This is a genomic window from Saccharothrix sp. ST-888, assembly GCF_000955975.1.
Lineage (GTDB): Bacteria > Actinomycetota > Actinomycetes > Streptomycetales > Streptomycetaceae > Kitasatospora.
In genome coordinates this window covers 1-56568 of sequence record NZ_JYJF01000022.1, presented here as the reverse complement: position 1 = coordinate 56568, position 56568 = coordinate 1, and the positions used below count along the sequence as shown (strand labels likewise).

Below are 56568 nucleotides of genomic sequence, written 5' to 3'. Positions count from 1 at the left end.
CAAGACCCCGCTGCGGAGCCTGCCCGGTGCCATGAAGAGTCTGGACGAGGCCGGAAACCTGAGCGCCACGTCATGGTGGTCGCGCGGCATCCAGATCGGCATGAAGGGCACTGGTCTTGCCAACCATGCGCCCAAGCTCTACCAGGAAGTGACGTCATGACGGCCGACCAGAGCCTGATCGCACCACCGGCACTCGACGCCGAGCTGGACATCCGCTGGGAAGCCCCGGTCGTCTTCCACTCCCTGGGCGTCCAGTTGCCCGAAGACCAGCGCCAAGCACACATCGCGGAGATCGCCGCGGAGGTCTGGTCCGGCGGAACCGAGTTCCAGCGCACCACTGTGGCCGGCTGGTACCGGGACATCGCCGCGGAAGCCGCCGAGGACGGCGCCGTCTACACCGGATTCGCCCTGCTCGGCACCGGCGACGACCGGGTCAGCGTCGCGACCCTGGTCATCCTGGCCGAGGAATCGGACACCTCGGACCCGGAGATCGCCGCAGCCGCCCTGCTGGAGCGCCTCTCCGCCGACCCCGCCAACGAAGTCTTCCGCTCCGACGTCAGCTGCGGGCCGGCCGTGGTGTCGATCTCCGGAATGGTCATGGACCTCACCGAGCAGGCCGGCGAGCCGACCTCACTCGAACTCGCCCAGGCCGAGGTCTACATCCCCGTGCCCCAAACCGACACCCTGCTCGTCTGCAGGATCAGCACACCATCCATCGCCGACTTCCCCGACTACGTGACCATGCTCGCGCAGATGGCCGACACCGTTGTCTACGACAAGCCCGGCACCACCCCGGAGACTGCTGCCGCGGCCACACTGCCCGGCCAGTCCAGGATCACGGAGGCCTTCGGATGAGCGGCCACTACACCCCACCCCCACCCGGTCCGGACACCGGACCGCTCCCTGCGCGTTCGGCTGTCGGGCTCGCCCTGCAGCTGTGGCTGCAATGGCTGTACCTGCTTCCCTGGATCGCGATCTACGAGGTCGGCGACTTCGGGTACGTCGATGAATCCTGGGCGGAGGGAAATATCACCAGGCACGTCCTGACGCCGAGCAGATACCGGCTGGAGCGCCACGGCGCCCAACAGGACTGGGAGATGTGGGCGGACAAAGCCCTCGACCGGGGCACCAAGGGAGCGCTGTACCGCGAACGGGGACGCCGGGCCGAGAACGCCCGCGGCAAGAACCGGTACAAGCACAAGGAGACCGAGCCCACCACCTTCATCAAGAAGCGCTACTACCGCGGCATCGGCGCAGCAGGAGTAGCCGCTCTCGCCGCCCGCCGCGGCTGGGAGGTCGACTGGAAGCGGACCGACCCTGGCAAGGCGGTCCATCTCGTCTACCGAAAGCCACTCGGCTCCTGACCGAAGTCGCTTCACGCGCACGAGTCCAGGACGAATCCCACGTGGATGCCAATCGGACCGATTGACCTGCAGACCGGGGACGGCCAACCGGCCGTCCCCGGTCTCGGTACGCACCAGGTGCTGCGCAGCACGTCCGTCGAGCCGGTGGACGAGGACGGTGAGCTCCTGTCCAAGGACCTGTCCGTCCTGTTCGATCTCACCGACCCGGAGTGGACCGTCGTCTACCTGCGGGTGCGTGTTCATCAGTGGAAGTGCTCGTCCAGTGCCGTCAGGGCGATGTTGGCCAGCAGCGGGGAGAGGATCCCGCCCTGGGGAGTTCCGGTGCCGGTGTCCTCGAACATGCCGTGGTTCATCACCCCGGCCTTGAGGAACGCCTTCACCAGCGCCAGGACGCGCTTGTCGGAGATCCTGGCCCGGAGCCGGTCCATCACGGCGGCGTGGTCGAGGCGGCAAGGGCACGCCGGGCGTCTGCTTCACCCGCGATGAGGACGTGGTCGAGGGCTTCGCGTCGGGTGTTGTGTTCGAGGAACGCCAGTGCATTCAGCCGCTTGCCGAGTGCGATGTCCACGTGCGGGAAGGTGGAGCGATGAGGCGCGGGAGGTGGACTCCGCCCGGTCCGGTGCGGCCGCCATTGCGAGACCGTCAAACGCTCCGATCATGCGCGCGCCGATCGGCTCCGGCACCGCCCCCTTGGGATTGATCATCTAGTCGCGGAACCAGACGTCCTCCATCCGCAGTGTGGCGTCCTCGGTGTGGCGGACCCGGAAGTGGGACATCCGGAGCGCCTTGTAACCCCACGGGTCGTACGGCTCCAGCAGGAAGTGGCCGAAGGCTGTCCAGCCGACGCTCCAAGGCGCTCCGTCCAGGTCGAAGTCGCGGGCGGCGAGCACCTCGGGCGCGATGCCGACGGCCCGTGCGATGGCGTGAGGGTCCCCGTCGAGGTCGTACCGGTCGCCGTCCGCCCAGCCCTCGGAGTACAGCCGGAGTCCGCCCGGCAGGTGGACGACGGTCTCGACGTGGTGCGCTCCGCCGTCGAGACTCGCCGATCCGATGATCCGGGCGTCGGGGAAACGCTCGGCGAGGGCAGTGGTCGTGTCCAGCAGCGCGCCGAAGTCTCCGAAGTCGGTGATGGCGAAGTCGGCCATCGCAATGACGTTGCCCCAGCAGCCGACCCTGACCAGGTCCAGGTCGGCCCGGTCTCCGGGGTGCTCGGGGCCGGCGTCGGTCGGGGGCAGCTCGTCGAGGACGGCCTCGACGGTGGGGAAGGACTCGACGAACGCCCGGGCCCGGGTCGGGTCGTGGGGGGCGAAGCCGTCGACACTCGTCCGGGTGGCCCGGGAGTGCGGGGCGAAGGGCGGCAGGACGAGCGTGAGGGTGCACTCGGCGAAGCCGTCGACCTCGCGGTCAGGCGGGAGGTCCCAGTGGTCGATGTCAGTCATGCCCGTCACCGTAACGGTGACCACTGACATCAACCAGCGCCCTAGCAGGCAGGTGTGACGACATGTCAACGATCAAGAGGGTCGGCGAGGTCCAAGGGCTCCGGCATGCGCAGGACGCGGCCGGCCGAGCCGGGAACGGTCCTTGCAGAGGATCAACCCAGCGGGCGGGGATGGCGTCCAGGCCGTAGGGCGTCGGCAGCAGCTGGACACCAGAGGTTCGTTCCGAACCCGCCGTTCCGCGTGATCATTTCGTCGTCGGTCGCCCCTCGACCTGCGCCAGCCGAGCGCCGCGCTCGGCCAGGGACTGGGCGAGGGTGGTCGACGGTTCTCACGGGCTCGCGGCATTCCCGCGGTTCGCCGGGTCGGGGCTGCACAGCCAGCCGTTGACCGCGAAGCGGCTGTCCGCGTGCTGTTTGCTCGGGCAGCTGACCGGCCGTACCTCGTGCCAGGCGGTGGGCCGGAAGAACACGATGCTGTCGTGTTCGGGCTCCCAGTCCCGCCAGGTGCGCTCCTTCCACTTCCCGGCTGCCTCGGTGTGCAGCGGCAGGGCGGCGTCGAACACACGCAGCTCGCCTCCGTCGAAGGGCCGGGGTGTGCGATGCAGGTAGTACACGAACGTGAGCAGGCGCCGGGGGGCGAACTTGGCATCGCTGTCCTGGTGCGGCCGGTAGAAGTCGCCGTCGTTGTGCACGTTGAGGCTGTAGCTGGGTTCGGTGTACTGGCAGGAGACTCCGAGCGTGTGCTCGACCGCCTCCAGCACCTCATCGATGGCTGCCATCAGCTCGGGTACGGCGAAGTCGTGGCGCGACCGGGAGCGGCGGAAGTCGGGGACCACCTCACGGTCGCGGATCATGGAGGGCCTCAACGTGTCGTCGGTGGAGGCGATGGCACGCTCCAGTAAGGCGCCGGCTGTCCGCTCACCCAGGAACTGGGTGATGCGACAGACCGTCACGGGAAGCCGCCAGACCGCGTCCGTACTCACCGGCGATCGCTGATCCGTCGCCTCGGATGGTCCCGTCACGGGGGTGTCGTGTCGCGCCACAGTGTCCTGCCTTGTCGTGGTGTGTCGGTCCGGATCGCGATGAGTGTGTTCCGCAGGGGCCGCCCCCAAGCCCTGGGGGAGTGGGCGGCGACCGTGGGTTGCGCCCGGTCGAGGCGCGCCCGTGGCCACTGGGGCCACTGGCCGTCCGGCCTTCGACCGCTGGAGCAGCGCAGCAGGACGTCCGGCGTCGTCACGCGGCCCCGGGCGTGTTCGCGCTCGCGGCTCCTCGCAGACGATCCACTTCGGCCGTGAGTTCTTCCACGCGGCGGTGCAGTGCCTGGATGCACACCAGGGCGACGCCGAGGCCGTCGACGACGGGGATGGTGGTGTCGTCCTGGTTGAAGCCGAAGGCGGCGTGCCAGTCCTGGGCCATCGGCCCGAGGTGGCGCACTCCTTCGGGTTCCCAGAGGTAGCGCCAGGTGCTGATGGGCAGCGCGGCCACGGTCTCCAGGACCGCGTAGCCGTTGACCGGAGCGACCGGTGCCACGGCGTCGGTCTCCCGTGCCTGGGCCGGAGGCCGTGCCTGGGCATCGCGGTCAGCCGCCCGGGACCGCCGGCGGAAGATCCGCACCGTCACCGGCTCCAGTCGACCGGGACGACGTCCCGCTTGAGCGCTCGGTCGCTGCAGATGGCGCATGGGTTGCCCGGGACACCGGGGCCCTGGTCGGTGCCGACGGTGATCGCTCCGTGGGCCCCGGCCGGGGCGTGGACGCCGTCGCCGACCATCGCGGCTTCGTAGCCGCCCAGCAGCTCCTGGAGGGTTCCGGGGCCCAGGTTCTCCGGAGCGGTGATCGCGGCGATGCCGTCGTAGTCGGTGTAGGCCGCTCCCAGCGTCCGGCCGCCGATGGTGGCGAACACGATCCTGGCACCGCGGATGGGCTCGCCGGTCACCGCGTCGCTCAACATCGCGTGCATGTTCTCCAGTTGCATCTGGGTGACGTTCAGGCTTGCCTGGCTGGCCGTGAGCCTGGTCGGCTTCAGACTGGGGCACTCCGCCCCGCTGCACGACGGCGCCGTCGTGGGGGCGGCGGACGCCGGGGCGCCGCTTCCCACGCCCAGCGCCGCCATGGCCACGGCCATTGCCGAGACGGCCATACGCCCCGAAGACCTCATGTCCACTCCTCGTGATCGGAGACAGCTGCCGTCCCATCCGGACGGCACGGCAGACTGTAGGGGCGCCCGGCCGGCGATACCGGCTGAAGGTCGGAGATGCCTTCTATCGGGTGAACTGCGTTGAGACGGCGGCCGTTGGAGACGGTCGGACGGCATCGCCGAAGCGCTCACCGGCGCCCGCCGCACAGAGCTGTCGGTCGACCCACCGGCCGTAGGAGCGCCGCCAGTCGGCGAGCGCTGCGGTGTCCGGTGCAGGCCGACGCCCGACGGCACGTCGGCTGACGGGCCATGGCGACCTCGCCGTAACCGGGAGCGGCGGCAGAACGTTGAAGGATCATGAAAATGAACCGTTGTCGCCCGGCCGCCGCTGTCGTGGCAACCGCCGTGGCCCTGCTCGCCCCTCTTCCCGCCGCCCAGGCCGCGTCGTCCGTCCGTGCCGCCGGCGACGTCCAGTTCCAGTACAGCGCGCCCGAGATCAGCGACGCGGGTGACCACGTCACCTGGCACTGGAACGTCACCAACAGCGGCGCCAAGGCGGCCCACGAGGTCGTGATGACCCACAGGATCGAACCGAATCTCCCGATCACGTCCGTCTCCGGACCGTGCACCGTCGACAAGGCCAGGGCGGTCGTCACCTGCACCTGGGATCAGCTGAGCGCAGGTCAGCGAGCGGATGGGGCCATCGGGGCGGAGCTGCCCGAGGACCTGAGCGGCTCAGTGCACATCAAGGGCCGGATCGTGTGGCAGGAGTCTCCGTCGGGAACCTCTTCCGCCAAGTAGCCGACAGCATCGCCACCGTCCGTAGTGCCGCAGACAGTTGACCTGACGGAGGATCGAAACGCCCTCGACCGCCTGGGCCGCCTGGTCACCGGACTGCTCACCCGTGCCCGGGTCGAGGCCGGTACCCACGACATCGAGCTGACCCCGCTCCGCCTCGACCAGCTGGTCGAACAGACCGTCGAGGAGCTGCCGGACCGCACCGGCGTCACGGTCAGCACCGAGGCCGCCGTGGTCGACGGTGACCCCGAACTGCTCGCCCAGGCCGTCCGCAACTGGTGGAGAACGCGCTGCGGCACGGCGGCGGCACCCCGGTCGGGGTGGATGTCACCGCAGGCCGGGTCGCCGTACGGGACCACGGCCCCGGAGTACCGGCCGAGAACCGCACCCGGGTCTTCGAGCGCCGCGTCACCGGAGCCGCGAGCTCCGGCACCGGGACCGGTCTGGCCATCGTCCGCTGGGTGGCCGAACTCCGCGGCGGCACCGCCCAGCTCTCCCAGGCGCCCGGTGGCGGGGCGCTGGCGGAACTGCTGCTGCCACCGCACACCCGGTCCTGACCAGGCCCGGGTGACCCTGCCCGGTCACCTCATCTTCATCTCATCCAACGCCGGGCAGGGTGGAGCCATGTCCACCTCCCCATCCGGCCTCCAGTGGAGCCTGCGCGCCACCGCCCTCCTCGCGACCGTCACCACCGGCGTAGCCGCAGTCTTCTATGTGCTACCCGCGGACCGGACGACGCCTGAGCGAAGCGGGGGCCAGGCCGGTACGGGCACCCCGCTCACGGCCCGGGTCCACCGGATCGGCCATGCCCTGGGGGAGGCCGGACGGTCGTCCCTGGCGGGCTCGGACAGGGCACCCGGTCGGATCGTCCTCCCCCAGCTCCGGCACCTGGTCGGTGCACTGCACGCAACGGCCCGATGACCCGGGTGGGTCGCAGACCGGGCCGCAGACCGCCAACGCCCTGCCACGGGCCGCACCTGCGGCGCTCACCGTCGGCCGGCACCGCGGCCGGCCACCACCGGAACCGGCAGCATCCGGCAGCACCTGGCGCAACACCGCCTGAAGTCACCGGCGTTGCCCCTAGTCTTGGGCGCGGACGATCCGCGCGTCCGCAGTGCCGGTGGTCGGTCCCTGGAAAGGATGAATCGCCCCACTCCGGACAGCACTTCGTTGTTCCATTCCGAGTGACACTACGTCAGAAACCCTTGCGCCCGGCGTGAGACGGCGGGGCCGGGTGCCCATCGATCGCTCCATGGGGAGGCTTTGCCATGAGTCGAACAGGCATGTGCCCAAGAGTGCTCATAGTCGGGGCGGGCCTGGCCGGCACCGCCACGGCGATTCGACTGCTCCGCTTCGCGCGCAGGCCGCTCGAGGTCGTCCTGCTCGAGCGGCGTTCCGACTACCGGTCCGCCGGCATCGCCTACCACCGGGACGGCAACCCCTGGGACCATGTGTTCAACATCCAGGCGGGTCGGATGTCGGTATTCCGGGAGGACGTCCACGACTTCGTCCGCTGGGCCAACTGCGAGGCCGACCGCAGGGGCTGGCCGGCGCCCTGGGCCGAGATCGAGTTCGTCGAGCAGGGCCCGGCGCCCCGGCGGATCTTCCAGGACTACCTGAACGACCGGCTGGCCGAGGCCAGGCGGGAAGCCTGTCCGGGTGTCGTGCTCGTCGAGGCGGATGGCGAGGCGGTCGACATGGAAGTACGGTCCACAGGGGTCGAGGTGATGTTACGTCGGTTAGCTGCGAGTGGCCTCGGGGCCGGGCAGGGCTCGGAACCGACCGCGCTGTTCGCCGAACACGTCGTTCTCGCGACCGGCCTCGAACTCAGGGAGCAGCCCTTCGCCGCCGAGGTGCTCGCGCATGCGTCCTTCGTGCGGAACCCGTATTCCGCAGCCGGCGTCCAGAAGCTCGTGACACTCCCGCCGGAGGCGACCGTCGCGATCGTGGGATCCGTGCTGAGTGCGTACGACTCGGCCGGCCTGCTGCTGCGCCAGGGCCACTCCGGGAGGATCCATCTGATCTCCAGGACCGGGACGATGTTCCGGGCGTACCCCGGCGGCCACGAGCACGGAGTGTTACAACTACCCTGCCCGAAAACACTGCTGGAGCCGTACCGGAATCGTGCGGAGTTCCTTGCCCGGGTTCGGACCGAGTGGGAGACGGCCTGCTCGACGGTCGCCCAGGACCACCCCGACATCGACCCGATGGTGGTCGCGGAGCGGGTGGCCAAGGCGTGGGAGCCGCATCTTCCCGAGGCCATCGAGCGGATTCCCTCCGCGGAACTGCGGCGCCTGCTGGACGAGTTCGGCACCTTGATAGCCGCGCTCCGGGTCGGCGCGGTGGAGTACACGATGGCGGTCATCGAGCGCGCGGTGCACCCGGCGGACGGGTCGGTGAAGCTGGTTCTCGGCGAGGTGGAGGGGATCGCTCCGACGGAGTCGGGGCGGCTGCTCGTCTCGGTCGCGGCCCCGGGGGAGGAATGCGCCATCGAGGCGGACCTGGTGGTGTCCAACGTCGGCCGGGAGTCGGACTACGGCAGGGTCGGCCAGTCGCTCTGGAGGAATCTCCTCCGGAGGGCGATCGCGGTACCCCATGAGCGCACCGGGCGCGGGGTGGAGGTCGACGGACAGGGGGCGTTGCTGAGCGTCGGCGGGGAGCCGGCCGGCCCGATCTCCGCGGTCGGTGTGCTGAGAGAGGGTGACGAGATCGTGCGGAACGGCCGAACCGGTGCGTTCGCCTTCAATCTCGCCGCCATCAAGAACCAGTCGATCGCGGTCGCCGCGCGCGTGATCGAGCAACTGGAAATCCAGGAAGACGGTTTGGCCCAGGACATAGCTCAATATCATGGCCACGTCAGCAATATGGAGGAAGCGGCCCCGATCGGATTCGAGGAGGCTGTGACTCTGGAGGTGCGGAGGCTGGCCACGCGTACTCGAAGCGAGCGGGAACTGCTCGATTCCCGGCTGGACGCCTGTATCCGGTCCATAGGCGGCCTCCCGGCCCCTCTGCTGGAAGCTTCGCGGCGTGACCGCCTGATGAGGGCGGTCGCCGGCCGGGCCGCGGTCGAACGACTCACGGACGTCTCCGTGACGCCACGGCAGCTGCGTCGACACCTGGGAATAGCGAACGCCGAAGATCTGGAGGGCTAGTTGAACGGGCGACGGATCCAGGGATTCCTCTTGACCGGTGGTACACAGAGCGTGTTGCGAGGCATCTGTAATCGCACAAGAAGTCCACTCGGCGGATCCATCCTCGTCGCCCCTTCCCTCGAAGCGAGTCTGTACGAAGCGATCGTGGCGGCGCGTGCGGTCGTCTGCAGTTCCGGTGGGCTGACCGGCCACATGCAGTCCATCTGCCGTGGCAGGGGAATACCCGTGCTCCGCGTCGACCAGGCGGATCTCGCCGACCTGGTCGGCGAAGTGACGCTGCACCTGGAGAGCCAGTCGATCGTCATCGGGTCGGATCCGAGTGCCGGGGCCCCGGGCTCGGGGGCGGGGAGTTCCTCGCTGGACGATCTCGGCTCGGCGTGTGCGGTCATCGCGGACCTGCAGGACATCCACACGATCAACTCGTGCGGGCCGAAAGCGGAGCGGGTCGACTCCTTCTTCATCCGGGAGGAGTTCCTCTGCCTGGCGGCGGGTCTGCGTCCGCTCGACTGCCTGGACGGCGGGCCTGCCGCCATCGCGGCCTACGGGCGGGCCGTCGCGGATCGGCTCTGTACCTTCGTCGAGGCGCTGCTGCCCGGCCAGCGGCTGGTCCTGAGGCTTCTCGACCTCCGCTCCGACCACGCCGCCGGTGTCACGGAGCTGGCCCCGGTCGCGGTCGAACCGAACCCCGAGCTGGGCCTGCACGGCGCACGCTGGCTGCTGGGTTCGACCGCCTACCGGGACGCGCTGCACGCCGTGCTCAAGTCCCTGCGCAGCCGGCTCGGTGACGCTGCGGGCCGAGTGCACCTCTCGGTTCCTTTCCTCAACGATGCGGAGGAGTTCGTGCAGCTCAGGGCGCACCTTGAGGTGCCGGTCGAGGTGCCCGTGTCCGCGTTCATCGAGACGCCGGCGGCGGTGCACGCCGCTGCGGCGATCTGCGCCGCGGGCGCCAGCGAGCTGTTCGTCGGCACCAAGGACCTGGTGCAGTTCTATCTCGCCGCGGACCGGAGCAACCACCTGGTGGCGGATTCCTACCGGACCCGGCACCCGGCCGTCCTGGACGGAGTGCGGAGGGTGGTGGAGTCCGCGCGCGCCGCGGGCACCCCGGTGCGGGTGTTCGCGCTGGGTGCGGACCTCGCCCACTACCTGGAGGGCCTGCCGACCCCGGACGGCTACATGATGTGCACCGCCGAACTCCGGCAGGTGGTCCTGCAGTCGCAAACCTGACCAGTCCGGCCGGACGGGGCGCAGCCGACCGTGCGTCGGCTGCGCCCCGTGCTGTGCGTTCCAGTGCTCCTCGAACTCCCGCAGTGTGCGCGGGAGATGGCGTCGGCCTCGGGTCGACGGCTGGCCGAGGAGTCCAGGCAGGCGGGTGAGCACGTTGCGTTCCATCACCGCGTTCGTCCTCGGTATCCGTACAGGGGCGACCGGGACCCTGATCCCGGCGCCGGCGGGGATCGCATCGAAGAGCTTCGGGACTCTGCTCCCTGATCCCGTGTCAGGACCTGTGCCCGGCAGTCGGCGTCCTCCTCGCCCGGGGCGGAGCTGTTGCACCTACGGGGCAGGCCGTACGTGCGCCCGGGTGGGCGCACGTACGGCCTGGGGAGGGCGGGATCAGGCCACCATGGCCCTGGGGCCCTGGGGGTTGCCGACGTCGGTCGGGCGGGCGGTCGGTTCGGCGCCGGCGGCGCTGCGCTCGCGCTGACGCTTGATCAGGTGAGCGGCCCACCAGCCGAGGCCGCGCAGGAGGCAGACCAGGCTGGTCGCGAAGAACAGGGTGTAGACGACGTTGAACAGCATCAGGACGCCGTAGGTCATGGCGACCGACGCGCCGAACATGAACTGGTTGCGCCCCTTGAACGGCGTGGTTCCCGGGTCGGTGATCATGTAGTTGGTGAACAGCACGAAGGCGACCCCGCTCATCGGGCCGAGGGCCGAGAAGATAGCGACGTCCCAGATCCAGTGCCGGAGCAGCGCCTGGATCACGAACCCGCCGAGCCAGCCGACGATCAGCGCGACCTTCTTGGTGAGCATGGAGTTGATCACGGTCCCGGCGGTCACGATGATCAGCGGGATGGCGACCCGGAAGAAGGTGTTCGCGTTCTCGGTGAACTCGTACGGCGGGGCGATGCTCGCCCAGGAGCCGAAGGCGAGCAGCGAGGCGGTGATGCCGAAGTTGGACGGGTTCATGAAGTGCCGCATCCGGCCGGCGATGGGCGCCTGGAACGCGTGCTTGCCGGCCACGCCGACGAACACGCCGAAGAGCACCGGAAGCAGCTGGTTGTTGCCGTAGAACAGCATGTTCATGGCGGTGCCGGTGATGTGCGCCGGCAGCAGGAACTCGTACACGCCGCGCACGCCGTTGCCGAGGAAGCGGGCGTTGCGCCGCTGGGCCCAGGCACTGATGAGCTCGAAGACCATCTCGACGGTGTAGGCGAAGAGCACCGAGACGATCGGCCACAGCCAGGGCTGTTCGAAGCCCAGCAGGGTGTAGCCGAAGATGTTGAAGACGGTGATGGACATCGCGAAGTTCCGCAGGGCCAGGTAGCGCGGGTCGGGCTTGGCCGGGGTGGCGGACGCGGCGGGCGCCGGGGCTGCGGCGGGCGTCGGGGCTTCGGTCATCGGTTCGGAACCTCCTTGGCGGCAGCGGTCAGCATGAGCGCGTGGGTGCCGGGGGTGAGCTGCTCGGACTGCTCGTGCACGGCGCCGCTGTTGTCCCGCCAGGACAGCTGCACGGTCACCGGGCCCTGGTAGTCGCCGAGTCCGAAGTGCACGTCGAAGCTCCGGAAGCCGCCGTGGCCGCTGCCGCCGTCGAGCTGCGAGACCTGGGAGCCGGCCGGCGTGGTGATCCGCACGGTGGCGCCGTAGGCGGGGGTGCCGGTGTTCACCAGTCCCATCCCGGGGTCGTTGTCACTGGCCGGGCGGTACAGCTTCAGGTTCAGGTAGTGGCCCGGGGCCGGCGCCTTGTTGGCGTAGAAGGCCGGCGGCCCCCACTGGCGGGCCACGGCGAAGTCGAGCAGACCGCTGCCGGTGGTGTCGCCGGTCGCGATGGCGCGGGTCGGCGTGGGCACCGCGATGCCGAGCTGCTTGTTGATGTTCACGTACTTGCCGTCGGCGGACTTCGCGTAGAAGGCGATCGCGTCGTCGCCGGAGATGTCGTCGCCGGGCTGGACGTTGGGCCACATGGCGGGGTTCGACAGCAGGTCGTCGTTGGTCATGGCCATCTCCTGCAGCCACGGCCAGCGGTCGATGGTGCCCTTGACGAACCCGTCGGCCTGGAGCACCTCGAGGTTGCCGGAGTTGCGGAAGTCGGCCATCTTGGTGTCCCAGGACCAGCCGGTCCAGGCCACCCCGTGCTGCTGCGCCTCCTGGGTGAACGGCGCTACGCCGCTGCTCAGTTGGCGGTTCATGTCGGCGTTGTCCTTGGCCTGGTTGATCCAGAGGAAGTTGCTCTCCTCCAGGCCCCAGGCCGCGGTGATGTTGCTGACCATGATGTCGAAGGTGCCGTTGCGGTTGATGTCACCGAAGTCGACGCCCATGCCCTTGAACGAACCCTTGCCGAGCACAAAGGACTTGGGCGTGGACGCGGTGCGGTTCCCGGTGGCCTCGGTGAACCGGATACGGCCCGGCGTGGACCGGTTGTAGAGCAGGTGGCTGTGCCCGAAGTCGTTGGCGACGTACAGCTCGGGCAGGCCCTCGCCGGTCAGGTCGGCGCCGGCGATGGCCAGCGTCCATCCGGTGGCGGCGTCCCAGGGGATCGCGTCCTTCTCCTCCACGAAGTCGGCCCGCGGCTCGGTGCCCGGGGTCGCGCCGACCCAGCGCAGCACATGGTCGCCGCCGGCGTTCTTGGCGTTGGACAGCGAGTTGTTCATCTGTACGTTGTTCAGCCCGTGCGGGTCCAGCACGTCCGAGTCGGGGAAGTAGTTCCCGATCACGATCGAGGGGTGCCCGCTGCCGTCCAGGTCGCCCACGTAGTCGGCGTCGGTGTTCCAGCGCGGGCCGTGGTACTTGCCGTCGGCGGAGGTCGAGGGCACCAGCTCGCGCGGGACGTACGAGGTCGCGGACGGGGTGGTGGCGTCGGCCTTCGGCAGGAACAGGATCGGGGTCCGTCCCCAGTAGGTGACCAGCAGGCCCATCCGGCCGTCGCCGGTGAAGTCCCCGGGGGTGCAGCCGGTGGGCGCCATGGTGTCATCGACTGGGAGCGGGGCCGGGTCGAGGACGAACGGGCTGAAGCGGTCCGCCGCCCGGGCGGTCGGCGTGTAGGTCACCACGACTTGGTTGGTGCGGGTGTCGACGATGCACATGCCGTCGGCGAGGCCGTGCCCGGTCAGGTCGTTGATGGCGATGCCGGCCCCGACCGAGGAGACCCAGGAGCGGATCTTCCGGTAGGACGGGTTCACGTCGCGGACCGTGTGCATGGGCTGCGAGTCGTACCCGGCCGGCATGGCGATGGGCATTTCCTGGAACGCGTACTGCGTGGCGGTCTCCTCGGCGCCGGCCACGGCGACCGATTCCCGGGTGGCAATGAACAGTGAGGTCGCCACCACCACGGTTGCCAGGCCGGGAATCATCCTGCGAATTCGCTCTCGATACAACACATCCACCTCTCCGTACGGAAATTGACAATGTGATGGATCGCTGCTGGAACGTCCCCCCGCGAACTTGGCTCAGAAATAGCCGATTCAAGAATGTATCGGCGGCCGCGCGAATGCTTCTCCCGTTGTGCTGACGGGGTCAGGAATTCGCGGGTGCGGTGAGCCGGGTGCCCATTTCGCGAGCCGCCGCGAAGGCCGCCCAGAATGTCAGTTCGATCAGCGCGGCGTCGCCGGGCCGTTCCTGCCGGAAGTCCGCGACGATCGACTGGTCGACCTGGTAGGAGGCGAGGGCGCTGAGCAGCGCCAGCCGTCCCGCCGCGCGCTGGGCGGGCGGCAGCCCGGCCACGGCGTCGTCGACCCAGGCGCGGCTCAGGCCTTTCGGCCGGCCGTCCCAGCCGGCCAGTTCGGCGCGGACCAGCCCGCGGACGGGCTCCGGCACCGTTCGCACGCCCGCCGACTCGGCGGCGGCGGCCGCGCGGGCGAAGGCGCCGGCGATGCTCGGCGTGGCGGCGGCCCAGCCGAGGTCCGCGGGCAGGGCGGCGGACGGCAGCAGGTCGAGCGATCCGCCGGGCGCCCAGTGCCGGCGGGCGGCGGGCCCGAGGAACCGCCCGAGCAGGCCGGTGGCCCGGGTCCGGAGCGCGGGCGGCGCACCGGTGGGGAGCGGGCTCTCCGGCAGGAAGATGTTGACCATGCGGTTGAGGTAGTGGAACGTCACCGCGACCCCGACCAGCTCGGGGGCGTGCGCGGCGGGGAACGGCGCCGGCCGGGCGCCGCCCGAGCGGGCCCACTCGGCGACCGCCGCCGGCTCCGGACCGGCTGGCTCCGCGAGTTGATGGAGCGTCATGCCGTGTACCTCGACGCAGTACGGACAGGAGTTGGCGCCGGAGACCGCCGTCGCGACCGCCTCCTTGACGGCCCGGTCGGCCGAGCCGCCGGCGACCAGGGTCTCCCGCAGCATCATCCAGCAGGCCGCGAGCGCCTCCGGTGCCGGGGAGTGCAGGGCCACCGGGGGCGCCAGCATGCCGAACTCCCGCTCCAGGTCGGCGTAGATCCGGCCGACGCGCTCCCCGGCGCGGGGCACCCGGACGGGGGACACGTGGCGGACCTGGCCGAGCGAGTGCCGCAGTGCCGACCGGAGGACTGCTCCAGCCATCGTCGTCTCCTTCGGTTGACCGGTGCCCGGGTGCGCCCGCTGTGCCTGGTCACCCGCGCAGTCGCTTCGCGGCCAGCGGGAGTACGGTGCGCCGCGCGGTGGTGTCCGCGCCCGGGCCGGGCGCTCCGTAGCCGACCTTGACGCCGCGCTGCTGCGCGGCCCGGACGATGCCGGGGATCGCGCGTTCGGCGAGTGCGGAGATGGTGAGCGCCGGGTTGACGGTCAGTGCGCCGGGCACGGCGGAGCCGTCCGTGACGAAGATGCCCGGGTGGCCCCGCAGTTCGTGGCGGTCGTCCAGCGCCGAGGTGGCCGGGTCATCGCCGATCCGGCAGGAGGCCAGCGGGTGGACGGTGTACGCGCCGACCAGATCGTTGGTCCACGGCATCACCTTGGCGAGGCCGTCCCGCTCCAGGATCGACTTGACCGCGGCGTCGGTCTCGTCCCAGGCGCGCAGCGTGTTGGGCGTCGGACGGTAGCTGAGCGGGCCGTGGCCGAGCATCTGCTGGGAGATCCGGGAGGCGTTGCCGGTGGGCGGCGGCGGGCCGAAGACCCCTTCGTTGTCGTCCTCGATCATGGTGAAGACGGTCAGCCAGGACTGCCACTGCCGGACCAGTTCCTTCTTCTCCACGCCGAACCAGGACGGGCCGGCGGCATCGGGCACCTGGGCCAGGATGGTGCCGAAGCCGGGCGGGAAGTACAGCTGCTCCAGCGAGTACCGGTGGTACTCGGGCAGGTCGCCGTCCAGGTTGTCCCAGCTGGCGACCACCGGGCCCTTGCCGATCTGGTTCGCCGCGTACGCCCGGCCGTCGCCGCGGTCCAGGCCGAGCAGTTCGGCGGCCTTCTCCTCGTTGATGACGGCGGTGTTGAGCCGCTCTCCGTTGCCGGAGAAGTAGCGTCCCACCGCGTACGGCATCGGGCCGAGATCGCCCTCCGAGCGCTTGAGGATGACCGGTGTGGCGCCCGCGCCGGCGGCCAGCACCACGATCTTGGCCTCGATGACGCCGTTGCCGACCTGCTCCCGGTAGTCGACGTCGTGCACCACGTTGTAGTGCACCCGGTAGCCGCCGTCGTCGGTCCGTTCGAGGCGCTGGACCTCGTGCAGCGGCCGGATCTCGGCGCCGTGCGCGAGCGCGCCGGGCAGGTAGTTGAGCAGCAGGGAGCGTTTGGCGTCGAAGCGGCAGCCCGCCATCATCCAGTTGCAGTTGGTGCACCTGGTGTTGTCGACCGCGACCGGGACGGGGTTGGCCGTGCGGCCGGCGTGGTCGCAGGCCGCCGCGAACAGGCCGCCGGCGAAGCTGACGTCCTTCCAGTCCTGTTTGGTGATCGGCAGGGCGTCCGTCACCAGGTCGTACCAGGGGTCCAGGGTGTCGCGGCTGATCGCGGCGGGCCACATCCGCCGGCCGATGCTGCCCCGGCGCTCGAAGACGAACCGCGGCGCGCGGGGCATGGCGGCGAAGTAGACGACGCTGCCGCCGCCGACGCAGTTGCCGCCGAGCAGGCTCATGCCGTCGCCGACCACGAAGTCGAAGATCCGGGTGTAGGACGAGCCGAGCAGGAAGTCGTGCTCGAACTCGTCGGCTTTCAGCCAGGGTCCGCGTTCCAGCACGGTGACCTTGGCGCCGCCCGCGGCGAGATGGTAGGCCGCGATGGCGCCGCCGAATCCGCTGCCGACCACCAGGACGTCGGTGCGCTCGCTGCTGCTCATGCCGGGCTCCCTGAAGCCGTAGTGTCCGGGTGCGAGGTGGCCAGCGGGCGGCCGTAGGTGAAGTCGGAGAACCGCCACAGGCCGTCGGTGTCCGGCTTGCCGAAGCCCATGGCGACGAGCCCCGGGTGACCGTCGGCCATGGCCTCGGCGGTGTGCCGGTGGGCACCGGTGTCGTAGGCCATGTTGCAGAACAGCGCCAGCAGCACCCACAGCGGCCGCTCGGGGTGCGCGATCGCGGTCAACCGCCGCACCAGCTCGGTGCGGTGGGTGAAGGACAGCGAGACGAAGGGGGGCACGGAACCGTCCAGGGCCAGGTCCTGCTCGGCCGCGTACGTCGCGGCGTGCGCGTTCAGGGCGGTGGCGAAGTTGGGCAGATCGGGGGCGAGCCCCGCCCCGGGCAGTTCCAACAGGTCGATGGCACCGGCGACCACCGCGCCGCCACCCTCGGCCGCGCCGGCCACGGCCCGGTCGGTGGGGGAGCGTTTCTCGCCAGGGACGATGGTGTCCGCGAACGCTTCCAGCGTGATCGTCCTGGCCTGCTCTTCTTCTGAAGTGCCGGATGGCAACGGCTTCCTCCTGTTCATCGGCGATGCCGCATTGGCAAAAGGGGGGGTGCGCCGGGTTTTCATCAGGGCCGAAGTTTGAAACCGACAGGAATCGGAAAGACATTTCGGCCCCGTGCGGCGGATGCCCTGGCCGGATGTTTCCCGCCCGGTATGGCTTCCCAGCCTCCATCGTCCGGACGAGGCGCCCAGGCTGCATCTTCCGTGTTGCTGCCTGCCTTCGCGGCAGCACCGTCCGATCAAGTTACTTGCAAGTATGGCCGTTATCAGTGGTTGCTCGGACACAACCGGACTGGTACGGTCTCGACTCGACAATCGACCCCGAAGCGCGTAACTCCGGTTGCGCATGGGGGATTCTGTGATGTTCGGGGTCGAAGGCCGATGGGCGGTTCTCGGATATACCAGGTCCGAGCGGCATCGGTCTGGAGCGTTTCCCAGGAAGTTGTCACTTCTCCGGACAGCCCTGTACTGGAGGTTCGATGGACGACCCCAGAACCACCACGAAGTCGGCGATCGAGCAGGCCGTCGTCCGCGCCGTGGAGGCCATGAGCGCGAATATCGGTGAGCCGCTCACGATTGACGACATGGCGCGCACCGCGATGTACAGCAAGTTCCATTTCTCACGTGAGTTCCAGCGGGTCACCGGCGTCTCCCCGCGCCGCTTCCTGTCCGCGCTCCGATTACAGGAGGCGAAGCGATTATTGGTCGCGACGGGGATGACCGTGACGGAAATCAGCCACCGCGTGGGCTACACCAGCGTGGGCACCTTCAGCTCCCGCTTCACCAGCAGTGTGGGCGTCTCGCCCACCACCTACCGCCAATTCGGCGGGTTCACCACCCAGATCAGGACGGAGAGCCAGCCGGCCGTCCGCGAGGGCCGCAGCACGACGCTGCGCGGCGAGGTACGGGCGCCGGTGGTGGGCGATCTCGGGCTCATCTTCCTGGGCCTGTTCCCGGGTCGGATCCCGCAGGGCCGGCCGGTGCGCTGCACGGTACAGGCCAGGCCGGGCCCCTTCGTGCTCGAGGACGTGCCGCCCGGCAGCTGGTATCTGCTCGGCCACTCGGTCCCGAAGGCGCTGGGCGAGCAGATGATGCCCGATCAGCAGGTGTCGGTCGGCTCGGTCGGCCCGATCGAGGTGCGCCCGGACGTGCCGGTGCTGCCGATCGACTTCCGCTTCCGCGCCAGGCGCACCCTGGATCCGCCGGTGCTGCTCGCCCTGCTCGACGTGCGGTCGGAGGCGGTCTGGCGCGGTGAGGTGAGAGACCTCGCGGTCTGAGCGTCGGCACCGCACCACCGAAACAGCGGTGCGGCCGGAACTCCGGCCGCACCGCTGTTTTCGGAGTGTCGGGACGTCAGCTCACCGGGTGTGCCGTCATCGGCAGCTCGCCGCGCACCCGGAGCGAGAGCATCGGCTCGGCCACCACGCGGTACCCCGGCACCAGGCTCAGCCGCAGCTCGCGGGAGAGCAGTGCGACGGTGAACACCGCCTCCATCAGCCCCAGGCTGTTGCCGACGCAGAACCGGGGTCCGGCGCCGAACGGGATGTACGCGTACCGCGGCCGTCCGCCGGAGTGCTCCGCCTCGAAGCGGTCCGGCCGGAACTGCTCCGGCGCGTCCCAGAACTCCGGGTGCCGGTGCAGGGTGTACGGGCAGATCAGGACGTCCGCGCCGGCCGGTACCCGGTACCCGCCGACCTCGTCGTCCGCCTGGGCCTGGCGCGGCAGGATCCACACCGGCGGGTACAGCCGCATGACCTCCTCGACCACCCGCATGGTGTAGGTCAGCCTGTGCAGGTCCTGGTACTCCGGCAAGCGGTCGCCGAGCACCTCCACCGCCTCGGCGTGCAGCCGCTCGCGCACCTCGGGGTGCCGGTCCACCAGATAGAGGGTCCAGCCGAGGGTCGAGGCCGTAGTCTCGTGCCCGGCCAGCAACAGGGTGGTCAGCTCGTCCCGCATCCGCTGGACGCCGACTCGCGGGTCAGGTTCCGCGCGGGTGGACAGCACCAGCCGGGCGAGCGCGTCCTCCCCCTCGGCCAGGTCACCGCCCCGCGCCACGCGGTCCGCCACCAGGTGGTCGACCGCCCGCTGCAGGGTCTGCCGGGCCCGGCGGAAGCGCAGCTGGTGCGGCAGGGGCACCCACATCGGCACCGTGCTCATGGTGACCATTTCGAACATCGCCTGGTCCTGCACGGCCTCGAACGCCTCGCCGAGCCCGGTCAGGGCCGTGAGGTCGGCGTCCAGCAGGGTGCGCCCGAGCACGCCGAGGGTGAGACCGGTGATCTCCTTGACCACGTCGACCGGTCCGCTGCCCTCGAACGTCCGCAGCCGGGCGACCAGCTTGCCCGCCTCCTCGGCCACGATCCCGGCCTGCGTGGCGATCCGCTTGGCCTGGAAGGCGGGCTGGACCACCTTGCGCTGCTTCTGCCAGAGCGCGTCCTCGCTGGTCAGCAGGCCGTCGCCGAGGGCGCGCCGGGCCTGCTGGAGGCCGATGCCCTTGTGGTAGTTGGCCGCGTGGTCGGCGAGCACCCGCTTGGCGTGTTCCGGGTGGTTGAAGAAGTACAGGGTCTTGGGGCCGATCCGGATCCGGACGGCGTCGCCGTAGCGGCGGGCGGCCGAGGTCATCAGGGCGAGCCGGTCGCCGGCCAGCTGCCGCAGCAGGCCGGGCATCTCCCGGCGGGCGGGGCCGGGCATCGGCCCGGCGGTCTCGTGCGTCCTCATGGCCGGTCGGCACCTCCCGGTGCGGCGAACTGCTCGGCGATCAGCTGCCGCCAGACCTCGTAGGCCGGCTGCCCGGTCGGCGCGGGGCCGACCCGACGGGCGTCATGGGTGACCCGGGCCGCCTCGGCCGGCGTGCTGCCGCAGAGGATCCCGGTGGCGAGCGAGGTGTGCGGCACCAGCAGCCCGGCCCGGATCCGCGCCTCGGCCGCGAAGGCGCTGCCCTGGGCGACCATCGGCCGGTGCACCCCGGCACGTTCCCGGAGCACCAGCAGTTCGTCCTCCTCCGCGCCGCCCGCGTAGCTGGCCGCCAGTCCGGCGCCGCTGTAGAGATCGCTGCGGCGGTGCTCCGGGAACTTCTCGATCATGGTGGCGACCAGGTCGGCCTCGGTGCCGCCGATGAACCACAGGGCCCGGCCGATGCCTTGGTCGATCGCGTTGCCGACGTAACCGGGGTGGTCGTGCGCCGGCCAGGGCAGTCCGGTGTCCTGGTGCTGGCCGTGGACGTAGCGGTCGGTGCGGAAGTACGCCTGGTGGAATCCGTAACCGTCCAGGACCAGCCAGCGCAGCAGCGGGTCGAGCCGGTCGATGTCGGGCCAGCGGAGCCTGGGCAGCCGGGCCATCGCCCAGCCGATCCCGACGTACACCATGTAGACGTGCCGGTCGCCGCGTCCGGTCAGGAACCGCTCGACCGAACCCCGGCCGCCGAACGGCAGGCCGTCCAGCATCGCGAAACCCATTCCGGCGCCCTCGTAGGCGAAACCGCGGAACTGGGTCGGGACGCGTTCCAGCTGCTCCTCGGCCTCGGCCGGGGTGCGGGCCTCCATCGCGTGGCCGTAGCCCTCCAGGAACGTCCGGCCGACGGTTTCCAGGAGTTCCTGCGAAGCTCGGCTCTTCTTGTGGAAACCGCGGGTGTCAAGCAGGGTTTCCCGGGTGTTCGGGGTCAGTATCCGGCGCCTCAGCGTACGCCAGGAATTCGGCACAGCTCGCTCCTTTCACGGGTTTGCCGGTGGGTTTCGGAAATCCGTCAGTCGAGATCGGAGAATTCGCGACGGACCCGGCTCCGCCACAGCTCGTAGGCGGGGTGCGAACCGTCGCCGGAATACGTGGCGCCGTCGTCCGCGATCTTCACTGCCTGCTCGACCGAGCGGCCGGTCAGCACCTCGACTGCGGCCGCCGAGTGCGGCGGCACATGCCCGGAGTACTCCCTGGCCCGGATCGCGAAGACCGCCCCCTGGGCCAGCTCGGCCCGGTGCTCGCCGGCCGCCGCACGCAGCGCGGCCAGCCCCTCGTTCGGGCAGCCGCCGGCGAAGGTCGCGGCCAGCCCGACCCCGCTCCACAGGTCGGGCCGCCGGTGGGCGGCGAACCTTGCGACCGCCGCTGCCACCTGGTCCGGGTGCGCGCCGTGGATGAACCACAGGGCGCGCCCGATCCCCTGGTCCACCGCGCGCGGGAAGTACTCGCGGGCACCCTCCCACGGGTAGGGCGCCGGCACGTACTGCCGGTCCACCCAGCGCCCGGTGTCGAAGTAGGCGCGGTCGAAGGCGTAGCCGTCCACCGCGAGCCAGCTCATGACCGGGTGGTACGGCGTCCCGGACAGGTCCGGCAGCACCTTCTTCCACAGTGGCCGCGGCAGCCGGGCCATCGCGAAGCCGATGCCGATGTACGCCAGGAAGATGTGCGGCTGGCCCGGGCCGAGCAGCAGGTCCCGGGTGCGGGTGCCACCCGCGGTGGCGTCCAGGACGGTGAAGGCCATCACCGCACCCTCGTACGCGAAGCCGCGCTGCTCCGGCTCGACCAGGCTCAGCCGGCGCTCGATCTCCCACTGGTCGCGGACGTCCATGCCCCACTCGAAGCCGCAGACCACCGCCTGCGGCACCGCCTCCAGACGCCGGGTGGCCTCGGTCAGGGTGACCGGGAAGCCGCGCCGGGTGAACGTCACCTCCGCGAGCTGCGGGGCCAGTACCAGTCGTCGGAATGATCCGAGCAGTGTAGGCACGATCGTCTCCTGCCCTTGCCGTGAGCGGTGGCGGACTCTCCATGCTGGGCGTCGCGCCCACTGCCGCGCTTCTCCCGTCTTGCGCTGGTCACGGCGGGCGTGCCGCCGAGCCGCGAAAATTACGGCGTTATGAAATAACCGTGTGATAATCCTGTTATGTAAAAACTGTCTGGCAAATGCCGATGGAAAGCATGCTGGAAGAAGCCCGGCGCGGCCCGCAGGGAGCATGCTCGATCCGAACGCTCCAGGTCATTCGACTGGCGAAGTTCGGAGGCGATGAATACATGGAAAACAGCCGGATAGCAATCGTCGGAATCGGGCTGCGCTACCCGGGGGCGGCCGGCCCGGAGGAACTCTGGGAGGACGTCCTCGGCGGTCGCCGGGCCTTTCGGCAGCTTCCCGACGAGCGGATGAACAAGGCCGACTACTGGTCCCCCGACCCGGCCGCACCGGACCGCTTCTACGCCACCAAGGCGGCGGTCCTGCGTGACTTCGAGTTCGACCGCGTCGCGTACAAGGTGGCGGGCAGCACCTACCGTTCCACCGATCTCACCCACTGGCTCGCGCTGGACACCGTCGCCCGCGCACTGGCCGACGCCGGATTCGCCGAGGGCACCGGGCTGCCCAACCGGACCACCGGCGTGGTCATCGGAAACAGCCTCACCGGCGAGTTCTCCCGCGCCAACCTCATGCGGCTGCGCTGGCCGTACGTCCGCCGCACGGTCGCCGCCGCGCTCCAGGCCAAGGGCTGGGACGAGGAGGAGACCGGGAGCTTCCTGCGCGAACTCGAAGGCCGGTACAAGGCGCCCTTCCCGGAGATCGACGAGGACACCCTGGCCGGCGGCCTCGCCAACACCATCGCGGGACGGATCTGCAACTACTTCGACTTCGGCGGCGGCGGCTACACCGTCGACGGCGCCTGCTCGTCCTCGCTGCTCTCGGTGGCCACGGCCGCGGGCGCGCTCGCGCGCGGCGACCTCGACCTGGCCGTCGCGGGCGGCGTCGACCTCTCCATCGATCCCTTCGAGGTGATCGGCTTCGCCAAGACCGGCGCGCTGGCCACCGGCGAGATGAAGGTCTACGACCGCGACTCCAACGGCTTCTGGCCCGGTGAGGGCGCCGGCATGCTGGTGCTGATGCGCGAGGCGGACGCCCTCGCCCAGGGCCGCCGGAGCTACGCCACGGTCACCGGCTGGGGCGTCTCCTCCGACGGCAAGGGCGGCATCACCCGGCCCGAGGCCGACGGCCACCGGCTCGCGCTGGAGCGCGCCTACCGGCGCGCCGGGTACGGCGTGCAGACGGTCTCCTACTTCGAGGGGCACGGCACCGGCACCGCCCTCGGCGACGCCACCGAGATCGCCGCCCTCTCCGCCGCCCGCCGGGCCGCCGATCCCACCGCCCGCCCGGCCGCGCTCGGCACGGTCAAGGGCAACTTCGGGCACACCAAGGCGGCGGCCGGGGTCGCCGGCCTGATCAAGGCCGCGCTGGCCGTGCACCACCAGGTGATCCCGCCCGCCTCCGGCCACCACGACCCGCACCCCGGCCTGCTCGGCGACGAGGCCGCGCTCTACGTGCCGCGCGAGGCCGGCCTGTGGCCCGCCGACCAGCCGATCCGGGCGGGCGTCTCCGCGATGGGCTTCGGCGGCATCAACACCCACGTCGCCGTCGAACAGGCCCCGGGCGCCGCCCGCCGCGGCGAGCTCGACCCCGGCACCCGCGCGATCGTCGCCGGACGCCAGGACGCCGAGCTGCTGCTGCTGGACGCCTTCGACGCCGCCGGGCTGCGCGAGCGGGCGGACCGCCTGAGCGCCGTGGCCGCCAAGCTCTCCTACGCCGAACTCGCCGACCTGGCAGCGGAGCTGGCCGGGCAGCTGGCCGACCGGCCGCTGCGCGCGGCCGTGGTCGCCGCCTCCCCCGAGGAGGCCGAGCGCGGCCTGCGGTCCCTGTGCGGTCTGCTCGACGACGGCTTCGACGGGAAGCTGGTCTGCGCTGAGGGCGTCTACCTGGGCCGGCCCGAGGCCGCCCCGAGGATCGCCTATCTCTTCCCGGGCCAGGGCTCGGGGCGTGGCACCGTCGGCGCCATGCGGCGGCGCTTCGAGGCGGCGGAGGAGGTCCACCGCAGCGCCCGACTGCCCGCCGGTGGTGACCAGGTGGCCACCGAGGTCGCCCAACCCCGGATCGTCAGCGGCTCGTTGGCCGCGCTGCGGGTACTGGCCGAGCTGGGCATCGAGGCGCACACCGCGGTCGGCCACAGCCTGGGCGAGCTGACCGCCCTGCACTGGGGCGGCGCGCTCGACGCCGGCCAGGTGCTGCGGCTCGCCGCCGTACGCGGCCGGGTGATGGCCGCCGCCGGAAAGGGCGGCGGCGCGATGGCCGGCCTGGCCACCGACCCCGACCGGGCCCGGCGGCTCGCCGCGGGGGCCGACGTGGTGATCGCGGGCTACAACGGCCCCCGGCAGACCGTGATCTCCGGCGCCGCCGACGCGGTCGAGCGGGTCTGCCGCGCCGCCGCCACCGCCGGCGTCACCGCCACCCGGATCAACGTCTCGCACGCCTTCCACTCACCCCTGGTCGAGCCCGCCGCCGCCGCGATGACCGACCGGCTGGCCGAGTTCGACTTCGCGCGGCCGGTGCGCACCGTGTTCTCCACGGTCACCGGGGACCGTGTCGACCCGTCGGCCGACCTGCGGACCCTGCTGCGGGACCAGGTGCTGCTTCCGGTGCGGTTCCACGAGGCCGCCGCGAAGGCCGCCGCCGAGGCGGACCTGGTGATCGAGGTCGGTCCTGGCCGGGTGCTCACCGGGCTGCTCGCGGAGATCGCCCCGGGGCGGCCGGTGCTGCCGACCGACACCGACAGCGCGTCCCTGGCCGCACTGCTCCGGGTGCTCGGCGCCGCGTACGCCGCGGGCGCACCGGTGCGGACGGCCGTGCTGTTCGCCGACCGGCTGGTCCGCCCGCTGGACCTGGACCGGGAGCCGGTCTTCCTGGCCAGCCCGTGCGAGGCCGCGCCGACCAGCGACCTCGGGCGCCCGGCCCCGGAGGAGACCGCCCCCGCGCAGGCCGAACAGGCCACCGACGCCGGCGAGTCGGCGTTCGACCTGCTGCGCCGCCTGGTGGCCGAGCGGGTGGAGCTTCCGCTGGAGGCCGTCACCGCGCACACCCACCCGCTGGACGACCTGCACCTCAGTTCCATCACGGTCGGACAGATCGTCAACTCGGCCACCAAGGCGCTGGGTCTGCCGGTGCTCGCGGCGACGCCGAACTACGCCACCGTTCGGCTCGGTGAACTGGCCGAGATCATCGGCCAGTTGGCCGAGGAGGCGGAGCAGGGTGCGAACCCGGCCGGCGAGCTGCCGGGAGTGGCGCCCTGGGTGCGGCCGTTCGCGCTCGAGTACGTCGCGACCGCGCCACTGGAGGCACCGCGCGCCGCTACCGCGGCCCCGGCCCACTGGGCGGTGCATGCCACCCCCGGGCACCCGCTGGCCGAGCCGCTGCGGGCCGCGCTCGCGGCGGCCCGCATCGGTGGTGGTGTCCTGCTCTGCCTGCCCGCCGACAGTGGCGCCGACCAGGTCGAGCTCCTGCTGGCCGCCGCCCGGGACGTCCTCGCCGCACCGCAGGGGACCAGGCTGGTCGTGGTGCAGGGCGGGCTCGGTGCCGCCGGCCTCGCCCGTTCCCTGCACCTGGAGTCCCCGGACACACCCGTCACCGTGGTCGACCTGGCGGACCCCGAGCCGGCCGAGGCCGTCGAGCGGGCCGTGGCCCGGGTGGTCGCCGAGGCGGCTGCCACCGCCGGGTACGCCGAGGTCCGCTACGGGGCCGACGGCACCCGGACCGTCCCGGTGCTCACCGCTCGTCCGCTGCGCCCGGCGGAGCCGACCGCCACCCCGCTCGACGCCGCGGACGTGCTGCTGGTGACCGGTGGCGGCAAGGGCATCACCGCCGAGTGCGCCCTGGCCATGGCCCGGGACTCCGGCGCCGCCCTCGCCCTGATCGGCCGCGCCGACCCCGGCGCGGACCGGGAACTCGCGGCCAACCTGGAGCGGTTCACGGCGGCCGGGATCCGCTACCGGTACGAACGCGCGGACGTCGGCTCCGCCGAGCAGCTGTCCGCCGCCATCGGGCGGATGGCGGCCGCGCTCGGGCCGGTCACCGCCGTGCTGCACGGCGCCGGACGCAACGAGCCGACCGCGCTGACCAGTCTGACGCCGGAGCGGTTCCGGGAGACTCTGGCCCCGAAGATCACCGGCCTGCGGAACGTGTTGACCGCCGTGGACCAGGACCGGATCAAGCTGCTGATCACCTTCGGCAGCATCATCGGGCGGGCGGGCCTGCGCGGTGAGGCGCACTACGCCACCGCCAACGACTGGATGACCGAACTGACCGTGCGCTTCCAGCACGACCACCCGCATTGCCGGGCGCTGGCCCTGGAGTGGTCGGTCTGGTCCGGCGCCGGGATGGGCGAACGGCTGGGCGTGGTGGAGGCGTTGACCCGCACCGGGATCACCCCGATCTCCACCGAGAACGGTGTCGAGATCCTGCGCCGGGTGCTCGCCGACCCCTCGGCCGGGCCCGTGCTGATGGTCAGCGGCCGGACGGGCGGACTGCCCACGCTCAACCTGTCCGCTGCCGAGCTGCCGCTGGGCCGCTTCGTGGAACGCGTCGCGGTGCACTACCCGGGCGTCGAGCTGGTCACCGAGGCCGAACTCTCCGAAGGCGGCGACCCGTACCTGAGCGATCACCTGCTGGAGGGCGACCTGCTCTTCCCGGCCGTGCTCGGCATGGAGGCCATGGCCCAGGTCGCGGCCGCGGTCGGCGGGCACGACGGCCCGCCGCTGCTGGAGGACGTCGAGTTCCGCCGGCCGGTCGTGGTGCGGCCCGGAAGCTCGACCACCATCCGGCTGGCGGCCCTGGTCCGGGGCCCGGAGACGGTCGAGGTGGTGCTGCGCAGCGAGGAGACCGGCTACGCCGCCGACCACTTCCGCGCCGTCCTGCGCTTCCCGCGCCCGGAGCCGACCAGCGAACGGGCTTTCGCCGAACCGCAGTTGCCCGCGGTCCCGGTCGACCCGGGGGCCGAGCTCTACGGCGGCGTGCTGTTCCAGGGCAAGCGGTTCCAGCGGCTGATGGCCTACCGGAGGGCCGCGGCCCGGCACGCGCTGGCGGAGATCTCCACCAGTACGCCCGCAGCCTGGTTCGCGGCCTTCCTGCCCCAGCAGCAGCGCCTGGCCGACCCCGGCACCCGGGACGCGATGATGCACGCCCTGCAGTGCTGTGTCCCGGACGCCACCCTGCTGCCGCAGAGCATCGAGCGGCTGTGGCTCGCCGACCCGGCCGACCAGGACGCCGAGTACGTGCTGCTCGACGCCCGCGAGCGCTCGCAGGACGGCGACAGCTACGTCTACGACCTCGATGTGCGCACCCCCGACGGCCGACTGGTCGAGCGCTGGGAGGGGCTGGCCCTGCGCGCCGTGCGCAGGCGGAACGGAGCCGGCCCGTGGGTGCCCTCGCTGCTCGGCTCCTACCTGGAGCGCTCGCTGGAGCAGGTGCTCGGCGGAGGCCGCGCGGTCGTGGTGGAGCCCGACCCCGAGACCGGGGCCGACCGGCGTGCCCAGACTGAGCTGGCGGTCGGCCGGGCGCTCGGACGGCCCGTCGAGCTGCACCACCGGCCGGACGGGAAGCCGGAGTTGGCCGGATCGGTGGTCTCCGCGTCGCACGCCGCCGGGCTGACCTTCGCGGTGGTCGGGCAGGGCCGGCTCGGCTGCGATGTGGAGAGCGTGGTGGAGCGTTCCGCCGAGGACTGGGCCGGGCTGCTGCCGGCCGGCCTGCTCGCCGTCCGGGACCTGCTGGTCGCCGAGACCGGTGAGTCGGCCTCGGCGGCCGCAACCAGGCTGTGGGGAGCGCTGGAGTGCCTGCGCAAGACCGGCGCGACCAGCCAGGCGGTCACCCTGGAACGGGTCCACCCGGACGGCTGGGTGGAACTCGGCGCGGGGGACGCCAGGATCGCCACCTGGGTCACCACGGTCAACGACCGGCCCGAGCCGGTGATGTTCGCCGTCCTGATCGGTACCGGGTTGAACGGAGGTGTGCGCTGATGGCCGACTACTACGAGATCCGGCACGTGGTGGGCTTCGAGGAGACCAACCTCGTCGGCAACGTCTACTACGTGAACTACCTGCGGTGGCAGGGACGTTGCCGGGAGATGTTCCTCAAGGAGAAGGCGCCGGGCGTGCTGGCCGACCTCCAGGACGACCTCAAGCTCTTCACACTCAAGGTGGACTGCGAGTTCTTCGCCGAGATCACCGCCTTCGACGAGGTGTCGGTGCGCATGCGGCTGGACGAACTGACCCAGACGCAGATCCAGTTCAGCTTCGAGTACGTGCGGATGACCGACGCGGGCGAACACCTGGTCGCCCGCGGCCGTCAGCGGATCGCCTGCATGCGGGGCCCGAACACCGCGACCGTGCCGGCCCGGGTGCCGGAGGAACTGCGGCAGGCCCTGGTGCCGTACGCGACCGGGCCGGCACCGGCGGGGAGGACGCGGTGAGCGACAACGGTATCGGCGGCGCCGTGGTGACCGAACGGTCCGGCGGCTGGCCGCCGCCGTGGGAGCCGCGGCCGGTCCGCGAGCGGGACAGCGCCGGGCGCAGCGCGCTGCGGGACGCGATGGCCCGGTTCGGGACCGGGATCACGGTGCTGACCACGGGCGGCGAGAACCCGCACGGGATGACCGCCAACGCCTTCAGCTCGGTGTCCCTCGAACCGCCGATGGTGCTGTGCTGCGTGGCCCGGACGGCGGAGATGCACGAGGCGATCGTCTCCTCGCGGTGCTTCGCGGTCAATGTGCTGGGCGGCCGCCAGGAGCGGCTCGCCCGCCACTTCGCCGACCGGCGGCGGCCGCGCGGCCCGGCCCAGTTCGAGGGCATCGACCGGTGGCCGGGCAAGCACACCGGCGCGCCGCTGTTCGCCGACTCGCTCGCCCGGCTGGAGTGCCGACTGGTCGAGGTGCACGACGGCGGCGACCACTCGATCTTCCTCGGCGAGGTGCTGGAGGCGGACTGGAGTTCGGAGACCGAGGCGCTGCTGTTCCTGGGGGGCGGCTTCCACCGGCTCGGCTGGGGTGGCCGATGACGGCCCGGCACGGCGGCGGGCGGCGGGCCCGGCCGGCCGCGGCGAGCGCCAAGCCGGGCGTCGGCCCGGCCGTCAGGATGCCGGAGGCCGGGGCCGACCGGGTGCTCGCCGCCTGGCCGGTGCTGGGGGAACGACTGGTGGAGCTGGAGGAGTTGACGCGATGCTGGTCGCAGTGACGGGCGGCACCGGGTTCGTCGGAGCGCACTCGGTCGCCGCCCTGCTGCGGCGTGGCCACCAGGTGCGGCTGCTGGTCCGGGACCGGGCCGCGGTGGCCCGGGGGCTGGCGCCGCTGGGGGTGGATCCGGCGGCGGTCGAGACGGTGGCCGGCGAGGTCACCGACCGGCGCCGGGTGGCCGAGGTGGTGTGCGGTGCACAGGCCGTCCTGCACGCCGCCTCGGTCTACTCCTTCGACAGCCGGCAGCGGGAGACCATCCGGCGCACCAACGAGCACGGCACCGAGCTGGTGCTCGCGGCGGCCCGGCGGGCGGGCGCCGAGCGGATCGTCCACGTGTCCAGCGTGGGCGCGCTGTTCCCCACGGGCGGTGCCCCGGTGCGCGAGGACACCCCGGTCGGGTGGCCCGCCGAGCCGTACCTGGCGAGCAAGGCGGCGGCGGAGCGGATCGCCCGGCAGCACCAGCAGGACGGTGCTCCCGTGCTGATCAGCTACCCGCCGGCGCTGCTCGGCCCGCACGATCCCCGACTCGGTGACCAGACCGCCCGGCTGCGCGACGTGCTGCGCGGGCTGATGCCGATCTGGCCGCTCGGCGGATTTCCGGTCGGTGACGTCCGGGACACCGCCGAACTGCACGCCGGGCTGATGACCGCGCCGCGCACCGGCCTGGACCGGCACTTCGGGCCGGGCACGTTCCTGCCCACCCGGCAGTACGTACGGACGCTGCGGGAGCTCACCGGACGGCGGCTGCCGGCCGTCTTCCTGCCGGCCCGGGCCGTGCTGCCGGTCGGCCGCCTGGCCGGACTGCTCCAGCCGCACTGGCCCTGGCACATCCCGGCGGAGTACGGCGCGGTGTACACCTGCGCGTACGCGACCGAGGTGCACGCCGCCGCCGGCACCGCCGCGCTGCCCGCCCGGAGCGTCGCCGACACGATGGCCGACACGGTGCGCTGGCTGCACCGGAACGGTCGACTGAGCGACCGGCAGGCGGGTCTGCTCGCGGCCGAGAAGGAACCGGAGCCGACCGGCTGAGACCGACCGGCCCGTCAATCGGCTCAGCGCATGTGTTCGAGGCGCTGCTCGGAGGCCGCCACCGACCTGGTGGCGGCCTCCGGTTCGTCCCCGGCCCCGATCATCAGGCCGACGAGCTGGGCCTCGAAACAGCGATCCGCGCCGAGCGGATCGATCAGGTAGCCGCCGAGCTCCAGCGTGACCAGACCGTGCACGGCGATCCACATCTGACTAGCCGTCAGTTCGGGATGGATGGCGGAGAACCGTCCGGCCGCGCTGCACCGGATCGCGCACTCGACGGCGTGCAGCAGGGTGTAGCGGCCGGCCTGCCGGTCCTCCTCGCTGAGCGAGAAGCCGGCCAGCGAGGAGCCGCCGAACATCACCGAGTACAGGTGGGAGTTGGCGAGGGCGTTGCGGCGGTAGGCCCGGCCGAGCAGGGCCATGTCGGCGACCGGGTCGTCCGTCGCCCCGACCGCACTGAGGTGCTGTTCCAGCCGGACGAACCCCTCCCGCACCATCGCCCGGACCAGCCCGCTCATGCCGCCGAAGTGGGTGTACAGCGCCATGGTCGAGCTGCTGGCCTCGGTGGCGACCCGCCGCGCGGACAGGGCGCGAGGTCCGTGTTCGGCGAGCAGCCGGGCGGCGGCATCCACAAGTCCCGTACGAATGTTGGGATCTGACCTTCGCGGGCTCATGTCGAACAGTCTTCCACGCCGCACTGCCGGATTCATGACATCGTTATGCGAACGGGTGCTGTGCGCGCCACGTGCGCAAGCTGCGAGAAGCGCCGGCCGGTTGACATCCCATAGTTTCACCGGCGCGGCAAGCCGGAAGGTTTGCCCTCGGTGCCGCCCCGGCGGCCTGGAGGTGTGCTGCCCGCTGCCCGTACGGCAGGGGACCGGAGCGGGTCGCCGGGGATCCCGGCCCTGCTCCACCGGGGCTTGCGGATGCCGGGGCGCGTCGGCATCATCTGGTACCCCGATTCGGTAAAGAGACTGACGCTCCGTCAAACAGATTGGGATAGCAGTGAACTTACCTCAGGCTGATCGCTCCGGATCAGTCGGATCCGTCCTGCTGGTGACCGCCGGGACCGTGGTCGCGCTGGCCGGATCGGCCTTAGGCTTCCGCAACGCCTTCTCGATGGACCCGGCGATGGCCGACATGGCGGTGCCGATCAAGAAGACCTCGGCACTGCACCCGCTGCACGGCATGCCGCTGTCCCGGATGCCGGAGATGTTCCTGGCCGTGGCCGGGCTGCTGGTCGTGGTGCTCGGCGTGAGCCTGCGCAGGCGGGCCGCGAGCGCCGAGCGCCCCCGGCCCGCCTGGACCGGGCACCGGGTGCTGATCGCCGTCATCGGCACCGCCGCGCTCACCATCGACATCAGCAAGACCTCCACGCTGGGCTTCGTCATCCCCGGTATGCGCGCCGAGTACGGCCTCGACCCGAAGACCGCCTCGCTGCTGGCGGTGGCCGGGCTGGCCGGGACGGCGACGGGGGCGGTGCTCTTCGCCGCGCTGTCCGAGCGGTTCGGGCGGCGCGGTTCGTACCTGCTCGCCACCATCGGCTTCACCGTCACCAGCGTCTGCGGCTCGATGCCCTCCTTCGCCGGCAACCTCGTGATGTGCGGACTGATGGGCATGGCCGTCGGCGGGCTCGCGCCACTGCTGATCACCCTGCTCACGGAGACCTTCGGCGGCCGGGTGCGCGGTTCCGTGGTGGTCGCTCTCTCGGTGGTGGCCACCGCGGTCGGCTACCTGGTGGCCGCCGGGTCCGCCACCTGGCTCGAACCGGTCTACGGCTGGCGCGTGCTGTGGCTGATCGGCGCGCCGACCGGGCTGGTGCTGGTGCTGCTGACCCCGCTGGTGCCGGACTTCTCCGCCCAGCCGCGGCGCTCCGAGTCCGCGGACCGTCCGCCGGTGGCGGCGGCCCGGGCCTTCGGCTTCGGCGCGCAGCGCACCTTCGCGGTGCTGATCGGCGTGCTGACCTTCGGGCTGACCACCTGGGTGCCGAGCCTCGCCCGGCTCGGTGGGGTGCCGGTGGGCACGGCCAACAAGATGCTCACCGTGGCGGCGGTCGCCATGGTGCCGTGTGCGCTGCTGCTGATGCGGGGGTACCGCCGGTACGGCCCGATCGTGCTGGCGGCCGCGCTGGCCACCGCGACGGCCCTGCTGCTGCTCGCGCTCACCGCGAGCGGTGCGGTGACGGCGGTCCGCTGGGTCTGCGCGGGCGCGCTGGTGGCGGCGCTGTTCGCGGTGAACACCATGGCGGCGGTCTTCCTGCCGATCGCGGCCGACCTGGCCGCCCCCGGTGTCCGCGGCCGGGCCACCGCCACGGTCTCGCTGTTCAACCGGCTCGGCGGGCTGTGCGGACCGCTGCTGCTGGCCGGTCTGGTCTCCTCGGCCTCCCGGGTGCTGGTCGCCGTGGCGGTCCTCGCGCTGCTCTGCGCGGGCGCTGCCTGGCTGATCGGACGCCGGCAGCAGGCGTTGGGCGGCGCCTGGTACGCCGGCCTGGAGCCGCTGGATCAGCAGTCGGGGAGAAGAGCCGAAGCCGTGCGCGACTGATACTGGAACTGTCGTCACGGTGCCATGACGTGACGGTGCGCAGCGCAAGTTCCGGTCTCATCGAGCGAGAGGAACCGTCGCGTGACAGTGTCGAGGGATGTCATCGCCGACCTGGCGGCCGAGGGTGCGGAGGTCGACCACCTGGTGGCCGATCTGACGGACGCGGAGTGGGAGCTGCCCACCCCGGCGGAGGGGTGGACGATCGCGCACCAGGTCGCCCACCTGGCCGCCACCTTCCGGATGGCGGCCACCGCGGCCGGCCAGCCCGCCCTGTTCGAGGCCCAACTCGGCCAGATGGGACCGGACTTCAACGCGGCCATCCAGGCCGTGCTGATGCCCTACCTGGCGTCCCCGCGGTCCGGCCTGCTGGCCAAGTGGCGGGCCGAGCGGGACGGGGCCGAGCGGGCCCTGGCCGCGGTGCCGGTGGGCCAGAAGGTCCCCTGGCTGGTCCGGGCGATCCCGGCGCCGGTGCTGGCCGCCGCCGGGATGATGGAGCTGTTCGGGCACGGCCAGGACATCGCCGACACCCTCGGCGTGAAGCCGGAGCGCACCGACCGGCTGGAGGCGCTGGTCGAATTCGTCACGCGGGTCTGGGACTTCGGCTACCACGCGCGCGGGCTGGCGGTGCCCGAGGTGCAGTTCCGCTTCGAAATCACCGCGCCGTCGGGCGCGTTGTGGGCCCACGGTCCGGCCGATGCCGAGCAGCGGATCTCCGGTCCGGCCGCCGACCTCTGCCTGCTGGCCACCCGGCGCCGCCACCGCGACGACCTCGCCCTCAGCGCGGTGGGCCGGGAGGCCGACCACTGGCTGGACATCGCCCAGTGCTACCGAGGCCCGGCCGGTCCCGGCCGCACCCCCGGCCAGTTCTCCGACGGCCGGTAGCGGCACACCCGCCGAAAGCGCCCTCCGCACCGGTGGACTGCCGGTACGGAGGGCGCTTTCGGCCTGCGGTCAGTAACGGGCCGAGGCGCCCGGCGGGACGTCGTGGCGGAAGCGCCCGGAACGGTCGACCCGGCGGCGGATCCGGTCCAGCCGCTCGACCGCCTCGGGCGACAGATGCCGCTGCGGCTGGTCGAGTCGCTCGACCAGTGTCGGCGCGGTCCACCCGGAGTCCCAGGGTGCGAGTGCCGAACGGACTTTGGCGCAGTGGCTCCGGATCGCGGCCGTCGCGACCGGATCGACCGCCAGGCCGCCGGCCGTGAAGGCGAAGGCGGCTTCGAGGTGGCTCAGCGCACCGCCGTCCGGATCGGGCACCGCGAGGGCGCCGCCGAGCTGGCGCAGCTCGGCATTGACCAGCGGTGATCCCGAGCCCTCGCCGAGGACCTGGAGGAAGACCTCGGCGCCCTGCCCATCGAGCTCGGAGAGCAGCAGATGGTCGCCGACCACCGGTACCGGATCGGTGGGATCCATGTGGGTCCGGACCACGGCGGGGGGCGTGGTGGTGCACCAGGTGTCGAACACCGGCTCGGCGACCGCGCGGAGCGGGCCGAGTAGCTCCTCGGCCTGGGCCTCGGCGGTGGCCAGGTCGTCCGCGGTGGGACCGAGTACCACCCCGGCCAGGCAGACGACCGGGCCGCCGGTCAGCACCGGTGGGATCCCGGGCACGGCCGGGAAGTTCAGCACCCGCAGGGCGGTGGTGACGGCCGAGGGCGCGTCCCGGGTCCACCGCAGCCAGCGGGAGAGCAGCTCGGGGCCGTGCACCGCGGGCCAGAAGGCCGCTCCGGTGACCACCCGGGCGGCCGGGAACAGCCCGATCTCGACCGCGGTGACGACGCCGAGGCCGCCGCCGCCACCGCGCAGGGCCCAGAACAGCTCCGGGTCGGCCGTACCGTCCACCCGGCGCAACTCGCCGTCCGGCGTGACGAGTTCGACCGCCCGGACGCTGTTCACGGCGAGCCCCGCCCGGCGGCCGTAGAAGCTGATCCCGCCGCGCAGCAGGTAGCCGACCGCGCCGACGGTCGGCGAGGAGCCGTGCGGAGCCGCCAGCCCGTGCCGGGCGGCCGCCTCGACCACGGCGCCCCAGCGGGTGCCCGCCGGGATCCGGGCCGTGCGGGTCTGCGGGTCGACCTCGACCGGGCCGGCCGGCTCGGTCCGGATCAGCAGCGAGCCGTCCATCGGGCGGGCCGAGGAGGCGGCGTGCCCACTGGTGTGCACCCGCACCCACAGCTGCTCGGCTTCCGCGTGGCGGAGCGCGGCCCGGACCTGGTCGGCGGTCCGGACCGTCACCGCTGCCGCCGGACGCACCGGCGCCGCCAGGTTGAACACCGCGGTCGCGGCGGCGAACGCCGGCTCCCCGGGCCGTGCGACGGCCGCGGCGGACTGGTCGGTCCCGTTCATGGGCTGGTTCTCCTTCCGAGGGCGGGCTACTTGACGCCGAACCGGGCGCGGGCCAGCTCCCGGGTGGTCACCGAGGACAGGAAGACGCCGATCCCGGCGTGGCTGTGCAGGGTGGACAGGTCACGCCAGATCCGCTCGATCCGCTCGCCGTGCCGGACGGCGCTGGAACCGGCGGTGGGGAACAGCTGCCCCTCCACGGCGTGCCAGCACAGCCGGATCACCTCGCGGCAGATGGTGGCGATCCGCAGGTCCTGCTCCCGGGTGAAGGCGCCCGGACCCCGCGCGCACAGCTCCTGCCACTGCCTGACCGCCTGGAGCACGGCCGCCTCGGCGGTGGCGATCATGCCGGCCGCCTCGCCGTACCAGAACTGGTAGTCCGGGTGCTGGGCCCGGGTGACCATGGGCGGGAACAGGGTGGTGCGGGCGAGCATCAGCTCCTCGTAGGCGTCCAGCGCGCCCTGGGCCATGCCCACGGCGAGCGAGGCGACCTCCAGCAGCATGAAGCTGAGCGAGCCGCCGCCGTACTCCGGGTTGCCGTGCAGCAGGCGTCCCGGTGTGCCCTCGGCGACATCGACCTCGCTCATGTGCGTCCCCGGAAGTGCGAAGTACGCCGGGATGCGGCCGTTCTCGATCGCTACGCTGTGCGAGCCGCTGCCCTTGAGCCCCAGGTGGCCGCCCCAGTCGTCGAGCCGGCGGAACTCGCTGCGCGGAGCGATGAAGAGCATCGGTGCCGGCGGCTCGCCGTCCGCACCGGGCGCCGGGACGTGGCCCATGAAGTGCGTCGCGTACGGCGAGCCCGAGCAGTAGTTCCAGGTGCCGTTGAGCAGCCAGCCGCCGTCCTCGGCCCGCTCGGCCGAACCGCTCGGCACGATGGTGGCCGGGCAGATGAAGTCGCCGTCGCGGAACAGTTCGGCCTGGGCCCGCTCGCTGAACAGCGAGGCCGCCGGAAGCGCGTGGGTGGCGCCGAGGCAGAACATCCAGCCGGTCGACGGGCAGCCGCGGGCCAGTGCCGTCGACACCCGCAGGAAGGTGTCGATGCCGAATTCGTACCCGCCGTACCGCTTGGGGACGAGAATCCGGTAGAAGCCCGCGGTGGCGAATTCCTCGTGGGTGTCCTGGGCATAGTAGGTGCGCTGTTCGGTCTCGGCCTGCCGTGCCACCAGGGTCGGTGCGATGGCCTCGGCCCTGGCGATGATCTCGGCCGGCGTCAGGCCGGGTTCGGGCGGCAGCGGTGAGCTCGACCCTACGACATTCGTGGTGACCGTCATTGCAGCGCAGCTCCTCTGTTCTTCTACCGTGGCCGGGTGGGCTTTTCGGCAAGGGTCGCCCGCAGCCATCCGGCGGCGCACCTCCCGGATTGCGAGCACGTTCGAAGAACCGAGGCGGTAGGGCAGTTGCTACGGTTCCCGGGCGAATTCGACTGGCACCAGCGAGAGGAATGCCCGATGAGTTCCGATGGGAAGCTGCAGTCCGACGACCCGGCCAGCAGGATTCCGCTCTCCTTCAACCAGGATTTCCTGTGCGGATTCGACCGCGGTGACGACCAGGGGCCGTTCGGCCCGCGGTTCCACATCGTGCACGGCTGGCGCCTGCGCGGGAAGGCCGACGCCGGGGCCCTGCAACAGGCACTGGACGATGTCGTGGTCCGCCACGAGGCGCTGCGGACCGCGATCGTCCGGGGCGACGGCGAGCGGTACCAGGAGATCCACCCGCCGTCCCCGGTGCGGCTGGAGCTGCGGGAGGCGGCGGGGATGGATCCGGCGGCGCGCGAGGGGGCGGTGGAAGAGCTGATCGCCGAGGTCGAGTCGGGCACCATCAGCGCGCGTGAACTCCCGCTACTGAAAGCCACCTTGCTCCGCTTCGACGAGGACGACGCGGTCCTCGTCCTGATCGTGCACCACACCGCGGCCGACGGCTGGTCGGTGCGGCTGATCATCCGCGACCTCGCCACCTGCTACGCCGCGCGCCGCGGGCACCGGACGGAAGAGCTGCCGACCGCTCTGCCGTACCGCGAATTCTCGGCCTGGCAACGGGAGTTGGCCGATGATCCGGCGCTGGAGAGCTCGCGCGCCTTCTGGCGCGAGCAGCTCGCCGGCGCCCGGATCCTCTCGGTGCCCACCGACCGGCCGAAGTCGACCGGCCTGCCGGAGTCCACCGCTGTCCACCGCTTCACCGTCGACGCCGAACTGACCTCGCGGGCCGTGGAGATCTCCAGGGCCCTGCGCAGCACGCCCTTCATGGTGCTGCTCGGCGCGTTCGCGGTGCTCGTCCAGCGGACCACCGGAAGCACGGACTTGGTGGTGCCGACGTTCTCGCCGGGGCGCGGTGAGGACCGGTTCCACCACACGGTCGGGCCGTTCTTCAACTTCCTGCCGCTGCGCACGGAGCTCGCCGGGTGCCGCAGCTTCGCCGAGGTGGTCGCCCGCATCCGCACCACGAGTCTGGAGGCGTACGCCCATGACCTTCCGTTCGGCCAGATCCTCGCCGAGGCGCCGGAGTTGATGCTGCCGACGCTGGAGGACGGCCGGGCGGCCTGTGTCTTCCAGGTCTTCCCGTTCCCGTTCCTCCTGGACGGGGAGCTGATCGGGGACCTCGAGTACACCGAGGTGCGGCGCCGGCTCACCTCGCAGCCGGTGGGCTCGGACGTGCCCAACGGCGCGTTGTGGACGCTCAACCTCGACCCGGCCGGCGATGTGGTCGCGGGCATCCAGTACAACAGCAACCTCTACGACGAACGCTCGGTGGCGGAGCTGGTGGACCGGTTCCGCGAGGTACTGCGGGAGTTGGTCCAGGCGCCGGACGCGCCGCTGGAGCTCCGCCCCGAGCGTTCCTGACGCCTGCTCAGCCGACCCTGATCGGGCCTCGGGGCCGCAGCCCCCGGCAGGCGGCGTTGTAGTCGTCCAGCAGCTGCTGGGCCTCGGCGTTCGCCTGGGTGAAGCGGGCCCGCGGGTCCACGTCGGAGACCAGGACGTCGTGCATGGCGCGGGTCATGACGTCCTGGATCCCGGCGAAGTCCCCGAGCAGCGCGCCCTGCGCGGCCGGCGAACCGTCGTTGGCGGCGAGCTGGTCCAGCGCCGTACGGAAGTGCGGGTTCTGCTCGAACCAGCCTTCCCGCTCCAGCAGTTCGATCGCGTCGCCGGTGACCGGGATGAAGCCGGTCTCCCGATGCCGGTCGGCCGCCGTGCGGGGCGTGTTCAGGTACTGCATGAAGGCCAGGGCGCCGTCCTGGGTCTCCTGGTCGAGGCCGTCGGCCAGCCAGAGCGCGTCCCCGCCGATCACGTTGCCCGCGTAGGGCACCTGCTCGTTGTACGGCATCCGGCAGGCCCGCACCGCGAAGCCGCCGTCCCGGCCGGCCTGGGCCATCCGCGCCGCCTCGACCGAGGTGGTGAGGGTGAAGGCGACCTGCTGGTCGGCGAAGGCACGGAAGTTGGCGTCCCAGTCGACCTCCGTGTTCACCCGGCTGGGGTGGTAGCGGTACAGGCCCGCGCGGTGCAGCCGCCGCCACCACTCGACGTAGGCCAGCATCGCGTCCGAGTCGAGGTACACCTGCTCGGCGCGGCCGGAACGACCGTTGTCGTGGTCGGCCAGCAGCGCACCCTGCTGGGCCGCCGACTGCTGGAACCACCAGCCGTGATTGGGCCAGGTGATCGCGTGGGCCGGTCCGTCCGGGAGCGCGGCGACGGCCCGGCACGCGGCCTCGATTCCGGCCCAGGTCTGTGGGACTTCGGTGATCCCGGCCCGGTTCAGCACGGTGGTGTTGGCGTAGAGCAGGGTGGTCGAGGTGAGTGGTGGCATGGCCACCACTTCACCGTCGTAGGTGTAGTACCGCCGGGCCGCCGGCGCGACGTCGCCGAGGACGACCGGCTCGCCGAGGATCTCGGTCCGCCCCGCGATCGCCCGCTCGACCGAGGTGAACAGCGGTGACCCGTCGGGCCTTCGGGTGTCGCGGGCCTGCTGGGCCGAGGTGTAGAAGTACTGCACGACGGTGGGCGCGGTGCCCTGCTGGGCCGCGTCGTGGACCGCCTGCGAAACCGACAGCCAGTCCACGCCGCTGACCCGGATCAGGTAGTCGGGGTGGCCGGCCATGAACTTCGCGGCCAACTCCCTGGTGCGGTCGAGAAAGTACGGCATGAACGGGTATTGCGGCACCACGACGTCGATGACGATTCGGTTGCTCATTCTGGCGTCCTCCTGCGGCTGACCGGGCAATCCAGAAGCTTATGATCCGTCCGTGCCCGACCCTGGGCATCTCTGGACTTGCTGAGTCCACCGGCCGGATGTGCGGGAAGCGCGCACGTTGGGAGAAGCAGTCGCCGCCCGATGGATGCCAGGCTCGGAATCGTCCGGTGAATTGGCAGCAAGGAGAAGCGTCTGATGGCCGAAGACCGGGAAACCGCCGCCGGGAAAGGGCGCGGGACCCGCCCGCTCACCGGGGCGGAATACATCGAGAGCCTCCGCGACGATCGGGAGATCTACCTCTACGGTGATCGAATCAAGGACGTCACCTCGCATCCGGCCTTCCACAATCCGGTCCGGATGACCGCGCGGCTCTACGACGCCCTGCACGACCCGCGGCACCAGGGCGTGCTGACCGCACCGGTCGACAGCGGTGGCGAGGGCTTCACGCACCGGTTCTTCACCACCCCGCGCAGCGCCGAGGACCTGGTCGGTGATCAGCAGGCGATCGCCGCCTGGGCGCGCATGAGCTACGGCTGGATGGGCCGGAGCCCCGACTACAAGGCGTCCTTCCTCGGCACCCTCGGCGCGAACGCGGACTTCTACGAGCCGTTCGCGGACAACGCCCGGCGCTGGTACGCCGAGTCGCAGGAGAAGGTCCTGTACTGGAACCACGCGATCGTGCACCCGCCGGTCGACCGCAGTCTGCCACCCGACCAGGTGGCCGACGTCTTCATCCGCGCGGAGCAGGAGACGGACGCCGGCCTGGTGGTGTCCGGCGCGAAGGTGGTCGCCACCGGCTCCGCGCTGACGCACTACAACTTCATCGCGCACTACGGCCTGCCGATCAAGGACCGCACCTTCGCGCTGGTGGCCACGGTGCCGATGAACGCACCGGGGATGAAGCTGATCTGCCGCCCGTCCTACAGCGCGTCGGCGGCGGCCATGGGCAGCCCCTTCGACTACCCGCTGTCGTCCCGGCTGGACGAGAACGACACCATCCTGGTGCTCGACAAGGTGCTCATCCCGTGGGAGAACGTCTTCATCTACGGCCAGCCGGAGAAGATCAGGATGTTCACCGGCCAGTCGGGCTTCATCGAGCGGTTCACCTTCCACGGCTGCACCCGGCTGGCGGTGAAGCTGGAGTTCATCGCCGGGCTGCTGGCCAAGGCCGTGGACATCACCGGCAGCAGCGACTTCCGCGGCGTGCAGAGCCGCCTCGGCGAGGTGCTGGCGTGGCGCAACCTGTTCTGGGGCCTGTCGGACGCGGCCGCCCGCAACCCGGTCGCCTGGCGCAACGGTGCCGTCCTTCCCAACTCCCAGTACGGGCTGGCCTATCGCTGGTTCATGCAGGTCGGCTACCCGCGGATCAGGGAGATCGTGCTGCAGGACGTGGCCAGCGGCCTGATCTACGTGAACTCCAGCGCCAAGGACTTCGCCAATCCGGAGATCCGGCCCTATCTGGACCGGTTCATCCGGGGCTCCGGCGGCGTCGACGCGGTCGAGCGGGTCAAGCTGATGAAGCTGCTCTGGGACGCCGTCGGCAGCGAGTTCGGCGGACGCCACGAGCTCTACGAACGCAACTACGCCGGAAATCACGAGAATACCCGGGTCGAGCTGCTCTTCGCCCAGCTGGCCAACGGTCAGGTGGATTCCTACAAGGCCCTGGTCGACGAGTGCCTGGCCGAGTACGACCTGAACGGGTGGACAGTGCCCGATCTTTCCTCCTTCGGGGAGCTGAGCGATTCCGTCCACCGGCTGCTCGACGGCTGATGCGGGGCACAGGCCGGCAATCCGGGAGATGACAGGAAAGGCGCGCCGGCCGCAGGCTGGAAATCCAGATCGAGAGGGCCGTCGCGATCGGACGGATCGGAGGACATGGTGGTTTCCCCTTCCATTCATGGGCATTTCACGCAGGAGGCGGTCAGGACACCGGATGCGATTGCCGTGTCGTCGGGCGAAGTCCAGCTCAGCTACCGCGAGTTGGACGAGCGGTCGAATCGGCTGGCACACCGGCTGCGCGAACTCGGCGTGCGGGCCGAGTCGCCGGTCGCGGTGCTGATGGAACGGTCCGTGGACCTGGTGGTGGCGATTCTGGCGGTGCTCAAGGCGGGCGGGTGCTACCTCCCGCTGCACAGCGCGTACCCGTTGCAGCGCAAGCAGTGGATTCTGGAGCACTGCGCGGCGCCGGTGCTGCTGGCCGATGAGGTGATGCGCGGGCGCGGGCTGCCCGAGGGCGCCGACGTGGTCGTCGTCGAGGGCGAGAAGGGACTGACCGGCTACCCCGCACACGACCCCGCGGTCGGGATCGATCCCGCTCAACTCGCCTACGTGATCCACACCTCCGGGTCGACCGGAGAGCCGAAGGGCGTCGCGATCGCCCACCGGGACGCGTTGGGCCTGGCCCTGGACTCGATGTGGGCGGACGGCCGGCACGAGCGGGTGCTGATGGTGGCGCCGTACGCCTTCAACGTCTCCACGTACGAGCTCTGGGTGCCGCTGCTGCACGGCGGGCGGATCGTGGTGGCCCCGGCCGGGGACCTCGATGTGCACGCCCTGCGCCGGCTCGTCGCCGAGGAGCGGATCACCGGCATCCACCTGACCGCCGGACTGTTCCGGGTCCTGGCCGAGGAGGACCCGAGCGCTCTCGCCGGGGTGCGCGAGGTGCTCACCGGCGGCGACGTGATCGCGCCCGCGGCCGTCCAGCGGGTGCTGGAGCACAATCCCGGCCTGGTGGTACGGGCGATGTACGGCGCGACCGAGGCGACGCTGTTCAGCACCAGCGCGCCGATGACCGCCCCCTACCGGGCGGCAGGGCCGGTGCCGGTGGGCCGCCCGATGGACAACGTCCGGCTGCACGTCCTGGACGCGGACCTGCGGCCCGTGCCGGCCGGTGCGGTGGGCGAGCTCCACCTCGCCGGACGCGGCCTGGCCCGGGGGTACTTCGGCCGGCCCGACCTGACCGCCGAGCGCTTCGTGGCCAACCCGTTCGGCGCGCCGGGAGAGCGGATGTACCGCACCGGAGACCTGGTCCGGATGGACCGGGACGGTCGGCTCGAGTACCTCGGCCGGGCCAACGACCAGCTCAAGGTGATGGGCTTCCGGGTGGAGCCCGCCGAGGCGGAGGCGGTGCTGGCGCAGTATCCGGGCCTGGCCCATGTCGCGGTCGTGGCACGGGAGTCGGACTCCGGGGAGAAGCGCCTGGTGGCGTACTACGTTCCGGAGTCCGGCGGGATCGAGGCGGGCGCACTGCGGGCGCACGCCGTGGAGCTGCTGCCCGCGTACATGGTGCCGACGGCCTTCGTGGCCGTGCCGGCCCTGCCGCTGACCCCCAACGGCAAGCTGGACCGGCGGGCGCTGCCCGCGCCGGTGGCGAGCTCGGCCCGCCGGGCGCCGCTGACCGATCGGCAGCGGGCGCTGTGCACGCTCTTCGCCGAGGTGCTGGAGGCGCCCGAGATCGGTATCGACGACAGCTTCTTCGAGCTGGGTGGCCAGTCCCTGGCGGCGATGCGGCTGGTCAGCCGGATCCGGTCGCTGCTGGAGGTAGATCTGACGATCACTCAGTTCTTCGACGCCCCGACGGTGGCCGGCCTGGACGGCCTGCTGGGCCGGCCGGAAGGAGAGCAGGGATGACCAACCCCTTCGACGTTCCGGGCGGGGCGTTCTCGGTCCTGGTCAACGCGGACGGCCAGTTCTCGCTCTGGCCCGCCACCGTCGAGGTGCCGGCGGGCTGGACGGTCGCCCACGGTCCGGCCGACCGCGCCACGTCCCTCGACTACGTGAACGAGCACTGGACAGACCTGCGGCCGAGCGGCCTCGCCGGGCGCCGGCCGAGGCAGCCGGAGAACTGACGATGAGTCAAGAGAGGAGCGTCGACGTGGGCCGGGAGACCTTCGAAGGCATGCTCGTCGACCACATCGCCTGCTACGTCGCCGACCTGGCGGCCACCACCGGGTGGCTGGTCCACGGCTACGGCCTGGAGGTGTACGCGAGTTCGGCGCCGCAGGCACCGGAACTGCGCTCGGTGGCGCTCGGCCGGCACGGCATCCGGGTGCTGCTCAGCCAGCCGCTGGTGGGCGACCACCCGGCAGCGGCGTACGTCGAGAAGCACGGAGACGGGGTGGCCGACATCGCGCTGCGGGTCCCGGACGCCCGGGCCGCCTTCGCGGCGGCGGTCCGGCGTGGCGCCCGGCCCGTCTCGGGGCCGGCCGCGCACGGCGAGCTGGTCACCGCGACCATCATGGGCGTCGGCGACATCGCCCACACCTTCGTCCAGCGGCCGGCGCGGGCCGACGAGCGGCTGCTGCCCGGGCTGGCGCCGATCGATGCCGACCCGGCCGGGCCGGACTGCGGCCTGCGGGAGGTCGACCACTTCGCGATCTGCGTCGAGCCCGGGCAGATCGACGCGACGGTCGCCTTCTACCGGGAGGTCCTCGACTTCGAGCTGGTCTTCACGGAGCGGGTCGAGGCCAGCGGACAGGTGATGATCACCAAGGTGGTGCAGAACGGCACCGTCATCCTCACGCTGATCGAGCCGGATCAGGCCGAGGTCAGCGGCCACCTGGACGAGTTCCTCAAGGACCACGGCGGTCCCGGGGTGCAGCACATCGCCTTCACCACGCACGACATCGTGGGATCGGTCGACGCGATCGCCGCCCGGGGCGTGGAGTTCCTGCGGACCCCGCAGGCGTACTACCGGCTGCTCTCCGGCCGCCTCACCCCGCTCCGGCACTCGGTACCGGAGCTGGAGCGGCTGAACATCCTGATCGACGAGGACCACGACGGGCAGCTGTTCCAGATATTCGCCCGGTCCGTGCACCCGCGCAACACCCTCTTCCTGGAGGTTATCGAGCGGATGGGGGCCCGCTCGTTCGGCAGCGGCAACATCAAGGCGCTCTACCAGGCCATCGAGTACCAGAAGGGCAGGGGCGCAGCCGATGGCACGTGACGGAATCCTTGACGACCGGTTCCGGACCGCGGTGGAGCGGCTGCGGGTGCCGGGCATGGGGACCGAGGTGGTGGCGCCGCTGCTCTCCCACCTGATCCACCTGGCCCGGCCCCGCCGGGTGCTGGAGGTCGGGATGGGGTACACCACGCCGTTCCTGGCGAAGGCGCTGGCCGAGGCCGAGGCGCTGGCCGAGGCCGAGGCCGCCGCCCTGACCCGCAAGACCCTGCCGTACCTCGCGGACGGCCGGGAGCTGGACGAGGCGTGGATCGAGAGCGAGCCCGCGCTGCTGCTGCCGGCCGGCTACCGCGACCCGTACCGGCCCCGGCTGGTGGCGATCGACGACCTCTCCGACACCGGCTCCTCGGCACCCCGGGTGGAGCAGGTGCTTGCCGAGCTCGGCCTCGCCGAACGCGTCACCGTGGTCAACTCCGATATGCGCGGGGCCGTCGGACGCCTCCCGGCGGAGTTCCGGCCGATCGACTTCGCCTGGGTGGACGCCTGGGACTGCCTCTACTTCTTCGAGAACTTCTGGGAGTTGATCGACCCCGACGGCGGGATCGTGGTCATGCACTACCTGATGACCTACCCGGAAGGCGAGGCGATCCTCCAGTACATCGCCGAGACCCAGCGGCTGCGGCCCGGCGAGTTCGAGCTGCTGAACCTGCTGGAGAGCCAGAAGCTGCGGCAGAACAGCGTCACCGTGCTGCGCCGCACCAGCGCCAGCTCGCCCCGGCAGTACTCCGACGCCGGCCAGCAGCCTCGGCTCGGCCCCCAGGTACGCGCGGACGCCGTCGCGCTGGCCCGGTCGCTGACCGGATGACCGGCACTGCGCCGAGCCGCCGGCGCCTTCCGACGCCTGGGCAATACGGAAGATGACGGGCCTTCACCGCCTGGATAGATTCGGATCCATCCACTGCGAGCCTGTTTGCGATCAGAGGGGCATCAACGGTATGAGCACACTCTCCGAGGACCCGAACATCGTCAAGTTCGTCTACTGGGACAACCTCACCTATGCGCCGCCGGGATCGCGCCGACCGGAGGAGTGGGACCCCAAGCTCGGGGCCCGACTCTACGAAAGCTACCTCGATCACTGTGTCGAGGCGGAGCGTCTCGGCTACGCCGGCCTCAGCATGCCGGAACACTTCGGCCCGTCATCGCTGTCCCCGCATCCCAACATCCTCCTGGCCGCGCTCGCCGCGAGGACGACCACGGCCCGGATCATGTCGGGGGTGAACCTCGCCCTGCTGCACAATCCCCTGCACCTCGCCGAGCAGTTCGCCATGATCGATGTGCTCTCCGGCGGACGGCTCGAGGTCGGGCTCGGCCGGCGCGGAGACCGTGCCGCTTTCGAGCACGCGGTCGACCTCATCGACGGTGCCCTCAACCGGATCGACCACCCGGTGGCGAAGGCCGATCTCACGCCCTCGTCAGCGGCGTTCCTACAGGACGTCGAGACCGCGAAGGTCACCGTGTGGCCCCGGCCGGTCCAGCAGCGCGTGCCGCTGTGGGTGGCGGCGGAGACGGACGAATCCCTTGCCACCGCGGCACGCCGCGGCCTGGACGTGTTCACGGGACTGAACCTCGACCCGTCGGCCGGCGGCATGTCCAAGGTCAGCGTGGACGAAATGGTCGCGCGCCTGCACCGCTACATGGAGATCGGCAAGGAACACGGGCACGAGTTGTCCATGGCGAACATCGCGGCGAGCTGTTTCACCGTTATCGCCGACACCGACCGGGAAGCCGCCGAGATGGTGCGCGACGGATTCGTCTCGCACGTCGAGGCCGCTTCGGGATACCTGGCGCGGATGGCCGGAGCCGATCCCGGCAACAGCCCGCTGGAATCGCTGGCGAAGGACGGCAGCACAGGTGTCCAGGGGGTGTTCGAAGCACCGGCGGACTCCTACCTCAGGAATCCGTTCGCCCTGGTCGGATCGGTCGAAACGGTCCAGGCGAAACTGGACGCGCTGGTGACGGCCGGATTCCGCCGGTTCGTGCTGCTCTGCGGCGGAGTCGGCACGGCACACGAGATCGGCTGGCAGTCGGCGGCGGCGATGGCCCACGACGTGGCCCCCGAACTGTTCGCCGCTGCGAAGTCCGGCCTGGCCGAGGCGGCTGCGTAACAGGGTGTCCCGGCCCCCGGATTCCGCCTCATCCCATGGTGTCGTATCGCGCCGGGGTGGGGCGGTCTCCCGGGGCGCGCGGCACCGACTCCCGCGCACGCCCCACGACCTCCGATTCGCCGGACGCGCCGCCCGATCACACCGCAATCCGCGAGATGTGGCGCCCGGCCGCGCCATGCGAAGGTCTGGTGCGGCAGTGGCCCCAGGAAGGACGAACGAGCATGGCTGACACGACCGTTGAGTCGACCGGACCGGTGGTGATCAGGCCCGGGGACCGGAGGTACGAGAACCTCGTCCAGGGCTACAACCACCGCTTCGTCGGACAGCCCGGCCAGGTGCACCTGGTGGCCGGCACCGAGGAGGTGGTGGCGGCCGTCGACGAAGCGGTGGCCGCGGGCAGGCGGATCGCGGTACGCAGCGGCGGGCACTGCTTCGAGGACTTCACCGCCTCGCCCGGGATCGAGGTGCTGCTGGACGTGTCCCGGCTGAACGGCATCTCCTACGATCCCGGGCGTCGCGCGATCGAGGTCGGGTCCGGGGCCCTGCTGCGCGACGTCTACGGCACCCTGTTCAAGCGCTGGGGCGTGACGATCCCCGGTGGCACCTGCCTGGAGGTCGGTGCCGGAGGCCACTTCGCGGCCGGCGGCTACGGGCATCTCTCGCGCCGGGACGGCCTGGTCGTCGACCACCTGTACGCCGTCGAGGTCGTGGTGGTCGACGGGTCCGGCAAGGCCAGGGCCGTGGTGGCGACGTCCGACCCCGACGACCCGCACCGCGACCTCTGGTGGGCCCACACCGGTGGCGGCGGTGGCAACTTCGGTGTGGTGACCAGGTACTGGCTGCGCACCCCGGGGGCGGACTCCGCCGACCCGGCCGAGCTGCTGCCCAAGGCACCGGCCCGGATGTGGAAGCGGACGGTCATGTGGCCCTGGGCCGGGATGACCGAGCAGTCCTTGACCACGCTGCTGCGCAACTACGGCACCTGGTACGAGAACAACGACGACGCCGACTCCCCGGCGGCCGGCCTGTGGAGCAACCTGATCGTCACCCACCGGAACTCCGGGATGTTCGGGATGACGGTGGTGATCGACCACGACGGGCCGGACGCCGAGAAGGTGTTCGCCGAGCACTTCGAGTCCGTCATGGCCGGGGTCGGGGTGGAACCGGCGGCGCACACCGCCGAGGTCGTCCCCTGGTTCAGTTCCTGGCTGCCCTCGTACAGCTTTCCGAGTGACCCGAAGGGACGCTACAAGGACAAGGCGGGTTATCTGCGGAGGGGTTTCACCGATCACCAACTCGACGTGATCTGGCGCTACCTGAGCGACCCGGAGCACACCAACCCGATGTCCTGCATCGTGGTCGCCGGCTTCGGCGGGAGGGTCAACACCGTCGCCCCCGACGCCACCGCCACGGTCCAGCGGGACTCGGTCCTGAAGGTCCTCTACTGTGCCGGCCTCTGGCAGTCCGAGGACCAGGACGAGGCCAACATCGCCTGGGTCCGGGAGTTCTACCGCGACGTGTACGCCGGGAGCGGTGGGGTTCCCGCCTCCGGCGAGCGCAACGACGGCACCTACATCGGCTACCCCGACAACGACCTGGCCGACCCGGCCCGGAACACCTCGGGGGTGCCCTGGTCGACGCTCTACTACGGCGACAACTACCCGCGCCTGCAGCAGGTCAAGCAGGCGTACGACCCACGGAACGTGTTCCGCCACGCACTGTCGATCGAACTACCGAACCGTCAGCCGGATGTGATGGAGGCTCAGGATGCTTGAGAACAAGGTCGTCGTGGTCTCGGGGGTCGGCCCCGGCCTGGGGCGGGCGATCGCGCTGCGCTCCGCGCAGTCGGGGGCGGACGTGGTGCTCGCCGCCCGGACCGAGGCCCGGCTCAAGGAGATCGCCGCGGAGGTCGAGGCGACCGGTCGCCGGGCGCTGGTGGTGCCGACCGACATCACCGACGACTCGTCGGCCGCCGCCCTGGCCAAGGCCGCGACGGAGACCTTCGGCCGGGTGGACGCGCTGGTCAACAACGCCTTCGCGGTGCCCCCGATGGTCGACCTCGGCGAGGTCGATCTCGCGGACGTGCGCGCGGGGTTCGAGACCGACGTGTACGCCGCGCTGCGGCTCACCCGGCTGTTCACGCCCGCGCTGGCGGAGAGCCGGGGATCGGTCGTCATGATCAACTCGGCGGTGCTGCGGCACTCCAGGCGGCCGTTCGGCGCCTACAAGATGAGCAAGACCGCCCTGCTGTCGCTGGCGCAGAGCCTGGCCACCGAGCTCGGTCCGAAGGGTATCCGGGTGAACACCGTCGCCCCCAACTACATCTGGGCGGACGCGCTGCGCGAGGGCTTCGGCCACTGGGCCGCGCAGCGCGGAGTCACCGTCCAGGACATCTACGACGAGATCGCGGCCACCCTCGACCTCGGCCGGCTGCCCGAGCCGGACGAGGTGGCCGATGCGGTGCTCTTCCTCACGTCCCCGCTGGCCCGCGCCGTCACCGGGCACTGCCTGGACGTCAACGCCGGCGAATACCACCACTGAACCTGCTGGGAACAAGGAAGTCGAGGAGCAGCGGTGACAGAGAACACGGACCGGACCGGTGCTCTGGCCACCGGGCCGAGGCGCGTGAGACCCGGTGCGGGGACGACCACGACCGCACCGAGCTGGTGGCAGAGCCCATGGGTGGCGGTGCTGGCCGTCCTCGTGGTGTTCAATCTGCTGTACGCCTTCCCGCGCTACCTGACAGGCGATCCGCAGCAGGCCCGGATCCCGCTCGACCCGGCCTTTCCGGCGCACTACACGGTACTGGTGGCGCACGTCGTCTTCGGCAACATCTCGCTGGTGACGGTCTTCCTCCAGGTCCTGCCGTGGATCCGCCGGCACTATCCGGCGGTGCACCGGATGAGCGGCCGGGTGTACGTCTTCGCCGGGGCACTGCCCGGTGCGCTGCTGGCCCTGGTGCTCGTGCCCTACTCCACGGCTCCGTCCGGCAAGATCGGGCTGGCCATGATGGGGGTGCTCTGGCTGATCACCACCCTGCTCGGGTTCCGGGCCGTCCTGCGGCGCCGGTTCGTCGATCACCGCCGCTGGATGGTCTACAGCTTCGCGCTGGCCCTCGGCACCAGCTGGGGCCGGGTGGTGGTCGAGCTGATGCCGCACATCCCGGGATTCCGGATCGGCATCATGACGCTCCTCGAAGTGGCCAACTGGGCGGGCTGGGTGCTCAACCTGGTGATAGCCCACTGGTGGCTCGAAAGGACCGGCCCCCGGGCGGCCCAACTGGTGCGCTGACGTCGAGGACCGCGCGGCCGGCCGTGAGACCTCACGGCCGGCCGCGCCCGTGCGCCCGCCGGCCCGGATGGCTTCGGCCCGGCGGCCCGGACGGCCGGAAACTCTTCCGATACCCGCGGGCGGGGATGTCGAGGACGGGCCGCCGGCTCCGACGTCTCCTGTGAAGGCCCCGGACCTTACCCGGGGCGTCACCGTCGCAAGGAGTGAGAATCATGAAGTACATGCTGGTCATGCACATGAACCCGGTGCTGTGGGACAGCCTGTCCGAGGACGAGCAGCAGGCGGTCTACTCCGGCCACGGCGACTACATGAAGCTCCTCAGGGAGTCGGGTGAGCTGGTCACCACGCAGGCGCTGGCGGAGCCGGAGAGGAGCACGACCGTCAGGGTCCGCGACGGCGGCCGGGTGCTGAGCGACGGTCCGTACCTGGAGCACAAGGAGTTCGTCTGCGGCTTCTACCTGGTGGACGTCGAGACCAAGGAGCGCGCGATCGAGCTGGCCGGGCTGATCCCGGACGCCAGGCACACCGGTGTCGAGGTCCGGCAGGTGATGTTCGAGCAGGGGCTGGAGATGTGACCTGGCGGGTCACCACGGAAGCAGCGGCGGCGGGTCGGGCTGACCAACAGCCCGACCCGCCGCCGTGTGCGGGGCGTTCAGTCGACGATCTCCATCTGGCCCATCATGCCCGCCGAGGAGTGCTCCAGCATGTGGCAGTGGTACACGTAGCGGCCGAGGTAGTCGGCGAAGGTCGCCTGGACCCGGACCGAGGTGCCGGGTGGCAGGGGGATGGTGTCCTTCAGGCCGGCATCGCCGGGCAGCGGCGGCCGACCGTCCCGGTCGAGCACCCGGAACTGCGTCATGTGCAGGTGGAACGAGTGCTGGATCGGGCCGTACTTGGTGGCGACGTCACCATTGGTGATCGTCCAGATCTCAGTGGCACCGCGCCGGATCCGCTGGTCGACCCGGTCCGCGTCGAACGGCCTGCCGTCGATCAGGCCGATCGGCTGACCGGTCAGGTCGAAGGAGAGCTTCACTTCGCGGTTGACCGTGGCCGGGGGCAGCCCGGGAAGCGGGCGCAGCCTGTCGGGCACCCGGCCGGAGTCGCGGGCGGTGCGGTTCACGTCGAAGCGCAGCACCGGCTCGATCTGGTCGTTGCCGGTGAACTGGCCCTGGTTGGTGAGCATGAACCGACTGCCGACCGGCTGCCCGGAGAAGTCCACCACCAGGTCCACCCGCTCGCCGGCGGCGAGCGGGAAGTCCGTCCCGGTCCGGTCGATCGGTGCGGGCAGCAGACCGCCGTCCGAACCGATCTGGAGGACCGGCAGGGGGCCGAAGTTCAGTTTCAGGAACCGCAGGGTCGAGCTGTTCAGCAGCCGGAGGCGGTACCTGCGAGCGGCCACCGGGAAGTACGGCTTCGGGCGGCCGTTGACCAGGATCACGTTCCTGTTCGGCGGGTCGCCGTGGACCAGCCGGCCGTCGGCGTCGAACTGGGCGTCGCGGATCGCGATCGGGACGTCGTACTCGTCGCGCGGCAGGTGGTACCGGTGCTCGTCGGCGCCCTCGATCAGGTAGAAGGCGTGCATGCCGCGGTAGACGTGGTCGGCCTCCGCGTGGTGGCTGTGGTCGTGGTACCAGAGCGTGGTGCCGGGCTGCCGGTTCGGGTACTCGTACCGCCGTTCGCTGCCCGGGTCGATGAGCTGCATCGGGTGGCCGTCGCTGTCGGCCGGGACGTGGCCGCCGTGCAGGTGCACGTTGGCGGCCTCGGGCAGCCGGTTGCGGTAGGTGATCTGGACCCGGCGGCCCTCCCTGGCCCGGATCGTCGGGCCGACGAAGCTGCCGCCGAACGTCAGGCAGCTGGTCAGCACGCCGGGGAGCAGCTCCAGATCGGCGGGCAGGATGTCGAGGTGGTAGATGTCGGTGTCGCCGGTCCGGGCCACCGGGCCGAGCGTCGGCGGCACCGGCATCCGTACGGAGAAGGGCCCCGCCGCCCGGCCGGCCGGGCCTGGAGGGGCCTGCGCGGGAGGCGCGGGCTGCCCGGCGGTCAGTGCGCCCACCGGTAGCAGCACGCCGGTGCCCGCCGCGATGCCCGAGAGGCCCAGAAAGTGTCGTCTGTTCAGCATGGACTCCCCATCTGGCAGCCGGGTTGGAAGCAGTGTCCGGCGCGCTCGGGCGGCCGTCCTGATGCGTGAACGGAACGGTGCGTCGTCCAGGGCGCCGCTGCTGATGGAACGTCAGGCATAGCTGACGACCGCGCGGAAACGGGCCTCACCCCGGTCGACCCGGTCGAGCGCCTCGGCGACCCGCTCCTTGGGGAAGGTCTCGATGAGGGGTGTGACGGCCCCGGAGGCGACCAGGCCGAGCGCCTCGGTGAGCCGGTCGAGGCCGTTGTGGGTGGCGCCGATCACCTGCTGGCGCTGCGCCCAGAACGGGCTGCCGGGCGGAATGGTGAAGGAGTTCACCGGATCGATGGCGGCCAGCACGATCCGCCCGTGCGGGCGCAGGCCCTGGAGGGTCTCGCCGGCCGTCCGGTACGAGGTGCCGGTCACCAGGACGACGTCGGCGCCACCGGCCGCCCGCAGCTGCTCGCCGTCGGCGACCACGTGGTCCGCGCCGAGGGTCCGGGCCAGCCGGTGCTTGTCCGGCGAGCGGGTGATGGCGACGGTCTCGAAGCCGCCGGCGTGGGAGAACTGCAGTGCCAGATGGCCGAGTCCGCCGATGCCGAGGACCGCCACCCGCTCGTGCGGCTCGGGGTCGGCGGCGCGCAGTGCGCTCCACGCGGTGTATCCGGCGCACAGCATCGGGGCGGCGACCTCGTACGGGACGGCGTCCGGCAGCAGCACCGTGCTCTCGGCCGACACCGCGACGTACTCCGCGTGACCGCCCTGGACGGTGAGGCCGCTCATCACCGACTCCGGGCAGTTCATCCCGGACTGCCCGGTGAGCGGGAGATTGAGCCGGCAGTACTCGCACCGGCCGCAGGTCGACTGGACCCAGGTGGTACCGACCCGGTCGCCGGCCCGGCGGGTGGTCACTCCGGGACCGACCTCGACGACCTCCCCGGCGGCCTCGTGCCCGACCACCACCGGGTCGAGCGGCGGGAAGGGGAACACCCCCTGACTGACCCACAGGTCGTTGTGGCAGACCCCGCAGGCATGGACCCGGATCAGCACCTGACCGGGACCGGCCTTCGGGGTGGGCACCTCGCGCAGCTCCCAGCGGGCCTTGACCTCGGGGACGACTGCTGCCTTCATCGGCCGAACCACCTCTCCACTCAGCGGGCTTGCGGCGTCAGCCGGACCGGCAGGGCCTGGACGCCGTTCATGATGAAGGTCACCTGCGGTGCCAAATCCTCGGCTGGTACGGCGAGTTCGAGGTCCGGGAAGCGCCCGAACAGCGCCGAGAGGGCGATCTCGGCCTCCATCCGGGCCAGCGGCATGCCGATGCAGCGGTAGACGCCGTGGCCGAACGAGAGGTGTTCCTTGCCCGGCCGGGTGGCGTCGAAGGTGTCCGCACTCTCGCCGTGGACGGTGCGGTCGCGGCCCACCGCCGCGAAGTTGATCAGGACCGGCTCGCCCTTGGCGATGGTGACCCCGCCGAGCTCGATGTCCTCCACCGCGAAGCGGAACGGGAGATGGGCCACGGGGGCCTCGGCGCGGAGCGTCTCCTCGATCACGTCCGACCACGAGACCGCGCCGCTCCTGAGCAGTGCGAGCTGGGCGGGGTGGGTGAGCAGGGCCCGGGTCGCGTTGGCGAGCAGGTTCATCACCGGCTCGGTCCCGGTGGCGAGCAACAGGTGCAGGGTGCCGACCAGTTCGGAGTCGGTCAGCCGGGAACCGTCCTCCTCCTGGGCCTGGACCAGGTCGCTGGTGAGATCGTCCCCGGGGTTGCGGCGCTTGGCGTCGATGAACTCCTGCATCTCCCGGTGCCACTGCTCGACGTTGGCCGCCGACTCCTCCGGGGTGATGGTGGTGTCGACGTTCACCTCGCCACCGCGCAGCAGGTGGGCGCGCTCCTCGGCGGGCACCCCGAACAGGTCGCAGATCACCCTGGCCGGCACCGGGTGGGCGAACCGCGCCTTGAGGTCCACCACCTCGCCGGGCTCGCAGCTGTCGAGCTCGTCCAGCAGGTCGGCGACGGCCTTCTCGACGCCGGCCCGCATGGCCTCGACCCGGCGCGGGGTGAAGGCGCTGGACGTCAGCCGGCGCAGCCGGGTGTGGTCGGGGCCGTAGCTGGTGGTGAGGTTGTCCATCAGCACCCAGCCGATGAGCGGGAAGTCCTCGCCGATCCGGCCCTCGGCGAAGTCGGTCCAGTGCTTGCGCGGATCCTTGGAGAAGCGGTGGTCGGCCAGGGACTGCCGGGCGAGCTCGTGGTCGGTGATCGACCAGGCGAGGGCGCCGCCGGGCAGCTCGATCCGGGACACCGGGCCGTTCGCCCGGATCCGGGCGGCCTCGGCGTGGATGTCACGTCCGGCGGGGTCGATGACGACGGGGGCAGGGGGTTCCACGGGAAGCCTCCGGGAGTCGGTCGGGTACTGGTACTGGGGTGCGGGCAGGCGCGTGGGCAGGGCCGACGGGGGTGCGGCCCTGCCCACGCAGGCGTTCGCTACAGGTAGAGCGTGTTGGGTTCGAGCCCGCAGGCGATCCGCCCGTAGAGCTCGAGGTTGGTGTTCGGGTGCAGGATGGCGTGCAGGTTGAGCGTCTGGACGTCCCGCTCGATGCGCTGGATCGGCACCGTGGTGTAGATCGAGGAGCCGCCGCTGGCGGTGTTGAGGATGTCCACCGCCTCCTTGGTGCGCCGGCAGACCGCGCCGAGGTCGAGTCGGATCCGGGCGCGCTCCTCCAGCGTCCAGGTCTCGCCGCTCGGGCCCTTGGTGTCGAGCAGGGTGGCCGCGCGGTGGGCGTGGAACTCCGCCTCGTCGATCCTGGTGATGGCATCGGCCACCTGGAGGTGCGTCAGCGGGGCCTCGGCCTGGCTGTCGTAGGAGGTGTAGCTGATCTTCCGGCCGGGGAGCCGCTCGAAGAACGCCTGTTTGGCGGCCTTGGCAAGACCGAGGGCCGGCGCGCTGACCGTGGCGCAGGCGGTGGGCATGAACGGTGCCCGGTAGATGGGCGATCCGGCGTTCGCACGGGAGCGGTGCCGCCCCTGCAGCACCGGCACCATCGGCAGCACCCGCAGCTCGGGGACGAACAGGTCGGCGGCGACGGTGGTCACGCTGCCCGAGCCGCGCAGGCCGGTGGTGTGCCAGTCGTCGATGATCTCCAGGTCGGCCAGCGGGACCGCCACCATGATCGGCTGCGGCCCGTCCGGCGTCATCAGCACCGCCGCATTGGTGTTCCAGGAGCTTTGCAGCGCACCGGAGTTGAAGGACCACTTGCCGTTCAGCAGCACGCCGCCCTCGGCGGGGACGGCGACGGCGGTCGGGCTGAGGATGCCGCTCACCCGCACGTCGGGGGTGGCGAAGATCTCGTCCTGCACCTCGTCCGGGAACAGGCCGGCCATCCAGGAGCTGATCGCCCAGACTGCCATGACCCAGGCCGTGGAGCCGTCACCACGGCCCAGCTCGGCGATCACATCGACCACCGTGCGCATGTCGGACTCGTAACCGCCGTAGCGGGTGGGCACCCGGAGCTTGAGCAGTCCGGACTCCTCCAGCGCCGCTACGGTCTCCACGGACAGCCGGCGGTGCCGCTCGTGCCAGAGCGCGTTCTTCTCCAGTACCGGCACCAACTCGGCGGCTCGGCTGACGAGTTCTTCCCTCGACGGGGCTTCCTTGGACGTCATCGGGGCTCCTCGGGAACGGGTGGCCCGGCAGGGCGGCCGACCGTCCGGGCCGCGGTCGTTGATCGGCCTCATCGAGGCTGGCACCCGTGCGTGGTGCCCGCATCTCCCCGATTGCGGCGTGCCCCGGGCCGGCTGGTAGGCCGACTGCCCAGCGCAAGCGGGGAGATGCAGCGCGCGGTGGGCGGGTGTGAGGCTGGGCGTCACCTGGCCGCGTGCCGTCGCGGCCGTGGACCGCCGGAGAAGGAGAAAGCCATGTCTGCCACTCCATCGTCGAACACCGGTGACGCCGCCGCCCTGCGGGCCGTCCCGGAACTCATCGTCGCGGCCTGGGCGGAGCACGATGCCGACCGGTTCGCCGAGACCTTCACCGAGGACGCGACGCTGATCCTGCCCGGGGACGTCTACCTGACCGGCCGCGAGGAGATCCGCTCCTTCATGGCGCAGGCGTTCGCCGGCCCGTTCAAGGGGACCCGGGTCACCGGCCGGCCGATCTCGGTCCGGCCGCTGGCCGAGGGCGTGGCCGTGGTGGTCACCCGGGGTGGCGTGCTGGCCCCCGGCGACACCGAGGTGACGGCCGAGCGGGCGATCCGGGCGACCTGGGTGCTGGCCAAGGAGGGTGCCGACTGGCGGATCGCCTCGTACCAGAACACCCCCATCGCCGCCTGAGCCCGAGCCACGAGAGGAGGTGCCGGCGATGGGTATCCACATCGGGGACCGCGCGGTCGTGCTCGGCGGCAGCATGGCGGGGCTGCTGGCCGCCACCGTGCTCGCCGAGTCGTTCTCGGAGGTCCTGGTCGTCGACCGGGACGAACTGAGCGGGGTCGCCGGCCCCCGGCGCGGCGTCCCGCACGGGCGGCACGCGCACGGCCTGGTGGCCCGGGGGCAGCAGATCCTGGAGGGTCTCTACCCCGGTCTGACCGAGGAGTTGCGGGCGGCCGGGGTCCGGCCGGGCGACTTCAGCAGCGACATCCGCTGGTACTTCAACGGCTACCGGCTGGCTTCCGGCCGCACCGGGCTGCTGTCCGTTCCGGCGACCCGGCCGGTGCTGGAGTACCACGTCCGCCGCCGGGTCCAGGCGATGCCCCAGGTCACCTTCCTGGAGCGGCACGACATTCTCGGCCTGGAGACCACCGCCGACCGGCGCCGGGTGACCGGTGCCCGGGTCCAGCGCCAGGGCGGCGGCTCACCCGAGGTGCTGCACGCGGATCTGGTGCTCGACATCACCGGCCGCGGCTCGCGCACCCCCCTCTGGCTGGAGGAACTGGGCTATCCGCGCCCGGAGGAGACCCGGGTCAAGATCGACCTGGCCTACACAACCCGCCACTTCCAGCTGGACGCAGACCCGTTCGGCGACGACCTGGCGATCATCCCGGTGGCCACCCCGGCGCACCCGCGCGGGGCGTTCTTCTACCGGCTGCCCGGCGAGGACAAC

Annotated in this window: 51 protein-coding genes and 1 pseudogene (1 of these 52 only partly in view); 30 read left to right on the top strand and 22 right to left on the bottom strand. The window is 71.4% G+C overall.

All coding sequences use genetic code 11. The features are described 5' to 3' along the window. The 3 genes in view from UK12_RS10820 to UK12_RS10810 are tightly spaced (each overlapping or abutting the next) and all read left to right on the top strand, a layout consistent with a single transcriptional unit that may run on beyond the window. Nucleotides 1-160: the 3' end of a putative T7SS-secreted protein gene (locus UK12_RS10820; protein WP_052681792.1), read on the top strand. 1130 nt of this gene lie to the left of the window's left edge; the window shows 160 of its 1290 coding nt (coding positions 1131-1290); the start codon falls outside the window, past its left edge; it ends in the stop codon at nucleotides 158-160. After that, a complete protein-coding gene (locus UK12_RS10815) occupies nucleotides 157-855 on the top strand; it encodes a hypothetical protein (protein ID WP_052681791.1) in 699 nt (232 codons plus the stop codon). The genes UK12_RS10820 and UK12_RS10815 overlap by 4 nt, the downstream gene beginning before the upstream one ends. Further along, on the top strand, nucleotides 852-1364 hold the full coding sequence (locus tag UK12_RS10810) for a hypothetical protein (RefSeq protein WP_045302261.1): 513 nt from the start codon (nucleotides 852-854) through the stop codon (nucleotides 1362-1364). Before UK12_RS10815 ends, UK12_RS10810 begins: the two co-directional genes overlap by 4 nt. A gap of 242 nt (nucleotides 1365-1606) precedes the next feature. On the opposite strand, the gene UK12_RS10805 is transcribed toward UK12_RS10810, so the two are convergent. The 6 genes from UK12_RS10805 to UK12_RS10785 all read right to left on the bottom strand — a co-directional run bounded on the left by UK12_RS10805 (nucleotide 1607) and on the right by UK12_RS10785 (nucleotide 4940). Continuing rightward, nucleotides 1607-1792, bottom strand: a complete 186-nt coding sequence (locus UK12_RS10805) for a hypothetical protein (protein ID WP_045302259.1) — start codon at nucleotides 1790-1792, stop codon at nucleotides 1607-1609. Next, nucleotides 1792-1932, bottom strand: a complete 141-nt coding sequence (locus tag UK12_RS39565) for a hypothetical protein (protein ID WP_156178648.1) — start codon at nucleotides 1930-1932, stop codon at nucleotides 1792-1794. Before UK12_RS39565 ends, UK12_RS10805 begins: the two co-directional genes overlap by 1 nt. 136 nt (nucleotides 1933-2068) lie before the next feature. Further along, complete coding sequence (locus tag UK12_RS10800) at nucleotides 2069-2803, bottom strand: DUF6333 family protein (RefSeq protein ID WP_045302257.1); 735 nt, start codon at nucleotides 2801-2803, stop codon at nucleotides 2069-2071. A gap of 328 nt (nucleotides 2804-3131) precedes the next feature. Next, a complete protein-coding gene (locus tag UK12_RS10795) occupies nucleotides 3132-3785 on the bottom strand; it encodes a 2OG-Fe(II) oxygenase (protein WP_045302254.1) in 654 nt (217 codons plus the stop codon). Between the two features lie 250 nt (nucleotides 3786-4035). Beyond that, on the bottom strand, nucleotides 4036-4332 hold the full coding sequence (locus UK12_RS10790; RefSeq protein ID WP_197084742.1) for a tail fiber domain-containing protein: 297 nt from the start codon (nucleotides 4330-4332) through the stop codon (nucleotides 4036-4038). Between the two features lie 86 nt (nucleotides 4333-4418). Further along, entirely contained in the window at nucleotides 4419-4940 is a 522-nt protein-coding gene (locus UK12_RS10785; RefSeq protein WP_197084741.1) for a hypothetical protein, read from the bottom strand. 360 nt (nucleotides 4941-5300) lie between these two features. Here UK12_RS10785 and UK12_RS10780 point away from each other — a divergent pair, with 360 nt between their 5' ends. The 6 genes and pseudogenes from UK12_RS10780 to UK12_RS10765 all read left to right on the top strand — a co-directional run bounded on the left by UK12_RS10780 (nucleotide 5301) and on the right by UK12_RS10765 (nucleotide 10111). Further along, nucleotides 5301-5738, top strand: a complete 438-nt coding sequence (locus UK12_RS10780) for a DUF11 domain-containing protein (RefSeq protein ID WP_045302248.1) — start codon at nucleotides 5301-5303, stop codon at nucleotides 5736-5738. A 275-nt stretch (nucleotides 5739-6013) separates the two neighbouring features. Beyond that, a complete protein-coding gene (locus UK12_RS41130) occupies nucleotides 6014-6292 on the top strand; it encodes a sensor histidine kinase (protein ID WP_052681790.1) in 279 nt (92 codons plus the stop codon). 67 nt (nucleotides 6293-6359) lie between these two features. Beyond that, entirely contained in the window at nucleotides 6360-6656 is a 297-nt protein-coding gene (locus UK12_RS41125) for a hypothetical protein (RefSeq protein ID WP_052681789.1), read from the top strand. A gap of 347 nt (nucleotides 6657-7003) precedes the next feature. Beyond that, nucleotides 7004-8887 (top strand): FAD/NAD(P)-binding protein, encoded by a 1884-nt coding sequence (locus UK12_RS10770; protein WP_045302246.1) that lies wholly within the window; start codon nucleotides 7004-7006, stop codon nucleotides 8885-8887. Nucleotides 8888-8938: 51 nt separating this feature from the next. Then, a pseudogene (locus tag UK12_RS44995) lies at nucleotides 8939-9058 on the top strand (hypothetical protein); the annotation flags it as partial. 54 nt (nucleotides 9059-9112) lie between these two features. After that, entirely contained in the window at nucleotides 9113-10111 is a 999-nt protein-coding gene (locus tag UK12_RS10765) for a putative PEP-binding protein (protein WP_231591140.1), read from the top strand. A 387-nt stretch (nucleotides 10112-10498) separates the two neighbouring features. Here UK12_RS10765 and UK12_RS10760 read toward each other — a convergent pair whose 3' ends face one another. The 5 genes from UK12_RS10760 to UK12_RS10740 form a co-directional block, all read right to left on the bottom strand. Beyond that, a complete protein-coding gene (locus UK12_RS10760; RefSeq protein WP_045302242.1) occupies nucleotides 10499-11506 on the bottom strand; it encodes a hypothetical protein in 1008 nt (335 codons plus the stop codon). Next, nucleotides 11503-13455, bottom strand: coding sequence for an ASPIC/UnbV domain-containing protein (locus tag UK12_RS10755; RefSeq protein WP_045302240.1), 1953 nt, complete (start codon nucleotides 13453-13455; stop codon nucleotides 11503-11505). Before UK12_RS10755 ends, UK12_RS10760 begins: the two co-directional genes overlap by 4 nt. A 163-nt stretch (nucleotides 13456-13618) precedes the next feature. Continuing rightward, nucleotides 13619-14632, bottom strand: a complete 1014-nt coding sequence (locus tag UK12_RS10750; RefSeq protein WP_045302238.1) for a carboxymuconolactone decarboxylase family protein — start codon at nucleotides 14630-14632, stop codon at nucleotides 13619-13621. A gap of 49 nt (nucleotides 14633-14681) precedes the next feature. Continuing rightward, a complete protein-coding gene (locus UK12_RS10745) occupies nucleotides 14682-16337 on the bottom strand; it encodes an FAD-dependent oxidoreductase (RefSeq protein ID WP_045302235.1) in 1656 nt (551 codons plus the stop codon). Then, nucleotides 16334-16921 (bottom strand): DUF5987 family protein, encoded by a 588-nt coding sequence (locus UK12_RS10740; RefSeq protein WP_045302233.1) that lies wholly within the window; start codon nucleotides 16919-16921, stop codon nucleotides 16334-16336. Before UK12_RS10740 ends, UK12_RS10745 begins: the two co-directional genes overlap by 4 nt. A 524-nt stretch (nucleotides 16922-17445) precedes the next feature. On the opposite strand from UK12_RS10740, the gene UK12_RS10735 reads away from it, so the two are divergent. Beyond that, a complete protein-coding gene (locus UK12_RS10735; RefSeq protein ID WP_045302289.1) occupies nucleotides 17446-18177 on the top strand; it encodes a helix-turn-helix transcriptional regulator in 732 nt (243 codons plus the stop codon). Between the two features lie 76 nt (nucleotides 18178-18253). On the opposite strand, the gene UK12_RS10730 is transcribed toward UK12_RS10735, so the two are convergent. The 3 genes from UK12_RS10730 to UK12_RS10720 are packed head-to-tail and all read right to left on the bottom strand — an operon-like array spanning nucleotide 18254 to nucleotide 21614. Continuing rightward, nucleotides 18254-19618 (bottom strand): cytochrome P450, encoded by a 1365-nt coding sequence (locus tag UK12_RS10730; protein WP_082119494.1) that lies wholly within the window; start codon nucleotides 19616-19618, stop codon nucleotides 18254-18256. Further along, entirely contained in the window at nucleotides 19615-20598 is a 984-nt protein-coding gene (locus UK12_RS10725) for a DUF1702 family protein (protein ID WP_045302231.1), read from the bottom strand. The genes UK12_RS10730 and UK12_RS10725 overlap by 4 nt, the downstream gene beginning before the upstream one ends. 44 nt (nucleotides 20599-20642) lie before the next feature. After that, nucleotides 20643-21614: a DUF1702 family protein gene (locus UK12_RS10720; RefSeq protein WP_045302229.1), complete on the bottom strand. Its 972-nt coding sequence runs from the start codon at nucleotides 21612-21614 to the stop codon at nucleotides 20643-20645. 284 nt (nucleotides 21615-21898) lie between these two features. Between UK12_RS10720 and UK12_RS10715 the strand changes: the two genes are divergently transcribed. From UK12_RS10715 to UK12_RS10695, 5 genes are all read left to right on the top strand, one after another. Continuing rightward, a complete protein-coding gene (locus UK12_RS10715) occupies nucleotides 21899-27703 on the top strand; it encodes a type I polyketide synthase (protein WP_045302227.1) in 5805 nt (1934 codons plus the stop codon). Next, nucleotides 27703-28155, top strand: coding sequence for an acyl-CoA thioesterase (locus tag UK12_RS10710; protein WP_045302224.1), 453 nt, complete (start codon nucleotides 27703-27705; stop codon nucleotides 28153-28155). Before UK12_RS10715 ends, UK12_RS10710 begins: the two co-directional genes overlap by 1 nt. Nucleotides 28156-28274: 119 nt before the next feature. After that, nucleotides 28275-28739 carry a flavin reductase family protein gene (locus UK12_RS10705; RefSeq protein ID WP_045302285.1) on the top strand — a complete coding sequence of 155 codons (465 nt, stop codon included), beginning with the start codon at nucleotides 28275-28277 and terminating at the stop codon, nucleotides 28737-28739. Beyond that, nucleotides 28736-28915: a hypothetical protein gene (locus UK12_RS10700; protein ID WP_045302222.1), complete on the top strand. Its 180-nt coding sequence runs from the start codon at nucleotides 28736-28738 to the stop codon at nucleotides 28913-28915. The genes UK12_RS10705 and UK12_RS10700 overlap by 4 nt, the downstream gene beginning before the upstream one ends. Next, nucleotides 28900-29943 carry an NAD-dependent epimerase/dehydratase family protein gene (locus tag UK12_RS10695; RefSeq protein WP_045302220.1) on the top strand — a complete coding sequence of 348 codons (1044 nt, stop codon included), beginning with the start codon at nucleotides 28900-28902 and terminating at the stop codon, nucleotides 29941-29943. The genes UK12_RS10700 and UK12_RS10695 overlap by 16 nt, the downstream gene beginning before the upstream one ends. Nucleotides 29944-29966: 23 nt before the next feature. On the opposite strand, the gene UK12_RS10690 is transcribed toward UK12_RS10695, so the two are convergent. Further along, nucleotides 29967-30575 carry a TetR/AcrR family transcriptional regulator gene (locus UK12_RS10690; protein ID WP_231591138.1) on the bottom strand — a complete coding sequence of 203 codons (609 nt, stop codon included), beginning with the start codon at nucleotides 30573-30575 and terminating at the stop codon, nucleotides 29967-29969. Between the two features lie 424 nt (nucleotides 30576-30999). On the opposite strand from UK12_RS10690, the gene UK12_RS10685 reads away from it, so the two are divergent. Both UK12_RS10685 and UK12_RS10680 read left to right on the top strand, forming a co-directional pair. Then, the gene (locus tag UK12_RS10685) at nucleotides 31000-32484 is read left to right on the top strand and encodes an MFS transporter (RefSeq protein WP_063838235.1); all 1485 of its coding nucleotides are present in this window, start codon (nucleotides 31000-31002) and stop codon (nucleotides 32482-32484) included. 81 nt (nucleotides 32485-32565) lie between these two features. Next, the gene (locus tag UK12_RS10680) at nucleotides 32566-33366 is read left to right on the top strand and encodes a TIGR03084 family metal-binding protein (protein ID WP_045302216.1); all 801 of its coding nucleotides are present in this window, start codon (nucleotides 32566-32568) and stop codon (nucleotides 33364-33366) included. A gap of 69 nt (nucleotides 33367-33435) precedes the next feature. Here UK12_RS10680 and UK12_RS10675 read toward each other — a convergent pair whose 3' ends face one another. Together UK12_RS10675 and UK12_RS10670 are read right to left on the bottom strand one after the other, a co-directional pair. Continuing rightward, nucleotides 33436-34821, bottom strand: a complete 1386-nt coding sequence (locus UK12_RS10675; RefSeq protein ID WP_045302214.1) for an FAD-binding oxidoreductase — start codon at nucleotides 34819-34821, stop codon at nucleotides 33436-33438. Between the two features lie 26 nt (nucleotides 34822-34847). After that, nucleotides 34848-36089, bottom strand: coding sequence for an acyl-CoA dehydrogenase family protein (locus UK12_RS10670; protein ID WP_045302212.1), 1242 nt, complete (start codon nucleotides 36087-36089; stop codon nucleotides 34848-34850). A 177-nt stretch (nucleotides 36090-36266) separates the two neighbouring features. On the opposite strand from UK12_RS10670, the gene UK12_RS10665 reads away from it, so the two are divergent. Further along, nucleotides 36267-37655 carry a condensation domain-containing protein gene (locus UK12_RS10665; protein ID WP_045302210.1) on the top strand — a complete coding sequence of 463 codons (1389 nt, stop codon included), beginning with the start codon at nucleotides 36267-36269 and terminating at the stop codon, nucleotides 37653-37655. 7 nt (nucleotides 37656-37662) lie between these two features. Here UK12_RS10665 and UK12_RS10660 read toward each other — a convergent pair whose 3' ends face one another. Further along, nucleotides 37663-39000: an extracellular solute-binding protein gene (locus UK12_RS10660; protein WP_045302208.1), complete on the bottom strand. Its 1338-nt coding sequence runs from the start codon at nucleotides 38998-39000 to the stop codon at nucleotides 37663-37665. Between the two features lie 195 nt (nucleotides 39001-39195). Here UK12_RS10660 and UK12_RS10655 point away from each other — a divergent pair, with 195 nt between their 5' ends. The 10 genes from UK12_RS10655 to UK12_RS10610 all read left to right on the top strand — a co-directional run bounded on the left by UK12_RS10655 (nucleotide 39196) and on the right by UK12_RS10610 (nucleotide 49931). Continuing rightward, on the top strand, nucleotides 39196-40770 hold the full coding sequence (locus tag UK12_RS10655) for a 4-hydroxyphenylacetate 3-hydroxylase family protein (protein WP_045302206.1): 1575 nt from the start codon (nucleotides 39196-39198) through the stop codon (nucleotides 40768-40770). Nucleotides 40771-40875: 105 nt separating this feature from the next. After that, nucleotides 40876-42630, top strand: coding sequence for a non-ribosomal peptide synthetase (locus UK12_RS10650; RefSeq protein WP_197084739.1), 1755 nt, complete (start codon nucleotides 40876-40878; stop codon nucleotides 42628-42630). Further along, a complete protein-coding gene (locus tag UK12_RS10645; protein ID WP_045302203.1) occupies nucleotides 42627-42848 on the top strand; it encodes an MbtH family protein in 222 nt (73 codons plus the stop codon). Before UK12_RS10650 ends, UK12_RS10645 begins: the two co-directional genes overlap by 4 nt. A 2-nt stretch (nucleotides 42849-42850) precedes the next feature. Further along, nucleotides 42851-43945: a 4-hydroxyphenylpyruvate dioxygenase gene (hppD, locus tag UK12_RS10640; protein ID WP_045302201.1), complete on the top strand. Its 1095-nt coding sequence runs from the start codon at nucleotides 42851-42853 to the stop codon at nucleotides 43943-43945. Beyond that, nucleotides 43935-44765 (top strand): class I SAM-dependent methyltransferase, encoded by an 831-nt coding sequence (locus UK12_RS10635; RefSeq protein ID WP_197084738.1) that lies wholly within the window; start codon nucleotides 43935-43937, stop codon nucleotides 44763-44765. Before hppD ends, UK12_RS10635 begins: the two co-directional genes overlap by 11 nt. A 52-nt stretch (nucleotides 44766-44817) precedes the next feature. After that, nucleotides 44818-46065: an LLM class flavin-dependent oxidoreductase gene (locus tag UK12_RS10630; protein WP_197084737.1), complete on the top strand. Its 1248-nt coding sequence runs from the start codon at nucleotides 44818-44820 to the stop codon at nucleotides 46063-46065. A gap of 221 nt (nucleotides 46066-46286) precedes the next feature. Beyond that, nucleotides 46287-47840, top strand: coding sequence for an FAD-binding oxidoreductase (locus UK12_RS10625; RefSeq protein WP_045302197.1), 1554 nt, complete (start codon nucleotides 46287-46289; stop codon nucleotides 47838-47840). Next, nucleotides 47833-48606 carry an SDR family oxidoreductase gene (locus UK12_RS10620; protein WP_045302195.1) on the top strand — a complete coding sequence of 258 codons (774 nt, stop codon included), beginning with the start codon at nucleotides 47833-47835 and terminating at the stop codon, nucleotides 48604-48606. The genes UK12_RS10625 and UK12_RS10620 overlap by 8 nt, the downstream gene beginning before the upstream one ends. A 33-nt stretch (nucleotides 48607-48639) precedes the next feature. Then, nucleotides 48640-49356: a DUF2306 domain-containing protein gene (locus tag UK12_RS10615; RefSeq protein ID WP_082119493.1), complete on the top strand. Its 717-nt coding sequence runs from the start codon at nucleotides 48640-48642 to the stop codon at nucleotides 49354-49356. A gap of 212 nt (nucleotides 49357-49568) precedes the next feature. Further along, nucleotides 49569-49931 (top strand): YciI family protein, encoded by a 363-nt coding sequence (locus tag UK12_RS10610; protein ID WP_045302192.1) that lies wholly within the window; start codon nucleotides 49569-49571, stop codon nucleotides 49929-49931. 77 nt (nucleotides 49932-50008) lie between these two features. Here the strand turns inward: UK12_RS10610 and UK12_RS10605 are convergent, their stop codons facing one another. The 4 genes from UK12_RS10605 to UK12_RS10590 all read right to left on the bottom strand — a co-directional run bounded on the left by UK12_RS10605 (nucleotide 50009) and on the right by UK12_RS10590 (nucleotide 55136). Next, on the bottom strand, nucleotides 50009-51475 hold the full coding sequence (locus UK12_RS10605) for a multicopper oxidase family protein (RefSeq protein WP_045302190.1): 1467 nt from the start codon (nucleotides 51473-51475) through the stop codon (nucleotides 50009-50011). 111 nt (nucleotides 51476-51586) lie between these two features. Continuing rightward, nucleotides 51587-52606 carry an alcohol dehydrogenase catalytic domain-containing protein gene (locus UK12_RS10600; RefSeq protein WP_045302188.1) on the bottom strand — a complete coding sequence of 340 codons (1020 nt, stop codon included), beginning with the start codon at nucleotides 52604-52606 and terminating at the stop codon, nucleotides 51587-51589. 20 nt (nucleotides 52607-52626) lie between these two features. After that, nucleotides 52627-53859: a cytochrome P450 family protein gene (locus UK12_RS10595; RefSeq protein WP_045302186.1), complete on the bottom strand. Its 1233-nt coding sequence runs from the start codon at nucleotides 53857-53859 to the stop codon at nucleotides 52627-52629. A gap of 98 nt (nucleotides 53860-53957) precedes the next feature. Further along, complete coding sequence (locus tag UK12_RS10590) at nucleotides 53958-55136, bottom strand: acyl-CoA dehydrogenase family protein (RefSeq protein WP_045302184.1); 1179 nt, start codon at nucleotides 55134-55136, stop codon at nucleotides 53958-53960. Between the two features lie 252 nt (nucleotides 55137-55388). Between UK12_RS10590 and UK12_RS10585 the strand changes: the two genes are divergently transcribed. Continuing rightward, on the top strand, nucleotides 55389-55802 hold the full coding sequence (locus UK12_RS10585) for an SgcJ/EcaC family oxidoreductase (RefSeq protein WP_045302182.1): 414 nt from the start codon (nucleotides 55389-55391) through the stop codon (nucleotides 55800-55802). Nucleotides 55803-55830: 28 nt separating this feature from the next. After that, a partial coding sequence (locus UK12_RS10580) for an FAD-dependent oxidoreductase (RefSeq protein ID WP_045302180.1) occupies nucleotides 55831-56568 on the top strand: 738 nt, incomplete at its 3' end.

Coding starts and splice junctions, on each gene's coding strand:
- UK12_RS10810 (WP_045302261.1), top strand. CDS start 852: ATGAGCGGCCACTACACCCCACCCCCACCCGGTCCGGACACCGGACCG.
- UK12_RS10780 (WP_045302248.1), top strand. CDS start 5,301: ATGAACCGTTGTCGCCCGGCCGCCGCTGTCGTGGCAACCGCCGTGGCC.
- UK12_RS10630 (WP_197084737.1), top strand. CDS start 44,818: ATGACGGGCCTTCACCGCCTGGATAGATTCGGATCCATCCACTGCGAG.
- UK12_RS10665 (WP_045302210.1), top strand. CDS start 36,267: ATGAGTTCCGATGGGAAGCTGCAGTCCGACGACCCGGCCAGCAGGATT.
- hppD (WP_045302201.1), top strand. CDS start 42,851: ATGAGTCAAGAGAGGAGCGTCGACGTGGGCCGGGAGACCTTCGAAGGC.
- UK12_RS10800 (WP_045302257.1), bottom strand. CDS start 2,803: ATGACTGACATCGACCACTGGGACCTCCCGCCTGACCGCGAGGTCGAC.
- UK12_RS10600 (WP_045302188.1), bottom strand. CDS start 52,606: ATGAAGGCAGCAGTCGTCCCCGAGGTCAAGGCCCGCTGGGAGCTGCGC.
- UK12_RS10705 (WP_045302285.1), top strand. CDS start 28,275: ATGGCCCGGTTCGGGACCGGGATCACGGTGCTGACCACGGGCGGCGAG.
- UK12_RS10610 (WP_045302192.1), top strand. CDS start 49,569: ATGAAGTACATGCTGGTCATGCACATGAACCCGGTGCTGTGGGACAGC.
- UK12_RS10805 (WP_045302259.1), bottom strand. CDS start 1,792: ATGGACCGGCTCCGGGCCAGGATCTCCGACAAGCGCGTCCTGGCGCTG.
- UK12_RS10650 (WP_197084739.1), top strand. CDS start 40,876: ATGGTGGTTTCCCCTTCCATTCATGGGCATTTCACGCAGGAGGCGGTC.
- UK12_RS10755 (WP_045302240.1), bottom strand. CDS start 13,455: ATGATTCCCGGCCTGGCAACCGTGGTGGTGGCGACCTCACTGTTCATT.
- UK12_RS10695 (WP_045302220.1), top strand. CDS start 28,900: ATGCTGGTCGCAGTGACGGGCGGCACCGGGTTCGTCGGAGCGCACTCG.
- UK12_RS10710 (WP_045302224.1), top strand. CDS start 27,703: ATGGCCGACTACTACGAGATCCGGCACGTGGTGGGCTTCGAGGAGACC.
- UK12_RS10590 (WP_045302184.1), bottom strand. CDS start 55,136: ATGACGTCCAAGGAAGCCCCGTCGAGGGAAGAACTCGTCAGCCGAGCC.
- UK12_RS10740 (WP_045302233.1), bottom strand. CDS start 16,921: ATGAACAGGAGGAAGCCGTTGCCATCCGGCACTTCAGAAGAAGAGCAG.
- UK12_RS10770 (WP_045302246.1), top strand. CDS start 7,004: ATGAGTCGAACAGGCATGTGCCCAAGAGTGCTCATAGTCGGGGCGGGC.
- UK12_RS10670 (WP_045302212.1), bottom strand. CDS start 36,089: ATGACGGTCACCACGAATGTCGTAGGGTCGAGCTCACCGCTGCCGCCC.
- UK12_RS10605 (WP_045302190.1), bottom strand. CDS start 51,475: ATGCTGAACAGACGACACTTTCTGGGCCTCTCGGGCATCGCGGCGGGC.
- UK12_RS10655 (WP_045302206.1), top strand. CDS start 39,196: ATGGCCGAAGACCGGGAAACCGCCGCCGGGAAAGGGCGCGGGACCCGC.
- UK12_RS10730 (WP_082119494.1), bottom strand. CDS start 19,618: ATGAGGACGCACGAGACCGCCGGGCCGATGCCCGGCCCCGCCCGCCGG.
- UK12_RS10745 (WP_045302235.1), bottom strand. CDS start 16,337: ATGAGCAGCAGCGAGCGCACCGACGTCCTGGTGGTCGGCAGCGGATTC.
- UK12_RS10645 (WP_045302203.1), top strand. CDS start 42,627: ATGACCAACCCCTTCGACGTTCCGGGCGGGGCGTTCTCGGTCCTGGTC.
- UK12_RS10735 (WP_045302289.1), top strand. CDS start 17,446: ATGAGCGCGAATATCGGTGAGCCGCTCACGATTGACGACATGGCGCGC.
- UK12_RS10700 (WP_045302222.1), top strand. CDS start 28,736: ATGACGGCCCGGCACGGCGGCGGGCGGCGGGCCCGGCCGGCCGCGGCG.
- UK12_RS10785 (WP_197084741.1), bottom strand. CDS start 4,940: ATGGCCGTCTCGGCAATGGCCGTGGCCATGGCGGCGCTGGGCGTGGGA.
- UK12_RS10660 (WP_045302208.1), bottom strand. CDS start 39,000: ATGAGCAACCGAATCGTCATCGACGTCGTGGTGCCGCAATACCCGTTC.
- UK12_RS10620 (WP_045302195.1), top strand. CDS start 47,833: ATGCTTGAGAACAAGGTCGTCGTGGTCTCGGGGGTCGGCCCCGGCCTG.
- UK12_RS10635 (WP_197084738.1), top strand. CDS start 43,935: ATGGCACGTGACGGAATCCTTGACGACCGGTTCCGGACCGCGGTGGAG.
- UK12_RS10585 (WP_045302182.1), top strand. CDS start 55,389: ATGTCTGCCACTCCATCGTCGAACACCGGTGACGCCGCCGCCCTGCGG.
- UK12_RS10675 (WP_045302214.1), bottom strand. CDS start 34,821: ATGAACGGGACCGACCAGTCCGCCGCGGCCGTCGCACGGCCCGGGGAG.
- UK12_RS41125 (WP_052681789.1), top strand. CDS start 6,360: ATGTCCACCTCCCCATCCGGCCTCCAGTGGAGCCTGCGCGCCACCGCC.
- UK12_RS10750 (WP_045302238.1), bottom strand. CDS start 14,632: ATGGCTGGAGCAGTCCTCCGGTCGGCACTGCGGCACTCGCTCGGCCAG.
- UK12_RS10815 (WP_052681791.1), top strand. CDS start 157: ATGACGGCCGACCAGAGCCTGATCGCACCACCGGCACTCGACGCCGAG.
- UK12_RS10760 (WP_045302242.1), bottom strand. CDS start 11,506: ATGACCGAAGCCCCGACGCCCGCCGCAGCCCCGGCGCCCGCCGCGTCC.
- UK12_RS10715 (WP_045302227.1), top strand. CDS start 21,899: ATGGAAAACAGCCGGATAGCAATCGTCGGAATCGGGCTGCGCTACCCG.
- UK12_RS10625 (WP_045302197.1), top strand. CDS start 46,287: ATGGCTGACACGACCGTTGAGTCGACCGGACCGGTGGTGATCAGGCCC.